This window comes from Geobacillus sp. 47C-IIb, assembly GCF_014679705.1.
Taxonomy (GTDB): Bacteria; Bacillota; Bacilli; order Bacillales; family Anoxybacillaceae; genus Geobacillus; species Geobacillus thermodenitrificans.
Map to the genome: position 1 here is coordinate 712873 of NZ_CP061473.1, position 57671 is coordinate 770543.

The following is a 57671-nucleotide window of genomic DNA, read 5'->3' on the forward strand; positions in this document are numbered from 1 at the left end:
CATTCACTCCTTGTCTCGGTCATCATTGCCTGTTGTTAGCGTACAATGTTGCCGAGCGCTTTTCAACTTTCTTTTACACAAAGAAGCGGTAAAATGTTTGCGTTCCAGCCGGCAAATCTCTACAATGATTTAGTTGAAGAGACAAAATTGGCTAAAGCGAGGTACATATGGTGGATAACATGAACCCGAAATCGATCATCGTCATTTTTGGGGCGACGGGAGATTTGGCAAAACGGAAATTGTTTCCGTCCCTTTACCGCCTGTATGAAAAAGGGCATTTGAACGAGCGATTTGCCGTCGTCGGCGTCGCGCGCCGCCCGCTGTCGGCCGATGAGTTCCGCCATTACGTGCGCGACTCAGTCGAAACAGCACTCAACCAAGAGCTTACTGACGGCAACTTCATCTCCCATTTTTATTATCACCCGTTTGATGTGACCGAAGCTGAGTCCTATCAGCGCTTAAAAGCGTTGCTTGAACAGCTCGATGAGACGTATCAAACGGAGGGCAACCGCATCTTTTATTTGGCGATGGCACCGGAATTTTTCGGCACGGTTACATCGCGCCTACAGTCGGAGCGGCTGACCGATACACGCGGCTTTAAACGGCTTGTCATTGAAAAGCCGTTCGGCCATGACTTAGTGAGCGCCCAAAAGCTGAATGAAGAAATCCGCCGTGTCTTTTCTGAACGGGAAATTTACCGGATCGACCATTACCTTGGCAAAGAAATGGTGCAAAATATCGAAGTGATTCGCTTCTCGAACGCCATTTTCGAGCCGCTTTGGAACAACCGCTTTATTTCGAACATTCAAATTACCTCAAGCGAAACGCTTGGCGTTGAGGACCGCGGCCGCTATTACGACCATTCCGGAGCGCTGCGCGACATGGTGCAAAACCATATGCTGCAAATGGTCGCCCTGTTGGCCATGGAGCCGCCGATTAAACTGACGACCGATGACATCCGCCATGAAAAAGTGAAAGTGTTGCGCGCATTGCGTCCGGTTGCGCATGACGAAGTCGACCAGTATTTCGTGCGCGGCCAATACGGGCGTGGGGTGATCCGCGGCCAAGCCGTACCAGCGTACCGCGAAGAGCCGAACGTCGATCCGAATTCAAACACGGAAACGTTTGTCGCTGGAAAACTGATGATCGACAACTTCCGCTGGGCCGGCGTACCATTTTACATCCGCACCGGCAAACGAATGGCGGAAAAATCGACGAAAATCGTCGTTCAATTTAAAGATGTACCGATGAACTTATACTACCGGACGAACGAGACGATCGCTCCGAATTTGCTCGTCATTCACATTCAGCCCGATGAAGGCATCACCCTTCATTTAAACGGCAAAAAAACCGGGGAATCGTCGACAATAACCGCCCCGTTTAAACTCGATTATTGCAACAACTGCATCGACGGCATCAACACACCGGAAGCATACGAAAAGCTGCTGTACGACTGCATGCGCGGCGATGCGACGAACTTCACCCATTGGGATGAAGTAGCAGCGTCATGGCAGTTTGTCGATCCGATTTCTGACGTTTGGGCGAACACAAAAGCCGACGACTTCCCGAACTATGAAGCAGGCTCGATGGGCCCGGCAGCAGCCGATGAACTGTTGCGAAAAGACGGTTTCCATTGGTGGCCGATTGAGCATCCGAAACCGTAACAAGCAAGGCGGCGCCAACCATTGTTTTCTTTTTTGACTACCTAGCCCTTGACAATCGATCACTCACGGGGCCGAACCGGCCCTTTTTATCCTTGAATGAAAAGGAGCGGAAAAACGATGAACATGTACGATGTCACTGCCCCCATTTACGAAGGCATGCCGGTCTACAAAAACAAACCGGAAAAACAGCCGAAACGCACGACGGTTACGAACGGCTATGTGACGGAATCGCGCATTGACATGGACGTGCATACCGGCACGCACATTGACGCCCCTCTCCATATGGTCGAAGGCGGCGCCACATTTGAAACGATCCCGCTTGACCACCTCGTCGGCCCGTGCAAACTATTTGATTTGACACATGTCAACGATCGGATCACAAAAAACGACATCGCCCATCTTGACATTCAAGAAGGCGACTTCGTCTTGTTCAAAACGAAAAACTCGCTCGAGGATGCCTTTAACTTTGAGTTTATTTTCGTCGCTGAAGATGCCGCCCGCTATTTAGCGGACAAACAAATCCGCGGCGTCGGCATCGATGCGCTCGGCATCGAACGGGCGCAAGAAGGCCATCCGACCCATAAAACGCTCTTTTCGGCTGGCGTCATCGTCATCGAAGGGCTGCGGTTAAAAGACGTCCCAGAAGGCCCGTACTTCATGGTCGCCGCCCCGCTCAAACTCGTCGGCACAGATGCCGCCCCGGCGCGCGTTTTACTGTTTGACCGCGAACCGTAAAAAAAGAGGCTGACTCAAAAGGTCGTTAAACCGACCTTTTGGGGACAGCCTCTGTTTCTTTTCTTTACTATTTGGTTATTTATTCCTTTTTTGAAACGAGAATTTCTCCTTATTTCTGAATTTTATCCTGTTTTTTCTTTGTTGGATCGGTTGTGGCCGCCCACTTTCTCAAATTGTGAGCAGCACAAATAAGCCCCCATTCCAAGGTAATTTTTGGGAGCCCTCTTAACAAAAAGCGCTGAAATTGCTGGTTGTGCTTGATTTGCCCAAACACCGGCTCGTTTTCGATTTGTCGTTTTCGGTACGTCGCCGCCCCTTCTTCCGTGGACAGCCGTTTACGGATCTCTTGCCGTTGTTGTTGATTTCTCAAGGAAACGCGGATGGTTTTCGTGTCTTTGCCTTTGGCGCATGTCGCCTGAAACGGGCATCCGGCACAAGCCGTACAACGATACGTCCGTTTGACGGTAACGTACCCGTTGTCGGTCGTTTCCTTCCGTTCATACACAAACACCAACCGTTCCCCTTTGACGCAAATCCACTCATCCAGCTCCTCATCATACGTCATGTTCTCGATTCGGCCGATCTCCTTCGCCCACGCTTTCGTTTGTTCCCGATCCAACGTGTTGTACTTGATCAGGGCGACTATCTCCTTTTTCTCACAGTACGTGTAGTTCTCCTCACTCCCATAGGCGGAATCCGCAATGGCTTGTTTAGGCATTGGACGCCCATAGGCGGCCAATTGCTCCAAATGCGGAATGAAACATCCGGCATCCCCTGCCCGTTGATGCACGCTAAATCCAGTGATGAATTGGTTCTCTGTCCCAATCTGCACATTGTACCCCGGTTTGAGCTGGCCGTTTTTCATATGGTCGTCCTTCATCCGCATAAACGTGGCATCCGGATCCGTTTTCGAAAAACTGTTCCGTTCGCCTAATCTTTCTTTGTATTCTTCATATTTTTTCTTACGGGGGAGAAGATCTTGTTCCAATTGCCGTTTGGCTTTCTTTAACGTACGATTCTTCGGCTCTTTCTTTAGGCGCTCTTCCACTTGTTCGATGACGGCTTCGATCCTTTCGGACGTGATCGGTGAAGCTTCCAGCTTTTCTTGAAAATCCCCCTCTTGTTCCGCCTCTTCATCTTCTTTCGTCACCTGTTCGATCGAGGCAACGATTTTCCGGAATTTCTCCTCCAGTTTCTGATCGTACTTTTCCGTTGATTTGCGCCAAACGAATGTATATCGGTTGGCATTGGCTTCGATTTTCGTTCCATCCAGAAAATAATCCTCTAACTTGACCAGCCCTTCTTGACGCAGAAGATCGACAATGGAGAAAAACGTTTTGTAAATGATGTCCTTCATCCGTTCCGACCGAAATCGGTTGATCGTGCGAAAATCCGGTGTTTGATGGCCGGATAGCCACATAAAGTAAATGTTTTCTTTCAACTGCTTGGCGATTTGGCGAGAGGAGTAGATCCGATTGGCGTAGGCATACAGGATGACTTTCAACATCATTTTCGGATGATAGGCTGGACGCCCTCCGCCAAGATAGAGGGAAACGAACAGAGCCGGATCCATTTTTTCCACTGCCAGATCCACAATCCGGCAAAGATGATGTTTGGGAATGAAAATTTCAAGATCCATTGGCAAAATGAGTTGATCTCGGTTATAATAAATGTACATAAGAAAACCGTCCTTTCTTTGGTAGGGTTGTGGTGACTCTATTATACCAAAAGAGGAACGGTTTTCTTCTTTTTTATCCAAAAAAGTGTCCCAAAAGCGAACGCTATGCGAACACTTTTGGGACATCCTCTGAGCCGATCCCATTAAGGGATCGGCTTTTTACGATTCGTTCTCATATCGCTTTCGTTACATTCAACAGGCACTTTGAGATTGTAGCGAGAACAATATGAATTTGATTGATGCGTAGATCGCTGCTCATCAAGGCGAATCCAGCTGAGGATATTGTTGAGACAACCATTTTCCACGATGAGACATTCGCCACCGGCGTCCAAAGAACTGATAAAAAGGGGCGGGGTTTCCCCGCCTCTTCTGAAGCTTGTTTTTGTTTTACAATTCCTCCCCGTTCGTGCGAATGACGCGTTGGAACCAGTAAAAGCTTTTTTTCTTATAGCGCTTTAAATCACGCAAGTTTTGGTCATCGCGATTGACAAAAATGACGCCGTACCGTTTGCGCATCTCTCCTTGCGAGCTCAACAAATCGGTTGCCCCCCACATTAAATAGCCGATCACCTCGACTCCTTCTTCCATCGCCATCTTCATTTGCTCGATATGGCGGCGCAAGTAGTCGATTCGCTCGTCATCTTCAACCGTGCCGTTCTCATTCAGCTCCTCTTCCAACCCGATCCCGTTTTCGGTGATGAAAATCGGCATCTGGTAGCGAGCGTACACATCTTTCAACGCAAGGCGCAAGCCGATCGGATCGATCGACCATCCCCATTTCGTCTTCGGCAAGTGAGGGTTCGGCTCAAGCCCTCTGATGATTCGCTCGTCATATTCTTGATGGCGGACGATTTGGCTTTGGTAATAGCTGAACGACAAAAAGTCAACTGTCTGCGTGCGCAGCAGTTCCTCATCGTCCGCTTCGAGCGGCAAGCGAATCCCCTTTTTCTCGAGCCGGTTGGTCACATAGCGCGGATAGGCGCCACGGGCGAACATATCAAAAAAGAAATCGCTGAGCAGCTCTTTTGCCTGTACATTGGCCAAGGCATCTTCCGGCTGGCATGTAGCCGGATATGTCGTCAAATACGTCACCATCCCACCAATTTTTGCCTCTGGTGCGATCTCGCGCAGCGCCTTCACCGCCTTGGCGTGGGCGATAAAAACATGATGGCAGACGCGGTAGGCAAACGCTTCCGGGTCTTCATCATCTGGACAGATCGCCCCCCATAAATGCGGGTTTTCCAGCACTAGGTTTTGTTCATTGAACGTCAGCCAATAGTTCACTTTCCCGCGGTAACGCTCGAATACGGTGCGTGCGTATCGTTCAAACAAATCGACGACCTTCCGTGAGGCAAAGCCGTTATACTTTTTCGCCAACGCCAGCGGCAAATCAAAATGGTACAGCGTAATGACCGGTTCGATGCCGTTTGCTCTCAATTCGTCAAACACGGCGTCATAAAACGCCAAGCCCGCTTCATTCGGCTCCCCTTCCCCGTCCGGAAAAATGCGCGTCCAAGCAATGCTCGTTCGATAGGCGGTGAAGCCCAACTCTTTAAACAAGGCAATATCTTCTTTATAGCGATGGTAAAAGTCGACTGCCACTTTCCAATCGGAATGGCCTTCTGGAATTGGGCGCGCATCGACGATCGATAGCCCTTTTCCATCTTCATTCCATGCCCCTTCCGTTTGGAACGACGTCACTGCCCCGCCCCATAAAAAGTTGTCGGGGATGATCGATTGGCGTTGTGATGGCACTTAATCTCCCTCCTGCTATGTAAGTTTTCATGCTTGCTTCCCAACTCATAACCATTCGCCTGACCGCCCACCCACTATGATTTCATCTAAAAATTCTGTTATTTTTCTCCTAAACAGTGCTGTGGGTACTGATACTATTAACAAAAATATATCCCATAGTTGATGACGCAGCAAGGCTTCATCACTATGGGAAGAAAAAAGAATGCATTCAGCTTTTAGTTGCACAATTTGAAGCAAACGACTTTTGGTTCCGTCATTTCTTGGATCGCAAATTTAATTCCTTCACGCCCTAGCCCCGATTTTTTGACTCCCCCAAATGGCATCGCGTCAATTCGGTAATCACTGCTATCATTAATCATGATACCACCGACATCCATTTTCTCAATCGCCTTATACGCTTTTTGCAAATTGTTTGTGAAAATGCCGGCTTGTAATCCATAGTTGACAGCATTGGATTTCTCTATGGCTGTATCCAGATCTTTCACCGGATAAAGAAGAACAATAGGGCCAAATACTTCCTCTTTTGCGATTCGACACTCCTCGGGGACGTTTGTTAATACCGTGGGCCAATAGAAAGCTCCGCTGCGTTTTCCGCCAGTTAGCAGTATGGCTCCGGCTTCAACGGCTTCATTGACTAGATGTTCAACACGAATCGCCTCTTTTTCTGTGATCAGCGGTCCCATGTCCGTGAGTTCTGACTGTTTATCCCCAACACAATACTGATTGGTACGTTCCACAAATTTCTTTTGGAACGCATCCATAATACTCTCTTGAACATAGACACGCTGAACACCGATGCAATTTTGCCCAGCTGCCCAAAAAGCCCCTGAAACCGTCGATTCTACAGCCTCATCTAAATCAGCGTCCTCTAATACAATCACTGGAGAGTTCGAGCCGAGCTCCATGCTGATTTTTTTCAACCCGGCTTTCCGGATAATTTCCTCACCTGCTTCAACCCCGCCTGTAAACGAAATCATTCGAATATCAGGATGCGTAACGAGAACATCGCCAATCTCGCTTCCGTAACCAGTGACAACAGACAATATTTTAGGCGGAAGACCGGCTTCATCAAATGCTTCTGCAAGCAAAAGCGCGCTTAACGGAGTCAGTGTTGATGGTTTTACAATAATGGCATTCCCAGCAGCGATTGCTGGTCCTACCTTATGAGCAACAAGATTTAACGGATCGTTAAACGGGGTAATAGCCCCTACAATCCCTATAGGAAAGCGGTAATAATACCCAACTCGATTTTCGCTGCCTTCCATCTGATCGAAAGGGATGGTTTCTCCATTAATTCTTCTTGCTTCCTCCGCACTAATACGAAGGGTTTGAATGCATCTTTTTACTTCTTTTCTTGCTTCACGGATCGTCTTACTTCCTTCACGAGCGATCGTTCTCGCGAATTTCTCATCATTTGCTTCAATATAATCAGCTGCTTTATGAATGATTTCCATACGTTTATAAACAGGCATCGAAGCAGCAACCCGTGCCCCTTCTTTTGCCTCCTCAATGCATTGAATCATATCTTCTACAGAAGCAGCGGGGACAGTATCAATCAGACTATTATCTTGAGGATCGCGCACCTCTATAATCCGATCTCTTTTTACCCACTTTCCTGCCAAATACATTTTTCGACCAATCACTTGAGTTGTCATCAACATACCACCTTTCCCCAATTAAATTTTCACTAACTTTTGCTGATGAGCGGCGCGTTGGATATTGATGAGATCGATAAGAAGCGAAAAACCCGTTTCCATTTTTCCTGCTCCCGCGCCTACTAATGTGACTGGGCCGAGAAGATCACATTCGTACGTAACGGCATTCGTGGTACCGCTAATTGATGCGAGGGGATCTGTTAAATCCACTTTTTCCGGAGCGACAGAGGCGATTACTTTATCCTGCTCTTTACGAACTTTCGCTATCAGTTTCCATCTTTTTCCTTGCTGTTTTGCTTCCTCAATATCGTCTAAGGTAATATCTGTAATTCCTTTGCATATGACTTCCTCTGCTGACAAAGGGACATTCATCACATAATTAGCTAGAATAACAATTTTAAATTTTGCATCATACCCTTCGACGTCACTAGTAGGGTCAGCTTCAGCGTAACCAAGCCTTTGCGCTTCTCTTAACGCTTCTTCATATGTCCATCCTTCTTCTTCCATTTTGGTAAGGATATAATTGGTAGTTCCATTTAAAATTCCTTTGATCTCTGTAATATCATTGCCTGCCAGAGATGTAATCGGCATTCTTAACGCTGGGGTTCCGCTCATTACCGTTCCCTCAAATCCCCAGTACACTCCATATTTCTTAGCCATTTGCGACAATTCTTTATACGCTAATGCGACCGGTCCTTTGTTTGTCATAATGACATTTTTCCCGCTTTCAAAAGCAGCCTTGCAATGATCGATGGCGGGCTGTCCTGTTTTCACATCGGTATAGGAAACTTCCACAATCGTATCAGCGTTCGTTTCACGAATGGTTTTAAAGCTGTCCCACCCTTTTATAATCCCTGGCACATCAGGATAGTTCTCAATATTCCCTGTTTCCTTTAGCACTTTCAAGACTGTCTCAAGATGTAAACCATCTGGATGATAAATCGATCCTTTCATTAAATCCGAAATGGCTACAACAACCGCTTCAAAGCCTTCTTCTTTTTGTAATTTTTCTTGTTTATTTAATAAAATTTCCACTAACCCTTGACCGACAACGCCAAATCCAATGAGTGCTAGTTTATGAACCATATGATTATACCTCCAACATCTCATTTGCTGACAAGGAAACTTTACCATTCAAAAAATGAACAACTGTTTGTGCTAAAATCGCTGTACCGATTGGCAAACACGCTTCGTCAATATCGAAAATGGGGGTGTGTAACTCTCTTTTCACTCCATCTTGAATGGCACATCCTAAAAAGAATAACGAAGAAGGAATTTTTTGACTCACATAACCAAAGTCTTCTCCACCCAGCCCGAATGGCTTTTTAACAATTTGAAAGTCAGGGTATATCTCTGAAACGGTTTTTGTAATCCAGCGATTGACGACAGAATGATTATTCAAAGCGGGCTCTCCGCGCTCAACATGCAGTGAATAACTCCCACCCAAATTTCCCACTATAGAAAACGCTTTCTTTAGTTCCAACTCCAATAAATCGCGCACCTCAGGAGTATAGCTCCGCATCGTACCTTCGATAAATACTTCAGTCGGGATAATATTGCTAGCGGATCCAGCTTGTATTCTACCTATACTGATTACAGCGGCGTCCAATGAAGAGACTTTGCGTGAAGTGATTCCATACAAAGCTTGCATCACTGGACCAAGCATCCAAATCGGATCTGTTCCAAGTTCAGGGTAAGCTCCATGGCCGCCTGTACCATAAATTTTCCCTCGAAACACATCCACATTTGCCATACTGTAGCCATCATTGATTTGAACAGCTCCGACCGGAAGCCATGGGCACATATGCAAGGCGATGGCGGCATCTACATGGTCATATACGCCTGCCCGAATCATATATGGTGATCCTGACAATCCATATTCATCAGTGCTTTCTTCCGCAGGTTGAAAAACAAACTTTACCCGTGGTGCTAGATAAAATGAGATAAGTATAAAAATAGCCCTTGCATGAAGGATCTCCTTTAAAATGAAAGTGCTACCAAACATTCAAAAGGAGAGTTCACATGCAAGAGCACTTTCATTTTACAACAGACGAAGCGAAAATTCAAAAACAATATGCAGCGATTTTATTCTTTGTATCTGGACAATTGTCTTTAATTCAGATGTATTTACAACGTCGAAATCGCCATTTGTTGAAGCAAGAAGATGAGGTCATCATCGCCGTCCATGTTCTTGGAAAGTTGTTAGGTTTTACATCCGAACGAGCTTGGCACCGATTTGTGATCGGAAACTTATTTTCGAAAGATTTATTTCCTGAACGCTCTCGATATAACCGTCGTTGTCGAAATCTTGGCTTTGCCGTCAAATGGATCCGATATCAACTAGCCAAACGTGGGCAACATCATGCTTATGCGGTAGTGGATAGCTTACCCATTGAACTCTGCCACCACGCACGAATATATCGCGTCAAACGGTTTCAAGGAATCGCAGATATTGGGTATTGTGCATCCAAAAAGATGGCTTACTATGGATTGAAGCTTCATCTCCAGATCACTGACCAAGCGCTTCCGATGGGATATGTCGTCACCGAAGCATCCTGTCACGACCGGACAGCTGCGGAAACCGTGATGGTCCAACTTCCTCATCCGTATACACTTGGTGACAAAGGATATGTGAGCCAAGACTTGCAAAAGAAGCTGTATGATGAATACAAGATCACTTTTTGGACGCCCGTTCGGAAAAACCAGAAAATCCATCAATCGAAAGCATGGAAACGATGGATGAAACGAAAGCGCAAAGTCATTGAAACCGTGTTTTCCGTTCTCATTGATCAGTACCGGATCACAGAGATTCGATCCAACTCTGTTTCTGGATTTGAATCATCTTTGGATGGCATTTTACTCGCTTATTCACTCGTCATTCTTGGGCTAGTTGAGCGTTAAAGTTCAACTAGCACCACGGGTATACTTTCTATTTAATGAATAATTCCCTTGGAAATTTTGTGATTGTTTCACAACCGTTTTCAGTCACTCTTATGGTTTCGGTTATTGCGACTCCATAACCGTCAAGCCACATTCCGGGCATGATATGAAAAGTCATGTTCGGTTTTAGTACCGTCTTCTCTCCGGGTTTAAAATACGCTGTGTTTTCTGTCCATACAGGCGGATAGCTTAGACCAACTGTATATCCCATTCTAGACTCTTTTTCCAGCCCATATTGATTGATCGTTGTTTGCCATGCTTGCTCGACTTCTTCACATGTCACTCCTGGTTTTATCGTGGATAATGCCACATTTAGGCCTTCTATTACTATTTTTGCCGTTTCGCGTACTTTCTCAGGCGGTTTCCCAATAAAGACCGTTCTTGTTAAAGGAGCGTGGTAGCGCTTATAGCTTCCCGACAATTCCATATATACTAACTGATCTTTTTGATATTTGCCTTCTGTTGTCCATGAAAAATGCGCCCCTGCGGTTCTTTCTCCTGCAGGCATTATCGGTGAAAGTGATGGATATTCGCCGCCATATACCCCTGTCCCATTCAATAAGTCACTATAAATTCCTGCCGCAACGCGGCATTCCCTTACGCCAACATCGATGTTTTCTATGGCGTTGTACATTGCTTTTTCTACAATTCTTGCAGCTATTTGCATGTATTCTAATTCTTTTGTTGATTTTTGCCCCCTTATCCAGTTTACAAGTGATGTCGCATCTACCAATTCTGCATCTGGCAAACTTTTTTCTAGTCTGTGATACCAATGAGCATTAAAGTAATAACTATCGAGCTCGACCCCGATTCTTTTATTATTGAGTCCCTTTTCCCTCAACACATCTCCTACAAAATCCATGACATGAAGCACTTTCGGTTCCCACAAATATTTGTCAGGATACGGTATGATGCTTTCTTTTGACATCCAAGTGGTGTGGAGCGCACAGTATACATCTTGCTGCCGTATGATGCATATAGGTTCTTTCAAATAAGATGAGACGATTACCCCTTGAGGCACATAATAAGACAGAGCATCGTATCCTGTTATATAGTTCATATTCGCTGGATCTGTAACGAATAATACTTCGATTCCTTGCGCTTCCATGCTCTTTTTTATCCTTTTTTCACGATGTTGATACTCCGTTTTCTCAAACGGTAACATGATTCAACCACCTCGCTATTTTTACTGAGTCCGTTAGGCAGCTCAGCCATCCTAGACGTTGAAAAGCTAGGAAAGAGCAGGGACTGTTTATAAAAATCATACGATACGAAAACAAAACGATCATTCTACATGCTGTTAGATTTTTATCTGAACTTTTTGTACATTTTAGACATATTTAAAAACGAAACAAACATTCGATGACCTCAACCTTTTCGATCGCCTCGGCTAGAAAGCACTTCAAGAGGGCTTTTTTATGAATGGCCAGAAAACAAAAAACAACCCCAACCAGTTTACCCGGTTGGGGCTGCCATGGATCTTGCTTATTTCGCAAGCCATTCCGTATGGAAAATGCCTTCCTTGTCAACGCGTTCATATGTGTGAGCGCCGAAGTAATCGCGCTGTGCTTGGATTAAGTTGGCCGGCAATACTTCGTTGCGGTAGCTGTCATAGTACGCGAGAGCACTTGCGAACGCCGGCACTGGGATGCCGCGCATTGCGGCAGTAGCGACGATTTCACGGAGCGAATCTTGGTAGCTTTCGACGATGTTTTTGAAGTATGGATCCAACAGCAAGTTCGGAAGCGCTGGATCGCGGTCGTACGCCTCTTTAATTTTTTGCAAAAATTGCGCGCGGATGATGCAGCCGCCTCGGAAAATCATGGCGATATCGCCGTAACGCAAGTTCCAATTATACTCATCGGATGCAGCTTTCATTTGCGCGAATCCTTGGGCGTACGAGCAAATTTTGCTCATGTACAAAGCGCGGCGCACCGCTTCAATGAAGTGATCTCGATCGCCTTCAAACGGCTTCACCGCCGGGCCAGACAACAGTTTGCTAGCTTTGACGCGCTCGTCTTTCATCGCCGAGATGAAGCGGGCGAATACCGACTCGGTGATAATTGGCAGCGGCACACCTAAATCAAGGGCGTTTTGGCTTGTCCATTTGCCCGTCCCTTTTTGTCCGGCTTTATCCAAAATGACGTCGACCAACGGCTTGCCGGTTTCATCGTCGATTTTCGTGAAAATATCGGCCGTAATTTCGATTAAGTAGCTGTTCAGTTCCCCTTTGTTCCAGTCGGCAAACACTTCGTGCAGCTCAGCGGCATCCATGCCAAGCACATGTTTCAGCAAGAAATACGCTTCAGCAATCAATTGCATGTCGCCGTATTCAATGCCGTTATGCACCATTTTCACATAATGACCGGCACCGTCTGGACCGATATATGTCGTACATGGCTCGCCGTCGACTTTGGCAGCGATCGCTTCGAAAATCGGACGCACCAGTTCATGCGCTTCTTTTTGGCCCCCTGGCATGATCGATGGACCTTTCAGCGCCCCTTCCTCACCGCCGGAGACGCCAGTGCCGATAAAGTGGATGCCGAGTTTCGCCAGCTCTTCGTTGCGGCGCTGAGTATCTTTAAAATACGTGTTGCCGCCATCGATCAAAATATCGCCTTTTTCCAAATACGGCTTCAGCTGTTCAATCGTTGCATCCGTCGGCGCGCCCGCTTTCACCATCAACAAAATTTTCCGCGGTTTTTCTAAGGCGTTGACGAATTCTTCGATGCTGTATGTACCGACAATGTTTTTTCCTTTCGCTTCTTCCAAAAATTCATCCGTTTTTTCGCGTGAACGGTTGTACACCGCCACCGAATAGCCTCTGCTTTCAATGTTCAGCGCCAAATTTTTCCCCATGACCGCCAGTCCGATGACACCAATTTGCTGTTTCGCCATTGCCAACGTTCCTTTCTGTTTTTGTTCATTCACCAAACAACATATCATAATTTGACGCTTGCCTGCAAGTTTTTCTAAACCGATTTATGAACGCCTTATAAACAGCTCTTACGGTATGCAAAAGGAGGGGAATGACGCCCCTCCTCCGTGCTTAATAACCTCCGTGATGCGGGAAACCGTAAGGTGAAAATGGATAATGGCCGTAATGCATGCCATACGGGAAGTGATGGTAACCGCCATATCCTCCGTACCCATAAGGATAATGGTGGTAGCCATAGCCGCCGAAGTACGGCGGGTAATAGCCGCCCATATACGGGCCGAACGGTCGAACCATGGAGCACCCTCCTTTTTTGTGTATCAACTTGCTTCCATGGTTAGGATATGCGCGGAAAACAAAACGGTATAGGCAAACACCTATACCGGTTCATCGGATTGAACAGCATCCACTTGCTCTCTAATCTCTTCCGCTTCCTCCAAATGGTTGAACAAAACGCGTGGATCGAGCACGGTCAACAGTCGGTCTGGCAACGTTGCCATCCCAACTAAATACGGCGTCCGCTCCGCAGACATCAGCTGGAGCGGCTGAATGGCGTCCTGTCCAATATCAGCGATCTCCTTCGCCTCATCAACGATAAAGGCGACTGACAAATCGTCCACCGCGGCGACGATGAGGCGTGTTTGATCCGTTTCCTCGATGGCGCGGCCATACAGCAGCTTCCGCATGTCCAATACTGGAACGAGCTCGCCGCGAATGCGCACGACACCGTCCATGTAATCCGGCATGTGCGGAACGGCAGTTGGCGCGGTCATTTTTTCAATCGAGACGACATAAGCAATCGAAATGACGTACTGTTCCCGCTCGACGCGAAAAACAACATATTTGTCCATTCCCCCGCCACCTCTCCTGTGATTCACAAATCTTGCCTACTTTTTTTATCGGCCGATGTTCGCCGAATTTTCAGCGTCCGAAGAAAAAAGAGCATCCGTTTGCAGGATGCTCGTTAACCTTTGGCCACTTCTTCGATAATGGCGACGACCATTTCCGTCAGTTTCACCAACTCTTCAATCGGCATCCGTTCATTTGTTGTATGAATTTCTTCATAGCCGACAGCGAGATTGACAGTCGGGATGCCGAAACCGGCGATGATGTTAGCATCGCTGCCACCACCGCTTTGCTGCAGCTCGCACGGCCGGCCGATGCTCGCCGCTGCTCGTTTGGCGACCTCAACGACATGATCGCCGTCGCTGAATTTGAAACCTGGGTACATCACTTCGACCTCAACTTCAGCGCGGCCGCCCATTTCCGCAGCAACCGTTTCAAACGCCTCTTTCATCTTCGCCACTTGCGCTTCCATTTTTTCCGGGACGAGCGAACGGGCTTCGGCCAAAATATCGACGCGGTCGCAGACGATGTTCGTTTGCATACCGCCTTCAAAGCGGCCGATGTTCGCCGTCGTCTCCTCATCAATACGGCCGAGCGGCATTTTTGCGATCGCTTTGGCGGCCAGCGTAATCGCCGAAACCCCTTTTTCCGGAGCGACACCGGCATGGGCCGTTTTGCCGTGCACAACGATTTTCAGCTTCGCCTGCGTTGGTGCGGCGACGACAATGTTACCGACTTTGCCGTCACTGTCTAACGCATAGCCGTATTTCGCTTGAATGAGCGACGGATCGAGCGCCTTCGCTCCAACGAGCCCCGATTCTTCCCCGACGGTGATGATAAACTGAATCGTACCATGGGCGATGTTTTGTTCTTTCAACACCCGAATCGCTTCCAACATTGCCGCCAAGCCGGCTTTGTCGTCCGCACCTAAAATCGTCGTCCCATCGGTGACGACATAGCCATCACGGATCGATGGCTTCACCCCTTTACCAGGCACGACCGTATCCATGTGAGAAGTAAAGTAAATCGGATCCACCCCGTCTTTTGTCGCTGCGAGCGTGCAAATTAAGTTGCCGGCCCCGTGCCCTGTTTTTGCGGCGGCATCGTCTTCGATGACCTCAAGGCCGAGCGCCTCAAACTTTTGTTTCAGCACCTTGGCGATGTCGCCTTCATGCTTCGTTTCCGAATCGATTTGTACGAGCTCTAAAAACTCGTCAACGAGACGCTTTTCATTGACCATCTGTTTCTTCCTCCTATGTATGGATTCCAATTTAAGTATACCGGAAGTTTCCACTCAACGCCAAACTAGACGCTGAAACAGTGTGAGTAAACGATTGGTGGCTGTCGATTGAGCAAATATCTTCCAAATAAAAACGTTTAACATAGCTTTGACCAAACGTTACTTGTCTGTTTATTCAACTGTCAGAGACAAAACCTAGGTTTGTCCACGTTCTCACACCTTGGCGTGATGAAAGGCCGAGCAACACGACTCCCGTCTCAATGATTATTTGCTGCGAAAAAGGCGCCCATTGCTTGTTAGGCGCCTTCTATCGCTTACAACGGAATGTTGCCATGTTTTTTCTTCGGCCGCTCTTCGTGTTTACAGCGGAGCATTTCGAGCGCTTGAATAAGTTTTATTCGAGTGTCACGCGGGTCGATGACGTCATCGATCATGCCGTATTTGGCAGCGACGTACGGGTTGGCGAATTTTTCACGATATTCTTCAATTTTTTGCGCCCGCGTTTCTTCCGGATTTGGGCTGTTTGCAATTTCGCTTGCAAAAATGATGTTCGCCGCCCCTTGCGGCCCCATGACCGCCACTTCAGCGTTCGGCCATGCATAAACGACATCGGCTCCAATCGACTTGCTGTTTAAGGCGACGTACGCACCACCGTAAGCTTTACGCAAAATGACAGTAATTTTGGGCACTGTCGCCTCCGAGTAGGCGTACAAAATTTTCGCCCCATGGCGGATGATGCCGCCGTGCTCTTGCTTGACGCCCGGGAAAAATCCGGTGACGTCCTCAAATGTAATGATCGGGATGTTGAACGAATCGCAAAAGCGAATAAAGCGCGCGGCTTTATCTGACGAATCGATGTCAAGTCCACCCGCCATAAATTTCGGTTGGTTGCACACAAGCCCAACGACTTCCCCTTTAATGCGGGCAAAGCCGATGACAATGTTTTTAGCGAAATCTTTTTGCACTTCCATAAACGATCCGTCATCGACGACTTGAGCAATGACGTGGCGCACATCGTACGGACGGACGGCGTCAATCGGCACGACGTCAGCCAAATCAGGACGGTAGTCATCCCCGTCGGGAACAGGGCCAAGCGGCGGTTTTTCGTTATTATTTGACGGCAAATAACTCAGCAACAGCCGCACGTTAGCGAGCGCTTCTTCTTCACTCGCCGCCGCAAAATGAGCGTTGCCGCTAATCGTATTATGAACGCGTGCACCCCCTAAATCTTCAGCGCTGATTTTCTCCCCGGTCACTGCCTCAATCACCTTCGGCCCGGTGATGAACATTTGGCTCGTTTTTTCGACCATGAACACAAAATCGGTGATGGCCGGCGAATAGACAGCCCCCCCTGCGCACGGCCCCATAATAACGGAGATTTGCGGGATCACCCCAGAATAGATGGCGTTGCGATAAAAAATATGCCCGTATCCATCAAGCGACAACACCCCTTCTTGAATGCGGGCGCCGCCCGAATCGTTCAAGCCGATGACCGGGGCTCCGGTTTTCGCCGCCAAATCCATAATGTTCGTAATTTTTTTCGCGTGCATTTCTCCGAGTGCGCCGCCAAAGACCGTGAAATCTTGTGAGAATACAAAGACGGTGCGTCCGTTGATCTTCCCGTAGCCGGTAACGACCCCATCCCCCGGCCCCTTTTTTTCGCCAAGACCAAAATCAGTGCAACGATGCTCGATGAACGGATTGAGTTCGACAAACGTCTCCTCGTCTAAAAGCAAGTCAATCCGCTCACGCGCCGTCAGCTTCCCTTTCGCATGCTGCTGTTCAATTTTCTTATCGCCGCCGCCCAGCTCGATTTCACGGCGGCGGTCGTACAACTCATTAATTTTGTCATACATGTCGCTCATTGTTGTCCCTCCATGTTCGACCGTTCGCAAAGTTCGTATAAAACGCCGCCAGTCGACTTCGGATGCATAAACGCCACCCATGCCCCGCCGGCGCCGCGTTTTGGCATTTCTTGAATCATACGGATGCCATGCTCCTTCAGCTCACGGATGCGCTCAGTGATGTCATCGACACCAAGCGCCACGTGATGGATGCCTTCCCCTCTCTTTTCGATAAATTTCGCTATCGCGCTCTCTGACGACAGCGGCTCAAGCAGTTCAATTTTCGCTTCCCCAGCCTGCAAAAACGCTACTTTCACCTGCTCCGATTCGACTTCTTCAATGCCGAGAAACGGCAGCCTGAGCACATCCGTATAAAACGGAAGCGCTTTCTCGATTGAGCGGACGGCAATGCCAATATGATCGACTTTTTTTACATGCATGATTTCGTCCCCTTTGCTGCGAAATAATTCTGAATCGTAATGTATATTCGCCATTTCGACAAAAAATCCTTCTTTTTGTTTTTCCTTGTCCGCTCCGCCGCGTGCGGTTACAATAAAAACAGAACAGCGGACGGGGAGGAGGAAAAACCGTTGTCGCGCAAAACGCAAAAATTCGTTGTTTACTTGATGCTCATTTGCATGCTGCTGACGACGCTCCTTGCCGGCATCAGCATGTGGTTTTAGCCGCACTCAAGCAAAAAACGCAAGCTCCAAAATAGGGAAGCTTGCGTTTTTCATTGGACAGCGCCGTATCGTTTGGCAATGGCGTAAAATGACTCGTTGCTGCGAAGAATGAGCACACGGGCGCCGATCGGTACCCGTTCGTACAAATGCTCAACATCGCGGTTATGCATGCGCACACAGCCTTGCGAAACATAACCTCCAATCGATGCGGGGTTGTTTGTCCCGTGGACGCCATAGATGCGCCCATCCGTCCCCCGCGCATTAAAACCGATCCATCTCGTGCCGAGCGGGTTGTTCGGTGCTCCGCCTGGAATGCCCTTTTTCCGATAGTACGGATTTTCCGCCTTCACCGTCACCGTAAACATTCCTTCTGGTGTCAGTCCAGCATTCATCCCCGTCGCCACCGGATAAACTGCTTCAATGCGCCCATCACGAATGAGTGCAAGCTTATTGATCGCTTTGTTCACAATCACCAGCGGCTTCATCTCCGCCGCCGTCTGAAACGGCACGACCAACAGCGCACTAAGCAGCAGGCAGAGCGCTAACGATTTACGCATATCAAGCCCCCACCCTTTGCTGACGTTTAGCTTTAGTGTGCGCTAACCAAGATGGGGGTATGCACATCACTTCGTTCAGCCAAACGGCAACAAACGACGCCTCTTTTCTGCTTCATTTCCGGGATGGAATTGGCTTTTAATAATCAAATATTGCTCCAATTCGCGCACTAAATGAAACAACGCCGCCCGCTCTTCAAACTGTTCGCGCGTTTTCGGAAGCGGCATCTCTTTAAATTCCTCGCGCATTGCCGCCAGACGCCGCAAAAAGCGGTCGGCTGTGTTACCTGGATGAATAGCGTCGCTCAGTTCATCGATAAAATCGGCAACCATGATCCGCTGTTCGACCGTATAAGTAAGCGATGTCACTAGCGGCAACATCCGCTCAATAATCTCGAGCTGACGTTCACGCATCCGGAAATAGCGGACATACTCATCTTCGTTGCGCCATAGTTGGTTGTCGGCGTGGCGGATGGCAAGTTTTTTTGCTTGCTCAAGCATATCAGCCGTCAGCGGCAGCTCTTTGCCATCCCAGTCGAGTTCATTTGTGCGCAAGTAGCGGACGACTTCTTTTAAAATAATGCGGAACAAATCTTCCACGATGCGCCGATACTCCTTGAGCTGTTTTTCGGCGCTCGGCATGTACATGTTGACAAGCAGGGCGACGCCGATGCCGACGATGACTAACAGCAGCTCGTTGACGATGAGCGCCCATGTCAGTTCTTTAGCCGCATACAAATGCAAAATAATAACCGAGCTCGTCGCGATCCCCTCATTCACTTTCAGCCGAACGGTCACTGGAATGAACAAAAGCAATAGCAACCCAATCGTCCACGGATGGTAGCCGAAAACGGTAAAAAACAGCGCGGCAAACCCAATCGCGACAACGCATGCGGTAAAACGGGCCCGCGCGGCCTCAAGCGACCGTTTTTTCGTCACTTGGACGCACAAAATGACGATAATGCCGGCGGAAGCAAAATTATGGAGGCCAATCAGCTGAGCGATGGCGATCGCCAGCGCTGCCCCCACCGCCGTTTTTAACGTCCGATAGCCGATTTTCATCGTGCTGTCTCCTTTACCCATGTTTGCCGACTTCATTGTACCGATGACGGCGCTTTCGATGCAAGAAAAAATAGGCAGCCCTTGTCCCGCACATCCGTCACCCAAAACCTACTCGACCCGGCCACGGACAAGTAAAAAAAGCGGCCGCCTACTAAACACGCAGGACAGGCCTCCTAAACTTACCATGAGTGTTTTATCAATCGTTTTCCCATCGCGATCAATTTCGTGCTTAATGGCTTCGTTCAGCGAATCAAAGAGAAGACCTTGTCAAACAAGTAGATGCTGATGATGTCGTCCTACCCTCTTGGATTTTCTGCTTTTGCTTGCCGGTGTCATCGATGCACAGAGGTGGCAATAATATTTTTCAAATGGGGGAGCAGCCGAAACACATGACTGGTGCGATAAAAGGCTGGGGGAGTGGTTGTTTATTTCCTTCAATCACCTAAAACACATCTCTTTCAATAGGGATGGATGATGCCCGGAAGCCAATCCCAGCCTACGGAGAATAGGTAGCAACGACACAAAAAACCCGGAGGTTGAATTTTTCTCACTCCGGGTTTCTCCTGTTCACACTTCCTCACAATATTCATCAAACAGCGCCTGCAGCTTTTGCACGACAGCGACCGGCTCATGCCCTTCGATGTCGTGGCGATGAATCATGGCGCACAGTTTGCCGTCTTTAAGCAGGGCGAATGACGGCGAGGACGGCGGCTCACCGACAAAGTATTCACGAGCCCGGGCGGTCGCCTCTTTATCTTGGCCGGCAAAGACGGTCACCAAATGGTCGGGCCGCTTGTCATAATGAACCGCATGGGCCGCAGCGGGACGAGCGATGCCGCCGGCGCATCCACACACGGAGTTAATGAGTACGAGCGTCGTGCCTGGACGACGAAACGCAGCGTCGACGTCTTCTGGCGTGCGCAGCTCTTCAAATCCGGCTTCGACCGCTTCGCGGCGGGATTGTTCTACAAAATCATTGTAGAGCGGAAATTGAAATTGGAACATCATGACACCTCCTTACGTTTTATCATATCATATTTGACCGCCAATCCCCCGTTCATACGCTTCGATCAGCTCCCTGACAGCGGCAGTGACCGGTTTCGAGCCGGAAATAACGCTGTTCTCAAGCGCCGGGAGCTTTTCTTTCACGATCGGATCGGCGAAAAAGCGCGTTTCTACATATTCTTTGATCATCGCATGCATCCAGTCTTTTTGTTGCTGGCGGCGGCGGTCATCAAACACGCCGGATTGCTTCGTCGTTTTGACAAACGTTTCAATGACTTGCCAAATGTCGGCGATTCCTTCTCCCAACAAGGCGGAGCATGTGTACGCTTTCGTCTGCCAGCCGGGCGTGGCCGGGCGCAAATAGTGAAGAAACTGATTGTACTCTTTTTGCGCGGCCCGCGCTTTTTCTTTATTGTCACCGTCTGCCTTATTGATGACGATGGCATCGACCAGCTCCATAATGCCGCGCTTCATCCCTTGCAGTTCGTCGCCGGCGCCAGTTAACGCCAAAAGAAGGAAAAAATCAACCATCCCACGGACGACAAACTCGCTTTGCCCGACGCCGACCGTCTCAACGAGGATAATGTCATAACCGGCCGCCTCGCAAAGCATCATCGTCTCCCGCGTTTTCCGGTGCACGCCACCAAGCGCCCCGCCTGATGGAGACGGACGGATGAAAGCGCGCGGATTCCGGGCGAGCGTCTCCATCCGTGTTTTATCGCCGAGGATGCTGCCGCCGGTCAACGAGCTCGTCGGATCGACGGCTAGGACGGCGACGCGATGCCCCTGTTCGCATAAAAACGTACCGAACGCTTCAATGAACGTGCTTTTCCCCGCTCCCGGCACGCCAGTAACGCCGATGCGAATCGAACGGCCGACATGCGGCAACAATTCATTCAACACTTGTTGGGCAAGCTCTAAATGCCTCGCCGCATTGCTTTCAACAAGCGTAATCGCCTGGGCTAAAAGGGTGCGGTTGCCGGCCAGCACTCCTTGGACGTAATCAGCGACCGACCGTTCTTTTCGTTTCACAAGCCGCTTGGGCGCCGGCGGGCGCTTAGCTTGCACGTACGATGACGCGCTCTCGCCGTCCACCCATTCCGGACGCTTCCCTTGACCGTCTACCGCACCTTCGCCGCCTGCTCGTTCTTGTTGTTTCTCTTCACCGTTCATTCGCTCACTTCCTCATAGCCGAGTCGAGCATAAATTTCGTCTAATACGGTTTCTGCCGCTTCCGGAATCACCGTGCCCGGTCCGAAGACGGCAGCGGCTCCGTGCTCATATAAAAACGCGTAATCTTGCGGCGGAATGACGCCGCCGACGATAACTAAAATATCGTCGCGGCCAAGTTTTTCGAGCTCCGCAACGAGCTGGGGCACGAGCGTCTTATGTCCACCGGCGAGCGAACTGATGCCGACGGCGTGTACATCGTTTTCGACCGCTTGGCGCGCTGTTTCTTCCGGTGTTTGAAACAGCGGTCCGATATCAACGTCAAACCCTAAATCAGCAAACGCGGTGGCGATCACTTTCGCCCCACGGTCATGGCCATCCTGTCCCATTTTTGCGACCAACAGGCGCGGACGCCGCCCTTCTAGTTCCGCGAACTGCGCCACTTTCGCTTTCACCCGTTCAAGCTGCGCTTCATTTTTATACTCCGAGCTGTAAACGCCGCTGATCGAACGAATCGTAGCGCGATGACGCTTCGCCACTTTTTCAATGGCGTACGAAATTTCTCCGAGTGTTGCACGAACGCGCGCTGCTTGGACGGCGAGCTCAAGCAAGTTTCCTTCGCCCGTTTCCGCCGCTTTCGTAATCGCAGCAAGTGCTGCTTCGACTTGCTCGTTATCGCGCGTCGCCTTTAGCTCGTTCAGTCGTTCGATTTGCCGCTCGCGCACAGCAGTGTTGTCAACTTCCAAAATGTCGATTGGCTCTTCTTTTTCCGGACGGTATTGATTGACACCAATAATCGTTTCTGCTCCTGAATCGATGCGCGCTTGACGCCGAGCTGCCGCTTCTTCGATACGCATTTTCGGAATGCCAGTTTCGATCGCTTTCGCCATTCCACCTAAGCTTTCGATTTCTTCAATATGCGCCCACGCCCGCTTCATCAATTCGTTTGTCAACGTCTCGACGTAATACGAGCCGGCCCACGGGTCGATCGTCCGACAAATGCCCGTCTCTTCCTGCAAGTACAGCTGCGTATTACGGGCGATGCGTGCCGAGAAGTCGGTCGGCAAGGCAATCGCTTCGTCAAGGGCGTTCGTATGAAGCGACTGCGTATGCCCCATCGCTGCCGCATGCGCTTCAATGAGCGTACGCACAACATTGTTGAACGGATCTTGCTCGGTCAAACTCCATCCCGATGTTTGCGAATGCGTCCTTAATGCGAGCGATTTCGGATTTTTCGGATTGAACGTTTTCATCATTTTCGCCCACATGAGACGCGCCGCCCGCATTTTCGCCACTTCCATAAAATAGTTCATGCCGATCGCCCAGAAAAACGACAGCCTTGGAGCGAATGAATCGATGTCAATCCCCGCTTTCAGACCGGTGCGCACATATTCGAGCCCATCGGCAAGCGTGTATGCCAGCTCCAAGTCGGCCGGCGCCCCAGCTTCCTGCATATGATAGCCAGAAATGCTGATGCTGTTGAATTTCGGCATGTATTTGGCCGTATAGGCGAAAATATCAGCAATGATGCGCATGGACATTTCCGGCGGATAAATGTACGTGTTACGCACCATGTATTCTTTCAAAATATCGTTTTGAATCGTTCCCGACAGCTTGTCTTGCGTCACTCCTTGTTCTTCAGCAGTGACGATGTAAAACGCCATGATCGGGAGCACCGCTCCGTTCATCGTCATCGACACCGACATTTGATCGAGCGGAATGCCGTCAAACAAAATTTTCATATCGAGCACCGAATCAATGGCGACCCCTGCTTTGCCGACATCGCCGACAACGCGCGGATGGTCGGAGTCATAGCCACGATGGGTGGCAAGGTCAAAAGCGACCGACAGCCCTTTTTGCCCCATCGCCAAATTGCGCCGATAAAATGCATTGCTTTCCTCAGCCGTCGAAAAGCCGGCGTATTGGCGGATCGTCCACGGCCGTGCGACATACATCGTCGGATACGGCCCGCGCAAATACGGCGGCAAGCCGGGCATATAATCAAGGAAATCGAGCCCATCGATGTCTTTCTTTGTATAAAGCGGCTTCACCGCAATGTGCTCATTCGTCTGGAACAACAGTTCATCGATCGACGCTTGCACGCGCCGCTCCACCGCGTCTCTCCACTGTTTCTCATCCACATCGGCCGCTGCCGTGGAGAGCGTCATATTTGTAAAGTCAACGTACTTCGCCATCAAACGCCACCCCTCTTTCCGTGAGAAACGCCACAATGACATCGTAAGCGTTCGAACCGAGATGAATCGACCCATCTACGCCAGCAGCAGCATACGTTTTTTCGAGCTCTTCCGGCGGTTTTCCAGCAAGATACAGCTTCGCATTCGGCTTTGCCTGCTTAAACGCCTCGGCCAACGCGGGAACGAACGATGGATAATCAGCGTCGGCGCCGCAGATGACGTAATGCGTCCCGTTCGTGTTCCGCACCCATTCGACCACTTCCTCAACCGATGCGAAGCCGTTGCTCCGCTCGGCCGTCACCCCGCCGGCTGCAAACAGCCCGGCAATGAAATCGGTACGCGCCTGATGGCGAACAAGCGGTCCGAGCGCAATCAAATGAACGGTGAGCTTCTCTCCGGTGCGTTCCGCATGCTTTTCCGCCGCCTGTCGCAACTGCTCAAACGGCTCGGCTAAACGCCATGGCGAAATGGGCGTAATGCGTACAGGTGCCTTTCCATCTGCGAGCGCTGCCACCATTTCCCGAGCGGTTGCTCGACAACGAGCCGCACGAATCATCGCTTCCATCCATTTTCCATTCGCAAGCGTAGCGCGAAGATCCGACACCCGCGTTTCCTCTACCGGGAGCACCTCATTCACTTCAGCTTGTTCCGGCTTTTGAATCGGCGTTTCCGCCAAGTTCGCATACACATTCGTGCCGACGATTTTTTCTTTCCGCTGTTTGACGCGCTCAAGCCGCTGCTCGGCCACTGTCGCTACTTCTGCCTGCACGAAGCCGTCTTGAAGCGCTTGTTTCATACCGCCTTTTTCTTCAACTTGTTGGAACAGCTTCCATGCTTCTTCAGCGAGTTTAGCCGTCAATGTCTCAACATAATACGAGCCGCCCGCCGGATCGATGACATGGGCGAGATGTGCCTCTTCAAGCAAAATAAGCTGCGTGTTGCGAGCGATGCGCCGTGAAAACTCATCAGCGAGTCCGATCGCTTCGTCAAACGGTGACACATGCACGCCATCAGCACCGCCAACAACGGCCGCAAACGCTTCTGCTCCCGCGCGAAGCATGTTCACATACGGGTCGTACACGGTTTTGGTAAAGCGCGATGTGCGCACATGCAGTTCGATCCACCTTGCTGATTCACCGCCGCCAAACGCTCCGATCACTTGCGCAAACAACCGCCGCGCTGCCCGCAACTTGGCAATTTCCATGAAAAAGTCAGCTCCGACCGACAACGACACTTGCATCCGCGTAGCGATGTCATCGATAGTCAGACCACGATCCAGCCCTGCACGGATGTACTCGACCGCCGTCGCCAACGAAAACGCGAGCTCCTGCACAGCGTTCGCTCCGCCGTTATGATACGGCTCTCCACGCACGAAAATCGTGCGAACGGAAGGCATTTGTTCCTTCGCCCACTTCACCGCTTCCGCCATTTCATCATACAACCCATCGAGCGACCTCGGCAGCGCCCCGTCTTCTGCCCACACTCCAAGCGGATCCATACCGATCGCGCCGCGCACGACTGAGAGTGATATTCCTTGTTCTTGCAAATACGCAGCCAGCAACGCTAAAAACGGAAGCGACTGCGCCCCCGCGTCCACACGGAGCGAATAGCGATCGAGCGGCACGCCAGCAAACATTGCAGCCACATCATCGACCGACTGAACAGCAAACGGCAGCCGTTCAAGGGAAAGATGGATTTCCGTCTGTCCCTTTTGCAAGTCGTGCTTGACCGCCTCGTTCCATTCAGAGGGGCTCATTGCCGAAATTTCCTGGCTCACCTTCCATGGCTTGCTTCGATATCCTTCCGGCCGCGTCCCGCGCACGTACTGGCCAAAGCCCGGGTACTGCTCAAGCGAGCCGAGCGCCTCTACATCTCGGCGTGTATAAAGCGGCTTGACCGCTATGTTTTCGTACGTCATCGAATGAAGCCGCTCGAGCGGCTTTCCTTTCAGCGATCTTTCCGCTTCCCGCTCCCACTCCTCAACCGTCGGAGCTGAAAACGCCGCTTCCTTCATCTTCGCGACATCACTCATTTCCCCATCCCCTTTCGCGTCTTTCTCCAAAAAAAGAAACCGCTTTCGTTTTTCGCCGCCTTTTACCCACCTGAAGCCGTCAACGTCCGGAGATGTCTCATACCAAACGAGCAGATGCACTTCCGTGGGAAAAAACGGGTTCTATGTTTATTGTAGTACATAGGCTGATTTTGGGCAATGAACAAAAAGACGAAGAGTGAGACAAGACTTTGTGGGAACTTTTTTGCTTCACTAAGAACGTATGTGAACCAAAAAAGGTTAGTGAACCATTTTTGAATTGATATAGTCAGCGATTTCATAACCTCATCCCTGTTGCCGAATGAGGAATCGCTTTTTTTATTTCTCAATTCGAGAAACTTGGTTGGTTCTGTTCCATTGGTATGGTCAAAAAGTTGAGTTTTACCAGTCTTCCATGTAAAAAAGGTGTCTCATTGCTTTCGAGACACCCTAGGAAACTGGTTACTTAACGGAAAATGAGGATAAGTTCATTTAGTTTTTCAATTTAAGAAACTACATGCCCTCATGTTTCTTTTCCCCAAGATTGCTGGAAGGCAAACGGCTGATTTTCACCTACCTTCTATTCCGGAAAACGTTTCGTCAATCGATCACAAAGTCCTTCAACAAATGGAAAAGATATCGTCCCGATTTGTAAATTCCACAAAACTCCAACGCCCTCTATTTTCTCACATAAATCAACTTCCACTACTTGATCCACCAGGTCATGGATGAGACACATTGAAACTTCCACGTTTAGAACCCTTATTCCTCTTCTTGAACGAGCGGCAGGCGGACAGATACGGTCGTTCCTTGGCCGAGGTCGCTGTCGAACTGAATCGCACCGCCATGAAGGGCGACAATTTGTTTGACGATGGCAAGCCCTAAGCCAGTGCCTCCTTCTTTGCGGGTGCGGGCGCGGTCGACGCGGAAAAAGCGCTGGCCGAGAAGCGGAAGCTGGTCTTTCGGGATGCCTTTGCCCGTATCTCGGATCACGAGTTCGCCTTCTGTGTCTGAAAAACGGGAAAGCCGCACCGTCACCGCGCCGCCTTCCGGGGTGTAGCGGATGGCGTTGTCGAGTAAATTGCGCACGACTTGTTCGAGCCGATCGGCATCGCCGTCAACGATAAGCTCATAGTCGAGGTCGCACGTGAGTGTCAGCCGTTTTTGGGTTATGATTGGGCGATACATGTCCATGACATCCTCGATCACTTGGGCGAACGCCACTGGAGCGCGCTCGAGCGGCACGCTTTGCCCTTCAAGTTGAGCCAAATCGAGCAAGTCGCGGACGAGCCGCTCCATCCGTTCCGTTTCACGGTGGATGAGGCGAAGGTGCGACTGTTCTTCTTCCTTCGTTCTCGCCAGGCCGGAGAGGAGCGCTTCACTGTAGCCTTTTATATAGCTTAACGGCGTGCGTAATTCGTGCGAGACGTTCGCTAAAAATTCACGCTTTCGCTCGTCTTCTTTGGCGATGGCGTCCGCCATTTGGTTAAACGCTTGAGCGAGACGGCCGATCTCATCGTCCGTGCGCACTGAAATGGCTGCGCCATAATCCCCTTTCGCCATACGTCCAGCCGCTTTTTCCATCGCTTGGAGCGGCTCGGTCATTTGGCGCACCATTCGCTTGCCAACGAACAACAACGCGGCAGCGAACAAGGCAGCAAACGGCCAAAACGCGGCGGCTGCCCGTTTGGTTGCTTCTTGAACGTCGGCGAGGGGCATATACAAATAAATCGCTCCCTCAAGTCGCTTCTCATCAAGAAGCGGGACGACAACCGCCATCACACGGCGGTCGAAGCGCTTTTCATACCCCGTTTTGATCACCGGCTTGCCGTGCAGCAGCGTTTCCCGATCGCGACCGCTGACTAACGCGTCATAATGGACCGGAAACGGCCAACAAGCGCTCAATTCGCGCGGATTGTCAATCAACAAGATCGTTGCCGTTGATTTTTCGTCATACCATTCGATTTGACGCCGATAGGCCTCGGTGACCGTCCCTCCTCGATAATCATGAGCTAGGCTTGTCCCTTCAGCAATCAACATTCGTTCGACTTCTTTCACGTACACCGTTCGGTAAAAGTAATTTAACAGCAAAAATGAAAACGCCAGCGTCACGAAGATCGCCGCTCCGATCGACAGCCATACTTTTTGCCCTAAACGAAGCCGTTTCATCACTCATCCCTCAAATTTGTAGCCGATGCCCCATACCGTTTGAATATAGCGGCCAGCGTCTTTCAGTTTCATGCGCAGCGTCTTCACGTGCGTATCGACCGTGCGGGCATTTCCTGTGTAATCATATCCCCACACGTTGACGAGCAAATCGTCGCGGCTGAACACTTGACCGTGGTGCTTGGCCAAAAACAGCAACAGTTCAAACTCTTTTAACGTCAACCTCACCGGCTCGCTCCCAACGGTCACCTTCCGCCCTTTTTCATCGATCGCAAGGTTGCCAAATTGTAGCTGTCCATCGCGCTCGCGACCGCGCCACGTCCGGCGCAGCACCGCCTCAAGGCGGGCAATGAGCTCACCCGGGCTGAACGGCTTGACGATATAATCATCGCCGCCGAGCTTGAATCCTTTCACTTTATCCCACTCTTCGCCGAGGGCGGTCAAAAACAAAATCGGCACATCCGACTGCTCGCGAATGCGGGCACAGACGGAAAAGCCGTCTTGGTTTGGCATCATCACATCAAGCAAAATCGCATCAACCGAACGACGCGCCAACACCGTCAACGCTTCGTCACCGTCTCCGGCTTCCAAACAGCAAAAGCCGGCGTTTTCCAAATACATGCTGACTAACAGCCGCATCTCCTCTTCGTCATCCACGATTAAAACGGTCCGTTCACTCACGTTCGTCCCTCCCGAATCAGCAGTTGCAGCGGTCCATCCCCTGTTTTCCAACGAGCGAGCGGCCGCAACGTCGCCTCGTCGACCACGACGATTTCATCGCTGTCATAACTCGCAATATACAAACGGCCTCCTGCCGCTTCCATGGCAAACGGGTTGGCGCCGACGGACATGGAAGCAAGCCGGTTTCCGTCCGGCGCAAATCGGTGCATGGTGTTGGAGCCGTGGCTTAATACAAACACACCGCGGTCTGTTTCAATAAAATCAATCGGCATGACCGGGGCGGCGATCATCTGCCGCAACCGGCCGTCTGGCAGCGAATAGACATGGATGTTCGTTTCCACACGACTTCCGCTGCCGTGCCCGCCAACCCAAAGCTCCCCTTGCTGCTCGCGCACGAGTCCGCCCAGCGCCATCTTCGGCACGGCGAACGAACGAATGAGGCGATGGTGGACTGCATCAATGACAAAGGTGCGGCCAGCTTGAAAATCGATGGCGTACAGCTCCGTTCCAGCGTCATTAATAAGAAGGGTGAGTGGAGAATGGCCGACGCGCAGGCGGGTGAGTTCCTTGCCATTCTCGCTCCATACACGAACCGCATGGTGTTGGTTGTCGCCAAAAAACCATGTGCTGCCATCCGGCGTAGCGGTGGCACTGATGATGCCGCTCCCCGTTTTCCACTCGTCAAGCTGCTTCCCGGTGGCAAGATTGTAGCGATAGACCCGATCCAAATCAGGGCCGTACAACAGAAGCGTCCGCCTGTCCGGGCTTAGCGCGCCGCCGCGGAACGGTTTGTTGATTTTCCAACGAGCGATGACTCTCCCGTTTTTCGCATTCAAAAAGGTGACCGTTTCCCCTTTCACATCAAGGCTGATAACGACAGAAAGCGAGTTGTCTATCGGTGGAAACGATGGTTTGGCACAACCACTGATGACCCATAAGCATATACAAAGCACCCACACGCTCGCTCGTTTCATCTATGGCTTCCCCTTCGTACATGGACTTCTGTTTCCATTATACATGACATTTGTGAAAGAAGTTTGAAATCGTACCATGCAAAAACCCCCATCGCCACCGATGGCGATGGGGGGGGGGACCGTTAATAAACCGGTGTATTGTCTTTGTTCATGTTTTCCAAAATCGCTTTGACACGGGCGAGGAAGCGGCCGCAAACGAGACCGTCTAGGACGCGGTGGTCAAGCGACAGGCACAAGTTGACCATGTCGCGGATGGCAATCATGCCGTCTTTCACGACCGGGCGTTTGACGATTGTTTCCACTTGCAAAATGGCAGCTTGCGGGTAGTTGATAATACCCATTGACTGCACTGAGCCAAACGCGCCAGTGTTGTTGACGGTGAACGTGCCGCCTTGCATATCTTCCGGACGGAGTTTGCCGGCGCGCGTTTTCGCTGCCAGTTCGGCGATTTCGCGGGCAATCCCCTTGATCGTTTTCTCATCGGCGTGCTTGATGACCGGAACGAACAACGCATCATCGGTCGCGACGGCAATCGAGATGTTGATGTCCTTGCGCTGGATGATTTTATCGCCGGCCCACACCGAATTCAGCTGCGGGAATTCTTTCAACGCTTGAGCGACCGCTTTGACGAAAAAGGCAAAGTACGTCAAGTTGAAGCCTTCACGCCGCTTGAATTCGTCTTTGATGGCATCGCGATAAGCGACAAGGTTCGTCACGTCGACTTCGACCATCGTCCATGCGTGCGGCGCTTCGTGCTTGCTTCGGAGCATGTTCGCGGCGATCGCTTTGCGCACCGGGGTGACCGGAATTTCGATATCGCCCGCTCCTACTTCGATCGTTGGCACCGCTGGCTTCGTCGACGTCGTCACCGGCGCGGTTTGTGCGGCAGCAGCCGGCTGAGATGGAGCGACGTCCGGAGCTGTCGTCTCGACCTTTGGTGCCGCCTGTTCTGCCGCTTCCGCTTTCGGAATTTGGCCGGACTCGATCAACTTAAGCAAATCTTTGCGCGTCACTCGCCCGCCAAGACCAGTGCCTTTGACTTGTTCAAGGTCAATTCCATGTTCTTGGGCCAAACGGAGCACAGCCGGGGAGTAACGGCCGTTGTTGGCCTTGCCAGCCTGTTTGGCCGCGGGAGCTTTGTTTTCATTTTCCGTTTTCGTTCCTGCTGTCTCTTCCGTCGGCTTCGCTTCCGGAGCTGGTGCAGCGCCTTCGACTTCGATTGTGCAAATCGGGGCGCCGACCGGCAACGTTTCTCCTTCTTTGGCGATCAACTCGCGGATGACGCCGGCAAATGACGACGGAATTTCCGCGCTCACTTTATCAGTCATCACTTCGGCAACCGGATCGTATTTGTTCACTTTGTCGCCCGGGGAAACGAGCCATTTACTGATTGTGCCTTCCGTAACACTTTCCCCGAGCTGAGGCATCGTCAATTGTTCGATGGCCACATCGATACCCTCCTATCTCTGTTGCAATGTCTTTGCCGTGACATCCCCCGCCACATCCGCTTTGGGCAGGGGGGGAACCTCTTCACGGGATGGGACTCCTCCATGGATTTCCTTCTGTTCCACAATGTCAGGCGGCACCGAACCAACATTCCCCACTTTGCGATTTCTTCGAAGCGGGAGACGTCTTTTATTCACGCATTAAAATGCCGCTAATTCGCGCATCGCTTTTTCCACTTTTTCCGGGTTGACCATAAAGAATTTTTCCATCGTCGGCGCATACGGCATCGCCGGAACATCTGGACCGGCAAGGCGCATAATCGGCGCATCGAGATCAAACAAGCAATGTTCAGCGATGATGGCGGCGACTTCACTCATGACGCTGCCTTCTTTATTGTCTTCCGTAATGAGCAGCACTTTCCCGGTTTTACTTGCTGCTTCGATAATCGCTTCTTTATCTAACGGGTAAACGGTGCGCAAATCCAACAGATGGACCGAAATGCCGTCTTGGGCGACGCGTTCAGCTGCCTGCAAGGCGAAGTGAACACAAAGCCCATATGTGATCACCGTGATGTCATCGCCTTCGCGTTTGACATCGGCTTTGCCGATCGGCAATACATAGTCGTCTTCCGGCACTTCCCCTTTAATGAGACGATAAGCGCGCTTATGCTCAAAAAAGATCACTGGATCTTCATCGCGAATTGCTGCTTTCAGCAACCCTTTCACATCGTATGGCGTTGACGGCATGACGATTTTCAGCCCTGGCTGGTTGGCGAACACCGCTTCTACCGACTGTGAATGGTACAAAGCGCCATGTACCCCACCGCCGTACGGGGCACGGATGACAATCGGGCAGTTCCAGTCATTGTTGGAACGATAACGGATGCGCGCCGCTTCAGAAATAATTTGGTTAACTGCAGGCATGATGAAATCCGCAAACTGAATTTCGGCAATCGGGCGCAAGCCATACATCGCCGCACCGATGCCGACACCGACAATCGCCGATTCGGCAAGCGGCGTGTCGATGACGCGCTCTTCGCCAAATTGCTCATACAATCCTTGCGTCGCTTTAAACACCCCGCCTTTTCGCCCGACGTCTTCCCCTAATACAAACACGCGCGAATCGCGTTCCATCTCTTCGCGAATAGCCATCGTGACCGCATCAATATATGAAATAACAGGCATCGTCTAATTCCCCCTTACTCCTCGGCATACACGTAGCGAAGCGCATGTTCCGGCTCGGCGTACGGTGCTTTTTCCGCATAGTCAGTCGCTTCGTTCACTTGTTTCATGACACGTGCTTGAATGTCTTCATCAAGCGCATCAGTTAAGACACCGACTTCTTTTAAGTAATTGGCAAACGAGACGATCGGATCTTTGGCGCGTGCTTCAGCCAATTCTTCCTCAGTCCGGTAGACGCGGTGATCGTCATCGGACGAGTGCGACGTCAATCGGTATGTCACCGCCTCAATGAGCGTCGGCCCTTCACCGCGGCGAGCGCGGTCAGCCGCTTCCTTGACGACGCGGTACACTTCAAGCGGGTCCGTGCCATCGACCGTATAGCCCGGCATGCCATAGCCAATGGCGCGGTCGGATACTTTTTCGCACGCCAATTGTTTCGAAATCGGCACGGAAATGGCGTACTTGTTGTTTTCGCACATAAAGATGACAGGGAGTTTATGAACGCCGGCAAAGTTTGCTCCTTCATGGAAGTCGCCTTGGTTCGACGATCCTTCCCCGAACGTGACGAAGGCGACAAAATCTTTCTTTTCCATTTTCGCCGCCAAAGCAAAACCAACTGCATGTGGCACTTGTGTCGTCACAGGCGAGGAACCGGTGACGATTCGGTTTTTCTTTTGCCCGAAATGGCCCGGCATTTGTCGGCCACCGGAGTTCGGGTCTTCCGCTTTAGCAAACGCGGCAAGCATCAATTCCGTCGGCGTCATACCGAACGTCAAGACAACGCCCATATCGCGATAATATGGCAAGATGTAGTCTTTCGTCCGGTCAAGAGCAAACGCCGCGCCGACTTGCGCTGCTTCTTGCCCTTGGCACGAGATGACAAACGGAATTTTCCCAGCGCGGTTTAACAGCCACATCCGCTCATCGAGCTTGCGGGCGAGAAGCATCGTTTCGTACATTTGCAACACAGTGTCATCGCTTAATCCGAGCGCTTGGTGACGGTTTTGCGCCATCGGAACAACCTCCCTTAATTAAAAATCCATTGCAGCTCATTATGTAAGCTGCCTGTTGCCAATCTTTCGTCCTCATGCGGCAAAATTAAAAGTGAATGGCTCGGCCATCGACGGCAAGCGCAGCTTCTGCCAATGCTTCGGAGAGTGTCGGGTGCGGATGGATCGCATGCGCCACTTCCCACGGAGCAGCATCAAGCACACGGGCGAGTCCCGCTTCGGAAATCAAGTCGGTCACATGTGGCCCAACCATATGAACGCCAAGCAAGTCGTCCGTATTCCGGTCGGCGATGAATTTGACGAATCCCTCTGCTTCCCCGAACACAAGCGCCTTGCCAATCGCTTTAAACGGAAACTTGCCGACTTTGACGTCATAGCCTTTCGCTTTCGCTTCTTGTTCCGTCAAACCAACTGCCGCGGCTTCCGGCCGAGTGTAAATGCAGCGTGGCACCATCGCGTAATCGATCGGCACCGGATTGTGCCCTGCCAAATGTTCGATAGCAACGATGCCTTCATGAGCGGCGACATGGGCGAGCTGCAAGCCACCGATAACATCGCCAATCGCGTAAATATGCGCCTCTTTCGTTTGACCAAACTCATTCGTTTGAATATAGCCATTTTCAATGACGATGTCGGTGTTTTCGAGACCGATTCCTTCAATGTTTGCTTGCCGTCCGACGGAAACAAGCATCTTGTCGGCCGTGAATGTTTTCCGTTCGCCGTTATGTTCCGCCTGGATGGTCACGCCGTTTCCTTTTTCCAATGTTTCCGGCAGCACTTTCGCCCCGGTGACAATCGTAACGCCACGGCGGCGGAGCAGTTTTTCCATTTCTTTTGACACATCTTCATCTTCCGTCGGCAAAATGCGGTCTGCATACTCTAACACCGTGACGTCAACCCCAAAGTCATTCAACATCGACGCCCATTCCATGCCGATCACCCCGCCGCCAACGATTAAAATGGACGACGGGAGCGTCTCCATTTGCAGCGCCTCGTCGGACGTTATGACAAGTTCGCCGTCCACCTCCAACCCCGGCAGCGTGCGCGGCCGCGAGCCGGTGGCGATAACGACGAATTTCGGGACGAGCATTTCGTTTTCGCTGCCGTCGTTCATTTCCACCGACACCGTTCCCGGCAGCGGCGAAAAGATCGATGGACCTAGCAGACGGCCCGTCCCAGCATACACATCGATCTTTCCTTTTTTCATTAAGTGCTGAACGCCTTTATGGAGTTGGTCAACAATGGCCGCTTTGCGCGCCTGCACTTTGGCAAAATCGAGGCGCACATCACCAGCGATGACGCCGAACGTCTCACCTTGTTTCGTTTGTGCGTACACTTCGGCGCTTCGGAGCAGCGCTTTCGATGGAATGCAACCGGCGTGCAGACACGTGCCACCGAGCTTTCCTTTTTCGACGACTGCCGTTTTCAAACCGAGCTGCGATGCGCGAATGGCCGCCACATAGCCGCCCGTGCCTCCGCCGAGAATGACAACATCGTATTCTTTTGCCATCTTGCCTTCCCCTTTCTGTCCGTTGCCGCATCAACGCCGGGCTAAAACCGGCGAAGCCGCTTCACCTAGATACGTTTTTTCCTCCTCCTCGCCACACAAGACGCGTAATGCGCCTTCAGCGAGCGCCTGCAGTTCATTTTCACCCGGGTGGACGATAACATCAGCGATCCATTGGACACGGCGGATAATTTGTTCGACGAACGATTTGCCGTATGCTAGTCCACCGGTCAAAACAATGGCGTCAACTTTGCCAGCTAGCACCGCGCTTGCCGCGCCGATTTCTTTTGCCACTTGGTACGCCATCGCCTCATACACCAGTTTCGCCTGCTCGTCCCCGGCTTCAATCATTTTTTCGACTTTCACCGCATCGTTCGTGCCAAGATGGCCGACAAGACCGCCGCGGCCGACAAGCATGCTCATGATCTCATCGCGGTAATATTCACCTGAAAAACATAGAGCGACCAAATCACCAGCCGGCACCGTTCCAGCCCGTTCCGGACTGAACGGCCCTTCCCCGTCGAGACCGTTATTGACGTCGACAACCCGTCCCTGCTTATGAGCGCCTACCGTAATGCCGCCGCCCATATGGGCGACGATCAAGTTCAACTCATCATACCGCTTACCAAGCTGCCGGGCAACACGGCGCGCGACGGCCTTTTGGTTTAAAGCATGGAAAATGCTGCGCCGCTCAATGAGTGGAAAGCCGCTGACCCGGGCGATCGGCTCAAGCTCATCGACGACAACCGGGTCAACGATAAACGCCGGAATGTTTAACGCCGAGGCAATCTCATGCGCCAAAATGCCGCCAAGGTTGGACGCATGCTGTCCGGAGTAACCGCGGCGCAAATCTTCAAGCATAGCCTCATTGACACGGTACGTTCCGCCTTCAATCGGACGGAGAAGCCCTCCACGACCGCAGACGGCGCTTAATTTCGATAAGTTGATCCCTTCTTCATCTAAAGCGGCTAAAATCGTTTGCTTACGAAACTCATACTGATCGATGATGGTCTTATATTGCCGAAGCGTCTCCGCATCGTGGCGGATCGTTTTTTCCAATAGCGGCCGTTCATTTTCAAATACCCCTATTTTCGTTGAGGTCGAACCTGGATTGATTGTTAAAATACGGAACTTCTGCTCTTGCATCGTTGTTTGTCCCTCCGTTTGCCGCCAGCGGGGCGGAGAACCGCCCCTTGCCGCTGTTAACGGCTGCGGCGGCTTAAAATATGATGGCCGTTTTGTAAAAATTGGCTGCGCGACTTGCGCATCGTTTCGATCCGTTCTTCAGCCATCCGATCGGCCGCAACATAAGTCGGAATGTTATCACGCTTAGCGATCGCAAACACTTTTTCAATGTTATCGTAAATTTGTTCCACTTTTTTCATCGCCCGTTCGCGATTGTAGCCGTAAAGCTCATCAGCGACATTAATGACGCCGCCGGCGTTGATCACATAGTCCGGAGCATAAACGATGCCCATTTCATGGATGATATCGCCATGCCGCGCCTCGCGCAGTTGGTTGTTCGCCGATCCAGCAATCACTTTCGCTTTCAGTTGCGGAATCGTTTGATCATTGATGATACCGCCAAGTGCGCACGGAGCAAAAATGTCGCACTCCACACCATAAATGTCATTCGGGTCGACCGCTTTCGCACCAAATTCCTCAACGGCACGGGCCACCGCTTCTTTGTTAATGTCGGTAACGATAAGTTGAGCGCCTTCTTCATGCAAATGACGGCACAAGTGGTAGGCGACATTGCCAACCCCTTGGACGGCAACAACTTTTCCTTCGAGCGAATCACTGCCGAACGCTTCTTTTACCGCCGCCTTCATTCCACGATAAACACCGTAAGCCGTCATTGGCGATGGGTTGCCAGATGAACCGAACTCCGGTGAAATGCCAGTGACGTAATCTGTCTCTTGATAGATGATATCCATATCGGCAACCGTCGTACCGACGTCTTCAGCCGTGATATAGCGACCATTCAATCCTTGAATGAAACGGCCGAACGCACGGAACATCGCTTCATTTTTATCTTTACGTGGATCGCCGATGATGACCGTTTTGCCGCCGCCTAAGTTAAGACCGGCTGCCGCGTTTTTGTACGTCATGCCGCGGGCGAGGCGCAACGCATCTTCGAGCGCTTCCTCTTCCGAATTGTACATCCACATGCGCGTACCACCCAATGCCGGGCCAAGTGTCGTATCGTGAATAGCGATGATCGCTTTCAACCCCGATTCTTTATCTTGACAAAACAGCACTTGTTCGTAATCATACGTTTCCATATATTTAAACAATTCCATCTTTGATGGCCTCCTCCATTCATTTTGTTGCCGAACAGATCGCAAGAGCGAGCGAATATAATTTGCTTTCCGCCGAGTCGGCACGCGACGTCAAAACGATTGGCGCCTTCGCTCCAGCGATGACCGCTCCAACCTGTGCGTTTGCAAAATAGATCAGCGACTTATACAACATATTGCCGGATTCAATGTCAGGAACAAGCAAAATGTCAGCCTGTCCAGCCACATCGCTCTCAATCCGCTTATGCTTTGCTGCCGTCATGGACACAGCATTGTCTAATGCAAGCGGTCCATCAATCAAGCAATCGCTGATTTGTCCTCGCTTTTGCATCATAGCAAGCGCAGCGGCATCAAGCGTTGCCGGCATGGCCGGATTGACTGTTTCCACCGCCGCCAAGGCCGCCACTTTCGGCTTCTCAATGCCGATCGATCGTGCCACGCTGACAGCGTTATTCACAATTTGCACTTTTTGCTCCAAATCGGGCGCGATGTTCATGGCCGCATCCGTCACGATGATGGGCCGATCTGCCGCCGGTACGTCAAAGACAGCGACATGAGAAAGAACTCTCCCAGTGCGTAGCCCGTACTCTTTATTGAGCACCGCCTTCAGGAGCGTCGCTGTCGGCACGTGCCCTTTCATCAATGCGTCGGCCTCGTTCAAATGAACGGCGCGCACGGCAAGCTCCGCCGCTTGACCGATTGAATTCGCGTGGACAATCTCGACATCGGAAGAGCGCGTGCACCCCTTTTCTTTCAGCAAGCGGCCGATCCGCTCACGGTCACCGTACAACACGAACCGACCGAGGCGATGTTCAAGCGCCATCGCCACCGCTTCGATGACTTCTTCATCTTCCGCCGCTGCCACCGCCACCGTCTGGCCTTGGCATTGGCTTGCCTCTTCGATTAATGATCTCAACTTCATCGTCTGCACCAACCTTTTCTGCAAATCGTGCGGCACTTTTTTATATGCAAAAACCGTGCCAATTACAAAAGTGTGAAAGCGCTTAAAAATAACAATTGCATGAGAATGAAATTATGCAACTTTTTTCATTGTATGAAAATTACTGCATGCTTTTTTTGTCAAGTCCGTATTTTTCTAATTTATAGTACAAGTTGCGCACTGAAATGCCGAGTGCCCGGGCAGTCGCTGTTTTATTGCCATGATAACGTCGGAGCGCCCGCTCTAACAAACGCGCCTCGTACTCACCGACCATCTCATCAAGCGGCCGAAGCGGTTCTTCCGCTTCGACGCGGGACACTGTCGTCGGCGATGGTGTGGCAAGGGGCGGCAAATGCTCAACATCGATCATCACCTCGTGAAACTTCATGAAAATCATCGCCCGTCCGAGCACATTTTCAAGTTCGCGGACGTTCCCTGGCCAATCATAGGCCAAAAGCCGTGCCATCGCTTCGTTCGTCACCCCTTCGACGTTGCGGCCGTAATCTTGGTTCAGCTTTTGGATCAAGTGTCGGCAAAGAGCCGGAATGTCTTCTTTGCGGGCACGCAGCGGCGGGATATAAATGGGCATCCGATTGAGCCGGTAATATAAGTCTTCGCGAAATGTGCCGTCGGCAATCGCTTTTTCTAAATTGACATTCGTCGCGGCAATGACGCGAACATTGATCGGAATCGGCTTCGTTCCGCCAACGCGAACAATTTCTCTCTCTTGCAAGACGCGAAGTAGCTTCGCTTGCGTGCTCGCTGACAATTCACCAATTTCATCGAGAAAAATACTTCCGTTGTTTGCTTCTTCAAACAACCCGCGTTTTCCGCCGCGCCTCGCGCCGGAAAACGCCCCTTCTTCATAGCCAAATAGTTCGCTCTCTAATAATGTTTCCGGAATGGCTGCACAATTGACACGGATAAACTTGTTATACTTCCGATCGCTGGCATTATGAATGGCATGGGCAAACAGCTCTTTACCTGTCCCTGATTCGCCGCGCAGCAAAATCGTCACAGGCGTTTTCGCTGCCAGTTTCGCCTGCTCAATCGCCACTTTCATCTCGTCGGCTTCACCGATAATATCGGCAAACGAATATTTCGCCTCGAGCGTGCGAATAATTTGCCGCGCCCGGTTCAGTTCAGCCGTTAGCCGCTGGATTTCCGACACGTCATGAATGACGCCGACACTCCCTTTTAATACGCCATCAACAATGATCGGGGCAACATTGACGACAACGTCGCGGTTTTTAGGGCCGACTTTCATGCGCACTCCGCGCACTGGCCGGCGCGTTTTCAACACTTGCATATGCATGCTTTCTCCTTCGGCGATGTCGGCGGTCGCTGGCTTTCCGATCACTTCCTCTTTCGTCAAGCCGGTGAGACGAGTATACGCTGGGTTGATCAAAATGCCATTCCCGTTTTCATCAACGACTGAGATCGCTTCTTCCGACGAATGAATAATCGCTTCAAGCATCATGCGCATTTCTTTTAAGTCCGTGATTTCTTCGGCTAAAGCGACCAGTTCAGTAATATCTTTGAATACGGCAAGCGCTCCAAACAACTTCCCGCTCTCGTCGATAATCGGGATGCGGGTGGTAATCAATTTTTTTCCATTAGCCAACTCCACTTCTTGGTGAAACTCCGTCTGCCTCGTTTTCAGCACACGCGGTAAACCGCTTGATGGCAAGACCGATAAAATGTGCTCGCCAATGACTTTGTCTTTATCCACCTCAAGCAGCTCAGCAGCGCTTTCATTCATATCGGTAATGTAAGCATATTCATCAACGACTATCATGCCATCGTGGGACGAGTGAAAAATGAGTGCACGCCGAGTCGCCTCGCTTTTCAGTTCAGCAATCAGTGCTTCCTTTTCTTCGACGAGCTCGGCCATCATTCTCGCAACCGCACTTGGAACGATGTTCGCCCCTTTGGGCGCCAACTGGCGGATCTCTTCAAGGACGTCCGCCCTGCCGGTTGTTTCAATAATCAAGTCAAGTGGTTTATCCATCCACGGACGCCAGTCATTGGCGGCAACGATGCCCCACTTCCGCGCCAGCTGCAGCCCTGGGGCATTGTCATCGACATCAATCACCGCCATGACGGCAAATCCCGAGGCTTCATGAAGCAGTTTCAGCAATGACGTCCCCCGCGCATCGGCACCAATAATGATCACTTTTTTCATCACGGTTCACCACTCTTTATTTCATGCCAAATTTTGCAGGCATTTTTATCATACTTGTTTTTTCTTTCCTTGACAAACAGTCGATAACCGCTATGATAGTCGATGAAGCGACTTCTTTTTGGAAAGGAACACGATTGCGATGGAGCGAATGATTGCGCTGTTGATTTTAGTTGTCCCCGGCTTGGCGGCAGCGCTCGGCATTAAATGGATGCGCGATGCGCTATTTGGCGTGATACAGCCGCCGTTTGCCGCCTTATGGCTGCAATTTCTCGCCGGGCTTGCGCTGTTTGCTGCCGGTTTGGCATTTATCGGCGGTTTTTTGTTGCACCGTGACCGGAAACGAAACAAAGTGCAAGCTCGTTTTCAACGCAAACGAAAAACGCCTTAACGGTCATTCGTTAAGGCGTTTTTCCTTCCATTCTTTCGCACGGCGAGGATGGTCGGTAAAAATAGCATCAACCCCGTAGGCAAACATTGTTTTCATCGCTTCCGGCTTATTGATCGTAAACGGCCGAACAGCCAGCCCGCGACGTTGCGCATTCGCAACAAATGTAGCCGTCACTGTCCGATAGTACGGATGCAACCCGTCTGCTTTCATCACCTTGACATACGTCCACGGGTCGTAGAGCGGCTCCATATAAAGAAGCGCTGTTTCGATCTCCGGCGCAACCATTCGGCAAAAACGCATGCTGTTATGGTTGAACGATGAAAAAATTGTCCGTTTCTCAAGCCCATAGCGGCGAACAAGGGCGATCGTTTTTTGTTCGAGCATTTCATAGGGAATGCGGTTATTTTTCAACTCAATGTTAATGAAAAGCTTTGTCGGTTCGAGCCAAGCGAGCACTTCTTCCAAATGAGGAATTGGGCAATGTCCGTATCGGCCTCCCCATTTCGCCGCTGCGTTCAACTTGCGCAAATCGCGGTACGTCATGTCATGCACCCAGCCACTTCCGTCGGTCGTCCGATCGACTGTCTCGTCATGAATAACGACGATTTCACCGTCTTTGGTGAGCTGTACATCCAATTCAATGCCGTCAGCCCCTACTCTTTCCGCTTCGCGAAACGCCACCATCGTGTTTTCCGGGTGAGTTCCGGCCGCGCCACGATGGGCAAAAATCAGTGTCATTCGTCTTCTCCCTTTCGTGTATAATGACCGTTCGGCCAACAGGACTAGCCGACGCCGACGATCATTCGTTATACTAAAACTAATGTATGATGAAATGAGGTGAACATGATGCAACCGCTGAAAATTTCATTGGAAACGGCGCAAAAACTAGCTAAAGCGCTCGGAATCCCGATTGAACGGGTGATGCATATGCCCCCGCACATTTTAATGCAAAAACTGCTCGAGCTCGAGAAAAAGGAAAACGAACATGACCCATCCTAACCATTTGGCATCCCAATGCGAAAAACTCGAGTGCCATCACCGTTGTGTTTAAACTTTTCCACCCTTTTCCGATGAACAGCGTGATGGAACAGTTATGCTCTTTACATATTTGGGGAATATAAACCATGGGGTGATGATAGATGAAAAAACATCTTCTCATGGTTTATTTTTTGATATTGTCGTTTGTTTCAATTTTGTTCTATGCCTATCCGACGCACTCCTATGCAGGCGAACAGTGTCCCAATGCTTCGGAACTCGCGCCCGTTTCTTCGGCAGACAAACCGGAACTTCTTCACGCATTAAAAACGATAATCCCTTCGCTTTATCCGGGGAAAGAGTACAGTGAATGGGAAGTGGAAGAAGCGCTGATGCTCGCTGAATCAAAAACCCCTTATGTTCAAATGGCCGAATCGTTATGCGGCAAACCAATCGCCCAACATTCATGGGTCGTCAAACTCCGTTTCCCTAAATTGCTGCCTAGTGCAAGTTTGTCGGAAGGAGTCATATTTGTAGCCAAACATCAAGAAAAGGGCTGGATCGCTTGGTATAAATACAAATAAGAGAAGGCAAAACGAAACGCCTTTGGCACACTAGGCGAATCACCGGCCTTGAACCGCATTGTGCATCATCAACAGGAAAAGGTGTCCCATCCATGGGACACCTGACGTCATGCCATGATTTTCTCTCATCGTTACGACGCCTTATGTTCCAATCTTAGCTTGTCGGCTACCATCGCGATAAATTCGGAATTCGTCGGCTTCGCTTTCGAGACGCTGACAGTGTAGCCGAACAGCGAGGAAATCGATTCGAGGTTGCCTCGGCTCCATGCAACTTCAATCGCATGACGGATGGCTCGCTCGACGCGGCTGGCGGTCGTGTTGTATTTTTTAGCGATATCAGGATACAGCACTTTAGTGATCGAACCGAGCAATTCGATGTCGTGATACACCATGGCGATCGCCTCGCGCAAATACAAATACCCTTTAATATGGGCAGGGACGCCGATTTCATGGATGATGCTCGTAATGCTCGCATCCAAGTTTTTCGGCTTATTGTCGCGCGCTTGATACGCCGGGGCTACTTTTTTAGCAGCCGGTGCGGTTTTTCCGTAAATTTGTCGGATATGATGAACTAAATTTTCCATATCAAACGGTTTTAAAATAAAATAGGAAGCGCCGAGTTCGACCGCTTTTTTCGTCACATCTTCCTGACCAAACGCCGTCAACATGATAACGTTCGGCTGGTGCTCAAAGCTAGTACGAACTTTCTCAAGCACGGCCAACCCGTCCAAATGTGGCATAATGATATCCAAAATCAAAATGTCCGGCTGCTTCTCTTCAAGCATATGCAAGCAGTCTTGGCCGTTATATGCTGTACCAATCACTTCCATGTCCGACTGATTCGAAATATATTCATCAAGCAACGTCACCAATTCACGGTTATCGTCGGCAATGCACACTTTAATGCTCAAACCAATCGTCCTCCCCCATTTTTTCTTGCTATGTAATATTCCGTTAACGTACATTCGACAACAGTGGCAAAAAATCCTTTTATTTTTCATCAATTAGCAAAAAATAAAAATTATAACAAAAAGCGAGCCTATTAGACAACATTCGCTTCCAAAAAATGCTTATTTGTCGAAAAATCTTTACACGTTTCATTTTAACGGATGTTTCACCAAATATCTATGCCAAATCAGCAAAAATTTTGCCGCCTTTTTTGAAAAAAATTTTGCAACGACCAAAAAAGCGAGCCGACTCGGTCAGCTCGCTTTTCTTTGTTTGCCATATAAATCGATTCCTGCTTCCTGCAACATCCATTCGATATGGACACCATAGCCCGATGTCGGATCGTTGACAAAAACATGCGTCACTGCACCAACGAGCTTTCCATCTTGAATAATTGGACTGCCGCTCATCCCTTGGACGATACCGCCCGTTTTCTTCAACAGCCGCGGGTCGGTGACGCGAATGACAAGCCCTTTTGTCGCCGGGAATTTTTGCGGAATGGTGTTAACAATTTCCACATCAAATTGTTCGACTTTGTCATTCTCCACCACCGTCAACATTTTCGCCGGCCCTTCTTTCACCTGACTCGCCAATGCGACCGGAATCGGATTCGTAATCGGGCCATCTGGCAACGATTTTGTCAGTTTGCCAAAAATGCCAAACGGACTGTTATTCGTAATGGTACCAATGACTTCCCCGCCATCGGAGAAGCGAGCTAATTTTTCCCCTGGATTGCCGCTCGTCCCCTTTTCAATAGACGTAACGGTCGAGCTCATAATTTGTCCGTCTTGGACAACAATCGGTTTTTTCGTATCCATATCGGAAATGACATGGCCGAGTGCGCCATATTTTTTCGATTTCGGGTCATAAAATGTCATCGTCCCGATGCCAGCGGCAGAATCGCGGATGTATAAACCGATGCGGTACACGTCGTCATGCTTATCTTTCAGTGGAACGAGCTTCGTTGTCATGGAATGCTGGTCGCGCAGAATTTGCAGATGAAGCGGTTTTCCTGTTTTGCCAGCTTCCTCAATGAAAGGGGAGAGGTCACTCATGTTTTCAATTTTTTTACCATTAATGCCGGTAATGATATCGCCAACTTGAATACCAGCCGCTTCCCCCGGCGATTTTTTTCCGTTTTCGGTTTCCACGAGATGGTAACCAACGACAAGAACACCGACCGTATTGAGTTTCACACCGATCGATTGCCCGCCGGGAACGACTTTCAGCGTTGGCAACACGTTGACATCCACTTGCTTAACCGGCATCCCTGCAACTTGCAAAACCATTGTTTCCTGTCCGCTTTGTTTCGCTTTTACAGACAACGAACCGTTTTTTCGCTCAACTTCGAGCGTTTCGGGAGCGTTTCGGTCATTGGCGGTTGCTTGCACCGGAAGAGAGGCGGCTTCAAACTTGACCGCGTCTCCTTCAAACAGCACAAGCTGTTTCGGAATTTGCCAATATTCTTTCATTGGCTTGGAAAAACCGATGACCATCAATATCCCAAGGAGAAGCACTCCTATCATTTTTCGCGCCGTTTCTCTATTCAATGTCGTTCACTCTCCTCGCTCCCGCCTACACCATACAAAAACGGTTACAGTTTTAATTTTGCCTGAACAGGGGAAAATATAATCGCGGCACGAATAAAAAAAGCTGCCTAGGATGGATAGCATTACATCCCAGCAGCACATCAAACGCCTGCCGTCAAATCAGACGGCTTGGTGAGGGAAAGACTCAGCACAAATCAAGCAACCGTACACGGTCTGGAAGTAAATGTTATTGTTTCATTTTGGCCGCCAGTTCTAACAGTTCTTTGGCATGCTGTTTTGTCAACTCCGTCATTTCGACGCCGGAAATCATTCGCCCGATTTCTTTCACCTTCTCCTCCTCATCCAACTTTTTCACCACTGTTTTCGTCCGCGTTCCGTCCGTTTCTTTGGCGATGAATAAATGCGTGTCCGCCATGGCAGCCACTTGCGGCAGGTGAGAAATGCAAAGCACTTGTGAACCGCTGGCAATGCGGTAAATTTTTTCGGCGATCGCTTGGGCAACACGACCGCTGACGCCTGTATCCACCTCGTCGAAAATAATCGACGTCACCCCTTGATGTTTGGAAAAAATCGTTTTCAACGCTAACATAATCCGTGACAATTCACCGCCCGAAGCAACTTTAGCGAGCGGTTTCAACGGCTCGCCGACGTTCGTCGAAATGTAAAACTCAACGACGTCGATGCCATCTTCGTGAAACTTAACCGGCACGCCATCAACCAATGGAGCATCGAGTGGTCCTTCACGTTTCGCAAAGATGATGTCAAACTGCGTCTTCTCCATGTACAAATCTTTTAACTCTTGGTGAATGCGTTCAATCAGCTCCCGGGCGTAAGTGCGGCGAACGTTGGTCACGTTTTCCGCCTCCATCAGCAAATCGCTTGTCACTGCTGCAAGCTGTCGCTCAAGTTCATGCACATGGGTCTCACGGTTTTCAATCGTCTCGATTTCCTCAGCAATCGCCTCAGCATATTGCAAAATATCAGCGATCGTTGCGCCGTATTTTCGTTTTAACTGCTGGATTTCAGCGAGGCGGCTTTCGATGGCGTCAAGCCGCGCCGGGTCATACTCAAGCTCCTCGAGCTGGTCGCGCAGCTTGTACATCACTTCTTCAAGCAAGTAGTAGCTGTTGGCAACTGTTTCGTACGCCTCCTTCAGCGCAGCATCCATCGCGGCGACATCATCGAGGTGGCCCATCGCTTCCCCGATCGAATCAAGGCCGCGTCCTTCACCGGAGAGCGCTTCATAGCTTTTTTGGATGGCACTGTATATCTTTTGAAAGTTGACAATGCGCACTTTTTCTTCCATCAGCCGTTCGTCTTCTCCGAGCTCGAGTGTGGCCTGTTCGATTTCGCGCAGCTGAAATGTCAATAAATCAAGTCGATGCGCCATTTGCTGTTCATTTTCACTCAGCTTTTTTAATTTTTTCACCAACGCTTCATGCTGTTCATAGACAGCGCGGTAGCGTGCGAGCGCCTCCGCCATCTCCGCACCGCCGAATTCATCAAGAAGCGGTAAATGACGCGATGGATCCATCAGCTCTTGATGTTCATGCTGACCGTGAATATCGACAAGCGTCGCTCCAACTTCCCGCAATATGGCGGTTGTCACCAGCTTGCCGTTAATGCGGCAGACGCTTTTGCCGTTAGCCAAAATGTCGCGGCGCAAAACGACCATTCCTTCGCTCACATCGATGCCGACCTCAGCGCACTTTTGGCAACATGGGTGGCGGTCATCATCAAGCAAAAACAGCCCTTCGATTTCTGCCTTTTCCGCGCCGAAACGGACAAATTCGGCGGAACCGCGCCCGCCGATCAATAGATGAATCGCATCAATGATGATCGATTTACCAGCCCCTGTTTCGCCGGTTAACACTGTCAGTCCTTTGTCAAAGGACAAAGATAGCGATTCAATGATCGCGAAATTTTTAATCGACAGCTCGGCGAGCATCCCATCACCCCTTGAACGTTCGAATGGCGCGTATGTTGTCCATCTTCATTCTTGTTATCGAACATGTGTTCACGTTCATAATTGAGGACCGTTCCCGTTTTCCTTCTCCCTAGCACGGGGGGAACGTCGGGCCGGTCCTCGGTCAGAGCATTGACAGCAGCTGGTTGGACACTTTTTTTGCATCTTTCGGCGTCCGGCAAATAATGAGGCACGTATCGTCACCGCAAATCGTGCCGACGATTTCACCCCAATCCAAATTGTCGAGCAAGACACCGATGGCGTGAGCGTTGCCCGGCAACGTCCGCAGCACGAGCAAGTTGCCGGTTCCATCTAGCTTAATGAACACGTCGACAAGCGCCCGTTTCAGCTTCTGCAACGGATTGAAGCGCTGATCGGACGGAAGGCTGTATTTATAGCGGCCGTTAGCCATCGGCACTTTGACGAGCTGCATCTCTTTAATATCGCGCGATACGGTCGCTTGAGTAACGTTAAAGCCCGCTTCTTTCAGCCGGTCGACGAGCTCGTCTTGCGTTTCGATGTCGCTGTTCATAATAATTTCGCGAATTTTTATATGCCGTTGCCCTTTGTTCAAATCGAGCCACCTCCTTATGTTCAAAGATGCAGGTTTTCTGCCCGTTCCGCCCTGCAGGGGCCCACCTTTTTCACAGAAGACGCTTATTTAGCATCTGATTCTCGTTGTCCGGTCCGCAAGCGATCGTGCGCCTCGTTCACGATATGGGCGATCGGCGCCGAAAGACGATTTTCGCCTTTCTCTCCCCCAGAATAGACAACATGAAGCAAAAACTCAATGTTGCCGTCGCCGCCGGTGATCGGCGAATAAGACAAATGGAGGATATCGAACCCTTCGGCACAGGCAAATTGAACGATCGACTCAAGCACTTCCCGATGGACATCCGGATCGCGGACGATCCCTTTTTTGCCGACGTTTTCCTTGCCGGCTTCAAACTGCGGCTTGACGAGGGCGATCACATCACCGCCCGGCACAATAACCGTCTTAACGACAGGCAAAATGAGTCGAAGCGAAATGAATGATACGTCAATAACCGCTACTTCCGGCATCCCTTTTGTAAACAAATCCGGCGTCACGTAACGGAAGTTCGTTCGCTCCATGACAACGACACGCTCGTCCTGACGAAGCTTCCACGCGAGCTGGTTATAGCCGACGTCAACGGCGTACGATAACTTCGCCCCGTGTTGTAAAGCACAATCAGTAAATCCGCCAGTCGACGCGCCGATATCGAGCACAATTTTATTTTCAACGCTGATCTGAAACTCACGCAACGCTTTTTCCAATTTTAAGCCGCCGCGGCTGACGTATGGAAGCGGATTGCCTTTCACCTCAAGCGGGATGTCAGCCGGCACTTTTTCTCCGGGTTTCTCGAGCCGGATGTCGTTTGAATAGACAAGCCCGGCCATGATGGCCCGCTTCGCCTTTTCCCGCGTTTCTACCAACCCGCGTTCAACAAGCAACACATCGAGCCGTTCTTTCTTTCCTTTCATCTTTCTCAAGCCCTTTTCTGTTTTCTTGGCATAATCGTTTTGATGCGATCAGCGACATGGGCTGCCGTCAGCCCGATTTCGTCCAGCAGCTCGCTGACACTTCCATGCTCGATAAAGCGATCAGGAATGCCCATCCGTTCAATGACCGCCTGGTGGTAGCCATGGTCATGGGCAAATTCAAGCACGGAACTGCCAAAACCGCCTTGCAAGACCGCCTCTTCAATCGTTAATATCGGCAGACGGCTCTCGAGCAATTCGTGAAGCATCGCTTCATCCATCGGCTTCAGAAAGCGGGCATTGACGACTTTCACCGACACGCCGTCTCTCGCCAACTGTTCAGCCGCCTCAAGCGCCATCGAAATCGTCGTCCCAAACGTTAAAATCACCGCATCGCTGCCGTCGCGCAGCACCTCCCATGTGCCGATCGGAATTTCTTTCAGTTCCTCATCAAGCGGAACGCCAAGTCCGTTACCGCGCGGAAAACGCATGGCGATCGGCCCGTCATCATAGCGGAGGGCAGTGTACACCATATGCTGGCCTTCGTTTTCATCCTTTGGCATCATCAAAACAAGGTTCGGCACATGGCGCAAAAAGGCGATGTCAAACACCCCTTGATGTGTTTCGCCGTCAGCACCGACAAGTCCGGCGCGGTCAATGGCGAAAAAGACGTTTAAATTTTGCCGGCATACGTCATGAACCACTTGATCATATGCCCGCTGCAAAAACGTCGAGTAAATGGCCAAAAACGGTTTCATCCCTTGCGTTGCCAGTCCGGCCGCAAGCGTCGTCGCATGCTGTTCGGCGATGCCAACATCAAACATCCGATCCGGAAATTCGCTCGCAAACCCTTCAAGCTTCGAACCAACCGGCATCGCCGGTGTAATGGCGACAATGCGCGGGTCAGTGCGGGCAATCCGGCGTACTGTTTCACTGACCAGCCCGCTCCATGACGGTCCCCCTTCTTTTGTCTTGACAAAGGTGCCAGTTTCGATTTTGTATGGCCCTGTGCCGTGCCACGTGCCGACTTTGTCATTTTCTGCCGGGCTGTAGCCTTTCCCTTTTTTCGTGATCACGTGCACAAGAACCGGGCCTTTCACCTTCTTCGCATAGCGCAAGTTTTCAAGCAAATCCTCAAAATCGTGGCCGTCAACCGGACCTAAATACGTAAACCCAAGCTCCTCAAAAAACACGCCGGAAACGAGCAAGTACTTTAAACTGTCCTTCAACCGCTCAGCGGTCGCCGCCAACTTGCCGCCGACCGCCGGAATGCGTTTGAGCAACAGTTCGAGCTCGTCCTTGACCCATTGGTATTTGCCGGCGGTGCGCAGTCGGCCAAGAATGTTGTGCAACGCTCCGACGTTCGGGGCGATGGACATTTCATTATCGTTTAAGATCACGATCATATCCGTTTTTTCATGACCGATATGGTTGAGCGCCTCAAGCGCCATCCCACCGGTCAACGCTCCATCGCCGATAATCGGCACAATGTATTCATCCGTCCCTTTCAAATCGCGGGCGATCGCCATTCCCATCGCTGCCGACAGCGATGTCGAGCTATGACCGGTTTCCCAGACATCATGCTCGCTTTCACTCCGCTTCGGAAACCCCGACAGCCCTTTATATTGCCGAAGCGTATCAAACTCGGCGGCGCGCCCGGTCAAAATTTTATGCACGTACGACTGATGGCCGACGTCCCAAATGAGCTTATCTTTCGGGCTGTCAAACTCCCGATGAAGGGCGATCGTCAGCTCGACGACCCCTAAATTTGGACCGATATGTCCGCCTGTTTTCGACAGCTTTTCAATTAAAAATCGCCGGATATCGGCGCTTAACTGTTTCAGCTGGGGAATCGACATGGTTTTTACCACGCGCGGATGTTCAATTTTCGTTAAGTCCAACAAGATCACTCGCTTTCATTTGGTCGTTCTCCGAGCCGGTTCTCCCATGATACAGGTAGTATTATTATACATGATTCGGCACGAAAAATCGACTTTTGCCGATGAAGCAAGGCCATGCCGTCCGTTCTGTGAGTATAGCACAAAAGAAATGCAGAAAGAATCGGGCGGGGAGTTGTGGCACCTACTTGTCGAACGGAGAACAAAAAACAGCCGCCTTCGGTTCCGAATCAAAACAAACGCGGAGCGAAGGCGGCTGTCTCATGATTAGTGGTCGCGGACAGCGACAAGTTCGCAAATATAGGCGAGCGTGGCACCATCAACATCAGCTTGCTGTAAATGACGCTTCGCCGCATCAATATGAAACGCCAGTTTTTCTTTTGCACCGGCAAGCGACAGCAGCGCCGGGTAGGTGGCCTTATGATTTTCACGGTCGCTGCCGACCCGTTTTCCAATTTTCTCTTCCGTTCCTTCAATGTCAAGAATATCGTCACGAATTTGAAAGGCGAGACCTAAATGAGCGGCAAATTCGTTAAGCTCGCGCATTTGCCGGGCATCGGCGCCACCGAGTAGCGCCCCGGCATGCACACTATATTGCAGCATTTTTCCGGTTTTGTGACGGTGGATGTATTCCAGTTCGGCGAGCGCCAGTGTTTTTCCTTCTCCTTCCATATCAGCGACTTGCCCGGCCACCATCCCTTCCGGGCCAGCCGCTTTCGCCAGCTCTGCGATCAACTGCAGTCGGACATCAACAGGCACACGTTCATCATGGATCTCGGCGATCAATTGAAACGCGTACGTCAACAGCCCATCTCCCGCCAAAATGGCCATCGCCTCACCAAACACTTTATGGTTTGTCGGCTTGCCGCGCCGTAAATCATCATTGTCCATGCTCGGCAAATCGTCATGGATAAGCGAATACGTATGGATCATTTCAATCGCGCAAGCCACCGGCAGGCCGAGCGACGGATTTTGGCCGAGCGCTTGAATCGTTGACAACAACAAGAGCGGGCGAATGCGCTTGCCGCCGGCTTCAAGCGAGTAAGCCATCGCTTTTTTCAGCGTCTCCGGACCATGAAGCTGAGCAATGTAGCGAGACAATGCCGCCTCAACAGCCTGTTTTTGCTCGTTTAAAAATTGTTCAATCTCAAGCGACGCCACCTGTCATGCCTCCTCTGGCGAAAAAGGAACGAGCTCGCCGTCTTCGCGCAACATATACTCGAGCTGTTTTTCAACGTGCTGCAATTTATCATGGCAAAGTTTCGACAGTTTCATGCCTTCTTGAAAAAAGGCAATGGCATCTTCAAGCGGCACGTTTCCCTCTTCCAATTTTTCAACGATCGATTCCAGCTGTTTCATTGCTTCTTCAAACGTCATTTCTTTTTCTTCGCTCATGTCGTTTTTTCCTCCACTCCCATCACTTGGCAATCGACTTGTCCGTCTTGAACCCGGATGGACAGGCGCTCACCGACCTGGAGTTGACCGATCCGTTTCACAAGCTCGTGCCGCTCATTGTACACCAAACTATAGCCGCGTTCCATGATGCGGAGCGGGCTGAGCGCTTCCAGCCGAGCGACATGGGAACGAAAGCGGAACGCATGGCGCTCCAAGGCGGTGCGCATCGCTTTTTCAAGCGCGACGGCGGTCGCTTTTTGCCGCTCTTTCATCCGCTCAAGCTCCGCCTCCGGGTGATGGCGCCACAGTCTCAGGTGCAATTCTCGCAGCCGCTGGCGTTTTTTATCCACCAGCCGTTCGCGTTGGCGGGCGAGTCGTTCGAGCAACGCGTCGAGCTGCTGCTCTTTTTGTTCATAAAGACGCTTCGGATAGCGGAATGCGTACGACGCCTGTAGTCGAGCGAGCCGCTCCTGGTTGGCCGCCAGCCGCTCTTTCATGGCACGGATGAGCCGCCATTTCCGCTCGGCGATCCGCTCAGCCAACTCCCCGATGTGCGGCACTGCCAGCTCAGCCGCCGCCGTCGGCGTTGGCGCCCGCAAATCCGCGACAAAATCGGCGATGGTAAAATCCGTCTCGTGGCCGACGGCGGAAATGACCGGCACGCGGGAAGCGAAAATGGCGCGGGCGACGATTTCTTCGTTAAACGCCCACAGCTCTTCAATCGAGCCGCCCCCGCGACCGACGATAAGCACGTCAACCTCGCTAAAATCATTCGCCCGCTCGATAGCGCGCACGATCGACGGCGCTGCCCCTTCCCCTTGCACGAGCGCTGGAAATAAAATGACTTTCGCGAGCGGATAGCGACGACGAATCGTCGTCATAATATCCCGCACCGCCGCCCCGGTCGGTGACGTGACGACGCCGACACAGCGCGGAAACGCTGGCAGCGGCTTTTTATGAGCCGACGAAAACAGCCCTTCCGCTTCAAGCCGCTGTTTCAGCTGTTCGTACGCTAAATATAGGCGGCCGATGCCTTCCGGCTGCATTTCTTTCACATATAGTTGATAGTTGCCGTTCGGTTCATAGACGGAAATTTCCCCACGTACGAGCACGTTCATTCCGTCTTCGGGGCGGAACGGCAAATGCTGATTGTAGCCGGCGAACATGACCGCAGCGATGCGCGCCTCGCTATCTTTTAATGTAAAGTACATATGGCCGCGCGAATGCTGTTTAAAGTTTGAAATCTCACCTTTTATCCATAAATCGCGCAAATGGGGATCAACGTCGAATTTGCGCTTGATGTATTTTGTCAGCGCTCCGACGGTCACGTATTTTACTTCCACAAAAAACGCCCTCACTTCGCAGCGAGCTGCCGTGCTGCTTCCATCGTATTGTGCAACAGCATCGTAATCGTCATCGGCCCGACCCCTCCCGGCACCGGCGTCACATAGCTGGCCACTTCTTTGACGGCGTCGAAATCGACATCACCGCACAATTTGCCGCTCTCCAGTCGGTTGACGCCGACGTCAATGACGACCGCTCCCGGCTTCACATGTTCCGGGCCGATAAGGCGTGCCTTGCCGACAGCAACGATTAAAATGTCAGCCTGGCGGGTGATGGCGGCCAAATCCGGTGTTTTCGAGTGAGCGTAGGTGACGGTCGCATGTTCACGCAAAAACAGCTGGCCGACCGGCTTGCCGACGATATTGCTGCGTCCGACGACGACAACATGCTTTCCGGCGATGTCGATGCCCGCCGATTTGACCATCACCAGTACGCCGTGCGGGGTGCACGGAAGAAACGCCGGCTGGCCGATCATCATTTTTCCAACATTAATCGGATGAAACCCGTCGACATCTTTTTCCGGAGCGATTGTTTCAATCACCGACCACTCGCGAATATGAGCAGGTAGCGGCAGCTGCACTAAAATGCCGTGCACTGTCGGATCAGCGTTCAGCTCTTGAATTTTGGCGAGCAACTCTTCTTCGCTGATCGTGGCCGGAAATGTGTAAAGGAGTGAACGAATGCCGACTTCGGCACACGCTTTTTGTTTTCCTTTCACATAGGAATGCGATGCGGGGTCGTCGCCAACAAGAATGACGGCCAGTCCCGGTTCGATGCCGTTTGCCTTTAACTTTGCTACTTCATCCGCCAATTCGGCGCGAATCGTTTTTGCCAATTCCGTTCCGCTAATGATTTGTGCTGTCATTGTGTCTCGCTTCCCCTCTCCTCATTCATTGGTCAATATGAGTCCGCCTACACCTAGGTAAATCGAAACTTCGTTTGCTGCTTGCGGTTGTTACTTTTGCAACGCCGCTTTCACTTTTGAAAGCACGCCGTTGACAAAGCTTCCGGATTTCCAATCGCCAAATTTTTTCGCTAGTTCAACCGCCTCATCGAGGCTGACACTCACTGGCACGTCATCGACATATTTCATTTCATACGTCGCCATTCGTAAAATAACCCGGTCAACATTGGCGACCCGCTCGAGCTTCCATTTTTCCAAATTCGAGCGCAACAGCTCGTCAATTTCCGCCCGGTGCTCAATAACACCGAATACGAGCTGGCGCAAAAACGGATCCACTTCGCCGCTTCCTGTCACATTGCCGATCGCCTCATCAGGAGGAATGTGACCAACATCGATTTGGAATAGCGCCTGTAACGCCTTTTCGCGTGCTTCATGCCGCTTCATTACCTTCCTCCTCCCTAAACACGAACATTTATATTGAAATCATATCATATTTTTCGGAAAAAGCCAGCCCTTTCCCACAAATCATTAGCGATACCGGTTTGCTACCGCTAGCCGTGCTAACGGCCCCGTTCATTACAATAACAAACTTTGGCGAAAAAAACAAAAGGCGGCTGCTTCGAAAGCAGCTGCCTTTTGTTGCGTTACCGTTGTTCGACCGCATCTTGCTCCGGCTTTCCGGTCTCAAACTGGATGCCGACAATGTGGACGTTTACTTCGCTCGTTTCCAAGCCAGTCATGTTCCAAAGCGCTTGGCGCACATTTTCTTGCACTTTTTTCGCCACGTTTGGAATCGATGCGCCGAATTGAACAAGACAGTACAGATCGATCACGACGCCGTCGTCGCGCAAGTCGACTTTCACACCTTTGCCATGATATTTTTTGCCGAACCGTTCCGCGACGCCGGCGGCGAAATTGCCGCGCATTTGCGCGATGCCGTCAACTTCGCTCGCCGCGATGCCGGCGATCACTTCAATGACCTCCGGTGCGATTTCCACTTTGCCAAGCCCAGCATACTCCTGACTGGGTTCAAACACATGTTCAGACATAAGGCACCTCCTATTCCGCCTTCATAATATCATATAACTCCAAAAACTTTGTATTAAACTCGCCGCTTTGAAATTTCTCATGCTCCATTAATTTTATGTGGAACGGAATCGTCGTATGAATGCCTTCGATGATAAACTCGCCAAGCGCTCGTCTCATGCGGGCGATCGCTTCCTCGCGCGTCGGTGCATGGACGATCAATTTAGCGATCATCGAGTCGTAATACGGCGGAATCGCATAACCTGGATAAGCAGCGGAATCGACGCGCACACCCGGCCCACCTGGCGGCAAGTACATGGCGATTTTCCCCGGCGACGGCATGAAGTTTTTCGCCGGATTTTCCGCGTTGATGCGGCATTCAATCGCCCAACCGTTAAAGACGACGTCCTCTTGGGTGAGGGACAGCTTTTCACCGGATGCGATGCGGATTTGCTCTTTCACTAAATCGACGCCAGTGATCAACTCGGTGACTGGATGCTCGACTTGAATGCGCGTATTCATCTCCATGAAATAAAACTCGTTGTTCCGGTGGTCGAAAATAAATTCAACCGTGCCGGCGCCGGTGTAATTGACCGCTTTTGCCGCCTTGACCGCCGCTTCGCCCATTTTTTGGCGAATCTCATCATCGAGCGCTGGCGATGGAGCTTCTTCAACAAGCTTTTGCAGCCGGCGCTGAATCGTGCAGTCGCGCTCGCCGAGATGGATCGTATTGCCGTACGAATCGGCCAGCACTTGAATCTCAACATGGCGAAAATCTTCAATATACTTTTCAATATACACGCCTGGATTGCCGAATGCAGTTGCCGCTTCTTGCTGAGTGATGTTAATCCCTTTGATGAGCTCCTCTTCGTTGCGGGCGACGCGAATCCCTTTTCCGCCGCCGCCGGCCGTCGCTTTAATGATGACCGGGTAGCCGATCTCTGCGGCGATGGCCCGCGCTTCATCAATGCTTTCAATCACTCCGCGCGATCCGGGCACGATCGGCACGCCGGCTTCACGCATCGTCTCGCGAGCGATATCTTTAATGCCCATTTTTGTAATCGCTTCCGGACTCGGACCGATAAACGTAACATTGCACTCACGGCACAGCTCGGCAAATGCCTCATTCTCCGCCAAAAATCCGTAACCCGGGTGAATGGCGTCACAACCGGTTAGCGTGGCGACGCTCATGATGTTCGTGAAATTTAAATAACTGTCTTTTGAAGCGGTCGGTCCGATGCAGTACGCCTCATCCGCGAGCTGCACATGCAGGGCGTCGCGATCAGCTTCCGAAAACACGGCGACCGTCTCAATGCCGAGCTCGCGGCAAGCGCGGATGATGCGGACAGCGATTTCCCCGCGGTTTGCCACTAACACTTTTTTGATCATTCTCCGTTCTCTCCCTTATTCAGGCTTGACCAAAAATAACGGCTGGCCGTATTCGACGAGCTGGCCGTTTTGCACGAGCACCTCGACAATTTCGCCGTCGACTTCCGCTTCAATTTCATTAAACAGCTTCATCGCTTCAATAATGCAAACAACCGTATCTTTTTTCACTTTATCGCCCGGCTTCACATAAGGCGGCTTATCTGGCGCCGGAGCAGCGTAAAACGTGCCGACCATCGGCGACGTAATTTGGTGGAAGTTGCCCTCTGGCGCTTGCTTGACTTCCGGAGCAGCTGGTTTTTCCGCTTCTGGAGCCGGCGCTTCCGGAGCGGCTGTTTGAACCGGAGGAGCTGTCGGAGCCGGTTCAACAACGACCGGAGCAGCAGGCGTCGCCTGTACGGCTACCGTCGGCTCGGCTGCAACAGCCGTCGCGGCTTTTTTCATATGTACTTTCGTTTCACCTTGTTCGTATACAAATTCGTCGATCGAAGATTGGTCAACCAACCGAATCAATTCACGGATTTCTTGAATTTTCATCGACCTCACACCTTTCTTCCATTGTCAAGAAGTCCATTCTTAGCAGAAGGTAATAAAACGCGCTCATAACGATTATACACACAACCATAGGACAAACAAAAGGTTTTTGTGCAAAAAAGAAGCTGCTCCTATATCGAGCAGCACGTTCATCCCGCCGGCTGGAACTCAACGGTCACATATTCGGCGTCCGGAATTTCCTTTTTCACCATATGGATCACTTCGTTGGCCGATTTGGCTGAGCTTTCTTTCGCTTTAATCGTCACGCGCACTTGGTCGTCATCAGCGCGCACGAACACATCTTCATAACCGCCTTTTGATTTAATAAGTGTCTCCAATGTCGCTTCTTTTTCAGACAGAGCTTGCAGCTGTTCAATTTTATCCAACGCCTCATTTTTCTCTTCCGCCGTCGCGTTCGCCGAAGCGACGATGGCGTTCAGCTCATCGCGCAGCCGGCTTCGTTCATCTTCAATTTTCATGCGCAGCGCCATAAACAAATCATCGTCTGTTTTGTCAGCTTTTGATGGATTGTCTTTCGCCCCCGTTTCTTCAATGGAGACACTTGGCTGTTCTTTTGTTTTATCTGCTTTACCATTGGTGGTAAACGCTGTGCTGTCCCCCATCTCTTTTGGCGCCGTCACGTAATAGACCGATAGCACAACCACTAAGCTTAACATCGTCAACAGCCACACGGTTTGTTTTTTCAACATGCCGATCTCCTCCCCTTACCCGGTCATTTTTTCGGCAAGACAGCGACGCGATAGCTTGGAACGTTTAACACTCGCGTCACAGCCTCGACAATCCATTTTTTAATTTGCAAGTTGTCCGCTCCTTTAGCGACGACAAGCACGCCACGAATGTCAGGCTTTTTCGTGGCGACAACAAGCGGCGTT

52 protein-coding genes and 1 pseudogene (1 of these 53 running past the window's edge) are annotated in these 57671 nt (G+C 50.8%); 7 read left to right on the plus strand and 46 right to left on the minus strand.

Features of this window, described 5'->3' with window-relative positions; all coding sequences use genetic code 11:
• The first annotated feature begins 179 nt into the window (after positions 1–179).
• Positions 180–1664 (plus strand): glucose-6-phosphate dehydrogenase, encoded by a 1485-nt coding sequence (gene zwf, locus IC804_RS03605; protein ID WP_078172641.1) that lies wholly within the window; start codon positions 180–182, stop codon positions 1662–1664.
• A 117-nt stretch (positions 1665–1781) separates the two neighbouring features.
• On the plus strand, positions 1782–2399 hold the full coding sequence (locus tag IC804_RS03610; protein WP_008879745.1) for a cyclase family protein: 618 nt from the start codon (positions 1782–1784) through the stop codon (positions 2397–2399).
• A gap of 109 nt (positions 2400–2508) precedes the next feature.
• On the opposite strand, the gene IC804_RS03615 is transcribed toward IC804_RS03610, so the two are convergent.
• From IC804_RS03615 to IC804_RS03635, 5 genes and pseudogenes are all read right to left on the minus strand, one after another.
• Positions 2509–4077: an IS1182 family transposase gene (locus IC804_RS03615; protein ID WP_190300665.1), complete on the minus strand. Its 1569-nt coding sequence runs from the start codon at positions 4075–4077 to the stop codon at positions 2509–2511.
• A gap of 387 nt (positions 4078–4464) precedes the next feature.
• Entirely contained in the window at positions 4465–5832 is a 1368-nt protein-coding gene (locus tag IC804_RS03620) for a glycoside hydrolase family 1 protein (RefSeq protein ID WP_029761032.1), read from the minus strand.
• Positions 5833–6047: 215 nt separating this feature from the next.
• On the minus strand, positions 6048–7487 hold the full coding sequence (locus tag IC804_RS03625; RefSeq protein ID WP_008879747.1) for an aldehyde dehydrogenase family protein: 1440 nt from the start codon (positions 7485–7487) through the stop codon (positions 6048–6050).
• A 21-nt stretch (positions 7488–7508) separates the two neighbouring features.
• On the minus strand, positions 7509–8573 hold the full coding sequence (locus IC804_RS03630) for a homoserine dehydrogenase (RefSeq protein WP_008879748.1): 1065 nt from the start codon (positions 8571–8573) through the stop codon (positions 7509–7511).
• A 4-nt stretch (positions 8574–8577) separates the two neighbouring features.
• Positions 8578–9408: pseudogene (locus tag IC804_RS03635) on the minus strand (M20 family metallopeptidase); the annotation flags it as partial.
• A 101-nt stretch (positions 9409–9509) separates the two neighbouring features.
• On the opposite strand from IC804_RS03635, the gene IC804_RS03640 reads away from it, so the two are divergent.
• Positions 9510–10388, plus strand: a complete 879-nt coding sequence (locus IC804_RS03640) for an IS982 family transposase (protein WP_087959983.1) — start codon at positions 9510–9512, stop codon at positions 10386–10388.
• Positions 10389–10416: 28 nt separating this feature from the next.
• On the opposite strand, the gene IC804_RS03645 is transcribed toward IC804_RS03640, so the two are convergent.
• From IC804_RS03645 to mce, 7 genes are all read right to left on the minus strand, one after another.
• Positions 10417–11592 carry a M24 family metallopeptidase gene (locus IC804_RS03645; RefSeq protein WP_081157283.1) on the minus strand — a complete coding sequence of 392 codons (1176 nt, stop codon included), beginning with the start codon at positions 11590–11592 and terminating at the stop codon, positions 10417–10419.
• Positions 11593–11912: 320 nt separating this feature from the next.
• A complete protein-coding gene (gene gndA, locus IC804_RS03650) occupies positions 11913–13325 on the minus strand; it encodes an NADP-dependent phosphogluconate dehydrogenase (RefSeq protein ID WP_008879769.1) in 1413 nt (470 codons plus the stop codon).
• A gap of 151 nt (positions 13326–13476) precedes the next feature.
• The gene (locus IC804_RS03655; RefSeq protein ID WP_008879770.1) at positions 13477–13659 is read right to left on the minus strand and encodes a hypothetical protein; all 183 of its coding nucleotides are present in this window, start codon (positions 13657–13659) and stop codon (positions 13477–13479) included.
• An 80-nt stretch (positions 13660–13739) separates the two neighbouring features.
• A complete protein-coding gene (locus tag IC804_RS03660) occupies positions 13740–14213 on the minus strand; it encodes a chemotaxis protein CheW (RefSeq protein ID WP_081157284.1) in 474 nt (157 codons plus the stop codon).
• Between the two features lie 113 nt (positions 14214–14326).
• Complete coding sequence (locus IC804_RS03665; protein WP_008879772.1) at positions 14327–15448, minus strand: tripeptidase T; 1122 nt, start codon at positions 15446–15448, stop codon at positions 14327–14329.
• A gap of 314 nt (positions 15449–15762) precedes the next feature.
• Positions 15763–17313, minus strand: a complete 1551-nt coding sequence (locus tag IC804_RS03670) for an acyl-CoA carboxylase subunit beta (protein WP_008879773.1) — start codon at positions 17311–17313, stop codon at positions 15763–15765.
• Positions 17310–17732: a methylmalonyl-CoA epimerase gene (gene mce, locus IC804_RS03675; RefSeq protein WP_035499246.1), complete on the minus strand. Its 423-nt coding sequence runs from the start codon at positions 17730–17732 to the stop codon at positions 17310–17312. Before mce ends, IC804_RS03670 begins: the two co-directional genes overlap by 4 nt.
• A gap of 39 nt (positions 17733–17771) precedes the next feature.
• Between mce and prli42 the strand changes: the two genes are divergently transcribed.
• Complete coding sequence (prli42, locus tag IC804_RS19005; protein ID WP_011887765.1) at positions 17772–17975, plus strand: stressosome-associated protein Prli42; 204 nt, start codon at positions 17772–17774, stop codon at positions 17973–17975.
• A 50-nt stretch (positions 17976–18025) separates the two neighbouring features.
• On the opposite strand, the gene IC804_RS03685 is transcribed toward prli42, so the two are convergent.
• From IC804_RS03685 to IC804_RS03765, 17 genes are all read right to left on the minus strand, one after another.
• Positions 18026–18532: a L,D-transpeptidase gene (locus IC804_RS03685; RefSeq protein ID WP_008879775.1), complete on the minus strand. Its 507-nt coding sequence runs from the start codon at positions 18530–18532 to the stop codon at positions 18026–18028.
• A gap of 75 nt (positions 18533–18607) precedes the next feature.
• Complete coding sequence (locus IC804_RS03690) at positions 18608–19591, minus strand: aromatic acid exporter family protein (RefSeq protein ID WP_008879776.1); 984 nt, start codon at positions 19589–19591, stop codon at positions 18608–18610.
• A 567-nt stretch (positions 19592–20158) separates the two neighbouring features.
• Positions 20159–20596, minus strand: coding sequence for a BrxA/BrxB family bacilliredoxin (locus IC804_RS03695; RefSeq protein ID WP_008879777.1), 438 nt, complete (start codon positions 20594–20596; stop codon positions 20159–20161).
• A 27-nt stretch (positions 20597–20623) separates the two neighbouring features.
• Positions 20624–21769 (minus strand): methylmalonyl Co-A mutase-associated GTPase MeaB, encoded by a 1146-nt coding sequence (gene meaB, locus IC804_RS03700; RefSeq protein ID WP_081157285.1) that lies wholly within the window; start codon positions 21767–21769, stop codon positions 20624–20626.
• Entirely contained in the window at positions 21766–23961 is a 2196-nt protein-coding gene (gene scpA, locus IC804_RS03705; RefSeq protein WP_008879779.1) for a methylmalonyl-CoA mutase, read from the minus strand. Before scpA ends, meaB begins: the two co-directional genes overlap by 4 nt.
• Complete coding sequence (locus IC804_RS03710) at positions 23945–25993, minus strand: methylmalonyl-CoA mutase family protein (protein ID WP_081157288.1); 2049 nt, start codon at positions 25991–25993, stop codon at positions 23945–23947. Before IC804_RS03710 ends, scpA begins: the two co-directional genes overlap by 17 nt.
• A gap of 759 nt (positions 25994–26752) precedes the next feature.
• A complete protein-coding gene (locus IC804_RS03715) occupies positions 26753–28159 on the minus strand; it encodes a sensor histidine kinase (protein WP_008879782.1) in 1407 nt (468 codons plus the stop codon).
• A 3-nt stretch (positions 28160–28162) separates the two neighbouring features.
• The gene (locus IC804_RS03720; protein ID WP_008879783.1) at positions 28163–28837 is read right to left on the minus strand and encodes a response regulator transcription factor; all 675 of its coding nucleotides are present in this window, start codon (positions 28835–28837) and stop codon (positions 28163–28165) included.
• Positions 28834–29811, minus strand: coding sequence for a YncE family protein (locus tag IC804_RS03725; protein ID WP_081157286.1), 978 nt, complete (start codon positions 29809–29811; stop codon positions 28834–28836). Before IC804_RS03725 ends, IC804_RS03720 begins: the two co-directional genes overlap by 4 nt.
• 122 nt (positions 29812–29933) lie before the next feature.
• Positions 29934–31259: a dihydrolipoamide acetyltransferase family protein gene (locus IC804_RS03730; protein WP_008879785.1), complete on the minus strand. Its 1326-nt coding sequence runs from the start codon at positions 31257–31259 to the stop codon at positions 29934–29936.
• Positions 31260–31457: 198 nt separating this feature from the next.
• A complete protein-coding gene (locus tag IC804_RS03735; RefSeq protein ID WP_008879786.1) occupies positions 31458–32441 on the minus strand; it encodes an alpha-ketoacid dehydrogenase subunit beta in 984 nt (327 codons plus the stop codon).
• 14 nt (positions 32442–32455) lie between these two features.
• Complete coding sequence (locus IC804_RS03740; RefSeq protein WP_008879787.1) at positions 32456–33451, minus strand: thiamine pyrophosphate-dependent dehydrogenase E1 component subunit alpha; 996 nt, start codon at positions 33449–33451, stop codon at positions 32456–32458.
• 85 nt (positions 33452–33536) lie between these two features.
• Positions 33537–34958, minus strand: a complete 1422-nt coding sequence (gene lpdA / locus IC804_RS03745; protein WP_008879788.1) for a dihydrolipoyl dehydrogenase — start codon at positions 34956–34958, stop codon at positions 33537–33539.
• A gap of 30 nt (positions 34959–34988) precedes the next feature.
• Positions 34989–36101, minus strand: a complete 1113-nt coding sequence (gene buk, locus IC804_RS03750; protein ID WP_008879789.1) for a butyrate kinase — start codon at positions 36099–36101, stop codon at positions 34989–34991.
• 56 nt (positions 36102–36157) lie between these two features.
• Positions 36158–37258: a leucine dehydrogenase gene (locus tag IC804_RS03755; protein WP_008879790.1), complete on the minus strand. Its 1101-nt coding sequence runs from the start codon at positions 37256–37258 to the stop codon at positions 36158–36160.
• A gap of 19 nt (positions 37259–37277) precedes the next feature.
• Positions 37278–38177 carry a phosphate butyryltransferase gene (gene yqiS, locus IC804_RS03760; protein ID WP_008879791.1) on the minus strand — a complete coding sequence of 300 codons (900 nt, stop codon included), beginning with the start codon at positions 38175–38177 and terminating at the stop codon, positions 37278–37280.
• Between the two features lie 139 nt (positions 38178–38316).
• Entirely contained in the window at positions 38317–40380 is a 2064-nt protein-coding gene (locus IC804_RS03765; RefSeq protein WP_008879792.1) for a sigma-54-dependent Fis family transcriptional regulator, read from the minus strand.
• Positions 40381–40519: 139 nt separating this feature from the next.
• Between IC804_RS03765 and IC804_RS03770 the strand changes: the two genes are divergently transcribed.
• On the plus strand, positions 40520–40768 hold the full coding sequence (locus IC804_RS03770) for a DUF2627 domain-containing protein (RefSeq protein WP_008879793.1): 249 nt from the start codon (positions 40520–40522) through the stop codon (positions 40766–40768).
• A gap of 3 nt (positions 40769–40771) precedes the next feature.
• Here the strand turns inward: IC804_RS03770 and IC804_RS03775 are convergent, their stop codons facing one another.
• Entirely contained in the window at positions 40772–41506 is a 735-nt protein-coding gene (locus tag IC804_RS03775; protein WP_011887777.1) for a glycerophosphodiester phosphodiesterase, read from the minus strand.
• Between the two features lie 108 nt (positions 41507–41614).
• Here IC804_RS03775 and IC804_RS03780 point away from each other — a divergent pair, with 108 nt between their 5' ends.
• Entirely contained in the window at positions 41615–41767 is a 153-nt protein-coding gene (locus IC804_RS03780; RefSeq protein ID WP_078172643.1) for a YycC family protein, read from the plus strand.
• A 140-nt stretch (positions 41768–41907) separates the two neighbouring features.
• Entirely contained in the window at positions 41908–42327 is a 420-nt protein-coding gene (locus IC804_RS03785) for a hypothetical protein (protein ID WP_029761059.1), read from the plus strand.
• 131 nt (positions 42328–42458) lie between these two features.
• Here the strand turns inward: IC804_RS03785 and spo0A are convergent, their stop codons facing one another.
• The 16 genes from spo0A to spoIIIAG all read right to left on the minus strand — a co-directional run.
• Complete coding sequence (gene spo0A, locus IC804_RS03790) at positions 42459–43238, minus strand: sporulation transcription factor Spo0A (protein ID WP_008879797.1); 780 nt, start codon at positions 43236–43238, stop codon at positions 42459–42461.
• A gap of 291 nt (positions 43239–43529) precedes the next feature.
• Positions 43530–44825 (minus strand): SpoIVB peptidase, encoded by a 1296-nt coding sequence (gene spoIVB / locus IC804_RS03795; RefSeq protein WP_081157287.1) that lies wholly within the window; start codon positions 44823–44825, stop codon positions 43530–43532.
• 226 nt (positions 44826–45051) lie between these two features.
• Complete coding sequence (recN, locus tag IC804_RS03800) at positions 45052–46773, minus strand: DNA repair protein RecN (RefSeq protein WP_008879799.1); 1722 nt, start codon at positions 46771–46773, stop codon at positions 45052–45054.
• Positions 46774–46915: 142 nt separating this feature from the next.
• Entirely contained in the window at positions 46916–47365 is a 450-nt protein-coding gene (gene ahrC / locus IC804_RS03805) for a transcriptional regulator AhrC/ArgR (RefSeq protein ID WP_008879800.1), read from the minus strand.
• An 83-nt stretch (positions 47366–47448) separates the two neighbouring features.
• Positions 47449–48294, minus strand: coding sequence for a TlyA family RNA methyltransferase (locus tag IC804_RS03810; RefSeq protein ID WP_008879801.1), 846 nt, complete (start codon positions 48292–48294; stop codon positions 47449–47451).
• Between the two features lie 5 nt (positions 48295–48299).
• The gene (gene dxs / locus IC804_RS03815) at positions 48300–50192 is read right to left on the minus strand and encodes a 1-deoxy-D-xylulose-5-phosphate synthase (RefSeq protein WP_011887782.1); all 1893 of its coding nucleotides are present in this window, start codon (positions 50190–50192) and stop codon (positions 48300–48302) included.
• Positions 50193–50456: 264 nt separating this feature from the next.
• Positions 50457–51350, minus strand: a complete 894-nt coding sequence (locus tag IC804_RS03820; RefSeq protein WP_008879803.1) for a polyprenyl synthetase family protein — start codon at positions 51348–51350, stop codon at positions 50457–50459.
• A gap of 3 nt (positions 51351–51353) precedes the next feature.
• Positions 51354–51584, minus strand: a complete 231-nt coding sequence (locus IC804_RS03825; RefSeq protein ID WP_008879804.1) for an exodeoxyribonuclease VII small subunit — start codon at positions 51582–51584, stop codon at positions 51354–51356.
• Positions 51581–52927 carry an exodeoxyribonuclease VII large subunit gene (gene xseA / locus IC804_RS03830; RefSeq protein WP_008879805.1) on the minus strand — a complete coding sequence of 449 codons (1347 nt, stop codon included), beginning with the start codon at positions 52925–52927 and terminating at the stop codon, positions 51581–51583. The genes IC804_RS03825 and xseA overlap by 4 nt, the downstream gene beginning before the upstream one ends.
• A gap of 11 nt (positions 52928–52938) precedes the next feature.
• Positions 52939–53793, minus strand: coding sequence for a bifunctional methylenetetrahydrofolate dehydrogenase/methenyltetrahydrofolate cyclohydrolase FolD (gene folD, locus IC804_RS03835; protein WP_011887783.1), 855 nt, complete (start codon positions 53791–53793; stop codon positions 52939–52941).
• 90 nt (positions 53794–53883) lie between these two features.
• Positions 53884–54276 carry a transcription antitermination factor NusB gene (gene nusB / locus IC804_RS03840; protein ID WP_008879807.1) on the minus strand — a complete coding sequence of 131 codons (393 nt, stop codon included), beginning with the start codon at positions 54274–54276 and terminating at the stop codon, positions 53884–53886.
• Between the two features lie 200 nt (positions 54277–54476).
• Positions 54477–54881: an Asp23/Gls24 family envelope stress response protein gene (locus tag IC804_RS03845; RefSeq protein WP_008879808.1), complete on the minus strand. Its 405-nt coding sequence runs from the start codon at positions 54879–54881 to the stop codon at positions 54477–54479.
• 10 nt (positions 54882–54891) lie between these two features.
• Entirely contained in the window at positions 54892–56247 is a 1356-nt protein-coding gene (gene accC / locus IC804_RS03850; RefSeq protein ID WP_008879809.1) for an acetyl-CoA carboxylase biotin carboxylase subunit, read from the minus strand.
• Between the two features lie 15 nt (positions 56248–56262).
• Positions 56263–56781 carry an acetyl-CoA carboxylase biotin carboxyl carrier protein gene (accB, locus tag IC804_RS03855; protein ID WP_008879810.1) on the minus strand — a complete coding sequence of 173 codons (519 nt, stop codon included), beginning with the start codon at positions 56779–56781 and terminating at the stop codon, positions 56263–56265.
• A 146-nt stretch (positions 56782–56927) separates the two neighbouring features.
• Positions 56928–57488, minus strand: a complete 561-nt coding sequence (locus IC804_RS03860) for a SpoIIIAH-like family protein (protein WP_008879811.1) — start codon at positions 57486–57488, stop codon at positions 56928–56930.
• Positions 57489–57511: 23 nt separating this feature from the next.
• Positions 57512–57671, minus strand: the final stretch of a protein-coding gene (gene spoIIIAG, locus IC804_RS03865; protein ID WP_190300692.1) for a stage III sporulation protein AG. Its footprint extends 527 nt past the window's final position; the window shows 160 of its 687 coding nt (coding positions 528–687); its start codon lies off the right edge, out of view; the stop codon is at positions 57512–57514.

What these genes read in the sequence shown, in the direction of transcription:
- IC804_RS03695 (WP_008879777.1), bottom strand. Translation starts at nt 20,596, where the DNA reads ATGTTCCAATTTCAATTTCCGCTCTACAATGATTTTGTAGAACAATCC.
- IC804_RS03725 (WP_081157286.1), bottom strand. Translation starts at nt 29,811, where the DNA reads ATGAAACGAGCGAGCGTGTGGGTGCTTTGTATATGCTTATGGGTCATC.
- IC804_RS03785 (WP_029761059.1), top strand. Translation starts at nt 41,908, where the DNA reads ATGAAAAAACATCTTCTCATGGTTTATTTTTTGATATTGTCGTTTGTT.
- IC804_RS03660 (WP_081157284.1), bottom strand. Translation starts at nt 14,213, where the DNA reads ATGGACAAATATGTTGTTTTTCGCGTCGAGCGGGAACAGTACGTCATT.
- IC804_RS03755 (WP_008879790.1), bottom strand. Translation starts at nt 37,258, where the DNA reads ATGGAATTGTTTAAATATATGGAAACGTATGATTACGAACAAGTGCTG.
- IC804_RS03640 (WP_087959983.1), top strand. Translation starts at nt 9,510, where the DNA reads ATGCAAGAGCACTTTCATTTTACAACAGACGAAGCGAAAATTCAAAAA.
- lpdA (WP_008879788.1), bottom strand. Translation starts at nt 34,958, where the DNA reads ATGGCAAAAGAATACGATGTTGTCATTCTCGGCGGAGGCACGGGCGGC.
- IC804_RS03765 (WP_008879792.1), bottom strand. Translation starts at nt 40,380, where the DNA reads ATGAAAAAAGTGATCATTATTGGTGCCGATGCGCGGGGGACGTCATTG.
- accC (WP_008879809.1), bottom strand. Translation starts at nt 56,247, where the DNA reads ATGATCAAAAAAGTGTTAGTGGCAAACCGCGGGGAAATCGCTGTCCGC.
- prli42 (WP_011887765.1), top strand. Translation starts at nt 17,772, where the DNA reads ATGTATATTCGCCATTTCGACAAAAAATCCTTCTTTTTGTTTTTCCTT.
- IC804_RS03845 (WP_008879808.1), bottom strand. Translation starts at nt 54,881, where the DNA reads ATGTCTGAACATGTGTTTGAACCCAGTCAGGAGTATGCTGGGCTTGGC.
- IC804_RS03685 (WP_008879775.1), bottom strand. Translation starts at nt 18,532, where the DNA reads ATGCGTAAATCGTTAGCGCTCTGCCTGCTGCTTAGTGCGCTGTTGGTC.
- IC804_RS03715 (WP_008879782.1), bottom strand. Translation starts at nt 28,159, where the DNA reads ATGAAACGGCTTCGTTTAGGGCAAAAAGTATGGCTGTCGATCGGAGCG.
- IC804_RS03775 (WP_011887777.1), bottom strand. Translation starts at nt 41,506, where the DNA reads ATGACACTGATTTTTGCCCATCGTGGCGCGGCCGGAACTCACCCGGAA.
- IC804_RS03615 (WP_190300665.1), bottom strand. Translation starts at nt 4,077, where the DNA reads ATGTACATTTATTATAACCGAGATCAACTCATTTTGCCAATGGATCTT.
- IC804_RS03625 (WP_008879747.1), bottom strand. Translation starts at nt 7,487, where the DNA reads ATGACAACTCAAGTGATTGGTCGAAAAATGTATTTGGCAGGAAAGTGG.
- yqiS (WP_008879791.1), bottom strand. Translation starts at nt 38,177, where the DNA reads ATGAAGTTGAGATCATTAATCGAAGAGGCAAGCCAATGCCAAGGCCAG.
- IC804_RS03710 (WP_081157288.1), bottom strand. Translation starts at nt 25,993, where the DNA reads ATGAGTGATGTCGCGAAGATGAAGGAAGCGGCGTTTTCAGCTCCGACG.
- IC804_RS03690 (WP_008879776.1), bottom strand. Translation starts at nt 19,591, where the DNA reads ATGAAAATCGGCTATCGGACGTTAAAAACGGCGGTGGGGGCAGCGCTG.
- IC804_RS03810 (WP_008879801.1), bottom strand. Translation starts at nt 48,294, where the DNA reads ATGAAAGGAAAGAAAGAACGGCTCGATGTGTTGCTTGTTGAACGCGGG.
- mce (WP_035499246.1), bottom strand. Translation starts at nt 17,732, where the DNA reads ATGCATGTAAAAAAAGTCGATCATATTGGCATTGCCGTCCGCTCAATC.
- nusB (WP_008879807.1), bottom strand. Translation starts at nt 54,276, where the DNA reads ATGAAGCGGCATGAAGCACGCGAAAAGGCGTTACAGGCGCTATTCCAA.
- IC804_RS03780 (WP_078172643.1), top strand. Translation starts at nt 41,615, where the DNA reads ATGCAACCGCTGAAAATTTCATTGGAAACGGCGCAAAAACTAGCTAAA.
- folD (WP_011887783.1), bottom strand. Translation starts at nt 53,793, where the DNA reads ATGACAGCACAAATCATTAGCGGAACGGAATTGGCAAAAACGATTCGC.
- accB (WP_008879810.1), bottom strand. Translation starts at nt 56,781, where the DNA reads ATGAAAATTCAAGAAATCCGTGAATTGATTCGGTTGGTTGACCAATCT.
- IC804_RS03770 (WP_008879793.1), top strand. Translation starts at nt 40,520, where the DNA reads ATGGAGCGAATGATTGCGCTGTTGATTTTAGTTGTCCCCGGCTTGGCG.
- gndA (WP_008879769.1), bottom strand. Translation starts at nt 13,325, where the DNA reads ATGGCGAAACAGCAAATTGGTGTCATCGGACTGGCGGTCATGGGGAAA.
- IC804_RS03610 (WP_008879745.1), top strand. Translation starts at nt 1,782, where the DNA reads ATGAACATGTACGATGTCACTGCCCCCATTTACGAAGGCATGCCGGTC.
- recN (WP_008879799.1), bottom strand. Translation starts at nt 46,773, where the DNA reads ATGCTCGCCGAGCTGTCGATTAAAAATTTCGCGATCATTGAATCGCTA.
- IC804_RS03670 (WP_008879773.1), bottom strand. Translation starts at nt 17,313, where the DNA reads ATGAGCGACATGTATGACAAAATTAATGAGTTGTACGACCGCCGCCGT.
- IC804_RS03825 (WP_008879804.1), bottom strand. Translation starts at nt 51,584, where the DNA reads ATGAGCGAAGAAAAAGAAATGACGTTTGAAGAAGCAATGAAACAGCTG.
- IC804_RS03735 (WP_008879786.1), bottom strand. Translation starts at nt 32,441, where the DNA reads ATGCCTGTTATTTCATATATTGATGCGGTCACGATGGCTATTCGCGAA.
- buk (WP_008879789.1), bottom strand. Translation starts at nt 36,101, where the DNA reads ATGCAAGAGCAGAAGTTCCGTATTTTAACAATCAATCCAGGTTCGACC.
- IC804_RS03645 (WP_081157283.1), bottom strand. Translation starts at nt 11,592, where the DNA reads ATGTTACCGTTTGAGAAAACGGAGTATCAACATCGTGAAAAAAGGATA.
- meaB (WP_081157285.1), bottom strand. Translation starts at nt 21,769, where the DNA reads ATGAACGGTGAAGAGAAACAACAAGAACGAGCAGGCGGCGAAGGTGCG.
- IC804_RS03860 (WP_008879811.1), bottom strand. Translation starts at nt 57,488, where the DNA reads ATGTTGAAAAAACAAACCGTGTGGCTGTTGACGATGTTAAGCTTAGTG.
- IC804_RS03740 (WP_008879787.1), bottom strand. Translation starts at nt 33,451, where the DNA reads ATGGCGCAAAACCGTCACCAAGCGCTCGGATTAAGCGATGACACTGTG.
- IC804_RS03655 (WP_008879770.1), bottom strand. Translation starts at nt 13,659, where the DNA reads ATGGTTCGACCGTTCGGCCCGTATATGGGCGGCTATTACCCGCCGTAC.
- IC804_RS03665 (WP_008879772.1), bottom strand. Translation starts at nt 15,448, where the DNA reads ATGGTCAATGAAAAGCGTCTCGTTGACGAGTTTTTAGAGCTCGTACAA.
- zwf (WP_078172641.1), top strand. Translation starts at nt 180, where the DNA reads ATGAACCCGAAATCGATCATCGTCATTTTTGGGGCGACGGGAGATTTG.
- IC804_RS03630 (WP_008879748.1), bottom strand. Translation starts at nt 8,573, where the DNA reads ATGGTTCATAAACTAGCACTCATTGGATTTGGCGTTGTCGGTCAAGGG.
- scpA (WP_008879779.1), bottom strand. Translation starts at nt 23,961, where the DNA reads ATGGCGAAGTACGTTGACTTTACAAATATGACGCTCTCCACGGCAGCG.